Here is a 56,469-nt window from a genome sequence, read left to right as displayed (position 1 = left end):
TGGAGATCACTCGTCCTATCTTACCAAACAATTCGGATGTATCCCTTGGCTAGGTTTTGGTAAGATTAGTCGTCGAGAAGCCCCTCCACCTTCGTCTGAAGGTGATTGAATGCCTCCTCTGCAGTTTCTACATCTGCTGCGCCAGTGATGACGACGTTACCATTCGCGAAGACTAACAGCACGGCTGGGAAATCCGGCGGTCGGTAGATGAGACCAGGGAACTGCTCGGGTTCGTACTCGACTGCTTCTAGTCCCAGTCCGATCGACAGCGCATTGAGGTTCACTGATCGCTGCAACTCTCCCGTACAGACGACGTTCTGGACGGTAAACCCGGTCTCGGTGGATGAATTGATGATGTCCAGCCCGGCGAGGGTCTGCAGGAACGCACGGTTTGTCTCGTGTAATTCCTCGAAGCTGGAACAGCCGCTGATGATGTACTTGCCACTCCGGTAGAGGGTGATGAGTGGTCCGTCCTCGACGAGGCGTACGTAGAGACCGTGGTAGTTCTCGGGATCGTATTCGGTGTACGGAACCGGGAGATCAGCTTCGACTTCCGCAATATCCAGTTCGACACCGACGTCGCCCGAGCCAACGGCGTTCGCGATCTCGACCATTTAGTCCCCTCCGGACGGCGGTGACACAACGAACGCCGCCGTCACGAGGTCTGGTTCCTGCGGCGTGACGTGTTTCTCTTCCTCAAGCCGGGACAGTTCCTCTTCACGCTCTCGTCGCAGACTTTCGAGCTTCTGCTTCGCGTTTCCAATCGGCGCGGACATATCTGCACCCTGCTCAGCACGGTGTTGGTACTGCTCTAACCGCTCTTCCCATTCTTCGATTTGCTCTTCGAAGTATCGCTCAGCGTGCTCGCGTTTGATTTCGATCTCCCGTTCTCGTTCGGTTCGGGCCTCCTCGGCGAACGACTCAACGTGCGTCCATGCTTCCATCTCTGCGGCCTCGTAGAGGTCCTCCGCCATACTCGAGAGCCGATCAACCTCATGAGACGATGAGATATCGCTGGGAGCCGTCGTCTTCGAGAGCTCAGGAACATCAGTCGTCACACTACCATCTGGGCGAACAAAGAGACGAACCAGCTTCTCGGTCACCACATCCCCAGCACCGGAGACGTAGCCAAGGCGGTAATTGAACAAGATTCCGGGGGTTTGAGACGCCGTCGCAGCGACCTGCATCGCAATTTCACCCTGGATGCGGTCGCCGTCCAGGCAGAATTCGATGAGCGACTCGACGAGAGGATGGTCAAGCGAGATGAACTCGACATCATCCGCCTCCATCGCGATATCCTTGGTGAACGTGGCCCGTGAGTACTGTCGTGCCACCTGATTTCCACTCAAGACCTCAGGGACATCCAACTGGAACACGTCACCTTCCATCCGGGCCGGTCCGGGTCGAACACCCTTGATAGAGCCGCCGAATTTGTCGAAGAACACCCGCACGAGCGTCTCAATATCGTCCTCAGACACCTCGCCGTGTTGACTGCGTTCGATCACGTCGAGAATCTCATCGTCTTCGCCGGAGAGGTCGAAGCGGTCGCGAATCAGAAACTCGTTTTCGACGGTCTGAATCGCTTCGCGTTTCTCCTCGATGGTCGCCTCGATATCGGCGACGACACGTTCAGTCGGCTCCCCTTCAGCGATGGCCGCCATGATCGTCTCGTCCAAGTCGACGTCTTCGAGGACGCGACCGAGGACATCCGAGCGCATCCCGAGGTCCGACTCGATCTGGTTCGTCTTCTCGATGAGCAGGTTGAGGATCTCGCTCTCGCGGGTATCGGCAAAGAAGAGATTCCGAATCTCGACCGTGTGCTCCTGGCCGTAGCGGTGGAGCCGCCCCATCCGCTGGTCGATCCTGATGGGATTCCACGGGAGGTCGTAGTTCACCATGATGTGGGCGAACTGGAGGTTGAGCCCTTCCTGGGCGGCGTCGGTCGCGAGCATCAGGTTGGCCTCCTCCTCGAATTTGCTCATCTCTTCCCGTCGACGGGACTGCTCGAGGTCGCCGTACACCTGGGCGACATCATGATCAGCGAAGACCTCGTCACGTAGATACTCCAGCGTGTCCGTGTATTCGGTGAAGATCAGGATTTTCTCGTCGGGGTCCTCTGAGAGAATGCGGTCGACGAACTGCCGGAGCAATCGGGCCTTCGAGTCCGTCTCGATGTTCTTAGCCTGCTGCCAGAGCTGTTTCACGCGGTCCAGCTCCTGCTGGACTTGCGACTGATTGAGCGTAATCGTGACCGTCTCAAGCGCCTCCTCGACCCGAGCGCGTTCTGCGTCGGTGAGCGTCTCGGGTTCGGTACTATACCGCGGAATGAGGTCCTGAACCCCGTCAGGGAGGTCTTCTGCGACGGCGTCGTTCTGAATCGCCCGCATCCGGTTTTCGAGGGACTTCCGGATCGCGTAGATACTCGAGACCAGCCGCTTCTGGTAGATGACCATCGTGAACCCCGCCGCCTGGTTCTCCTCCTGCTGGGCGAGGTTGTAGTACTCGCGGATGTACTCGGTGACGTCGTCGTACAGCTTCCGCTCCTCGCGAGTCATCTCGACCGGGAGTGCCTCGATGTTCTTCTCGGGGAACATTCGGGTCCCGTCGGTCTCGTACATATCATCCTTCAGCCGGCGGATCATCAGGTCCTCAAGCGCCTCAGGACTGATCTGCGACTCGTGGCTGAAGCGATACGGGTCGAGCAGGCTCACGAGGAAGTAGAACTGGTCTGATTTCCCCTTGTGCGGGGTCCCGGTGAGCAACAGCAGCGCATCGGAGTTGTCGGCGACGGCCTCACCAACTTGGTATCGCTGTGTCCGCTCGGTGGAGTCATCGCTCGACCGTCTGGCCGTAAGGTGATGGGCCTCGTCGAAGACCGCGACGTCCCACTCCTCGTCGAGATTCTGGAGGGCATCGAGGACGGAGACGCGGTCCGACTCGGGGTCGTCGGTGGTCTGCTTCGCGAAGTCGATGGAGGTGATGATGAGGTCCTCTTGCTTCCAGACGTTCTGGCTGGGGTGGGACTTTCGGTGTGTACGAACCGTCTCGCGGTCGTAGATGACGAAGTTGCGGTCGAACTTCTCGCGCATCTCCTCCTGCCACTGGACGGTCAGCGGCGCCGGCGCGACGATGAGCACCCGGTCGGCGCGGTCGCGAGCGATGAGCTCTTCGATGACGATGCCGGCTTCGATGGTCTTCCCGAGGCCGACCTCGTCGCCGATGAGGTAGCGGTGGTCGTAGGAGTTGAGGATCTCGTAGGCGGCCTGTACCTGGTACGGTTCGATCTCGATGCGGTTGCTGGTCAGCGTGAGGAATCGATCGTACTTGTAGGCGAGATCCAGCCGGATCGCCCGCTCTCGAAGGTCGTAGTGGAGTGGGGCGTCGGACTGGCCTGCTGCGAGGCGATCGACGAGCGAGTCGAGTTTCTCGATGTGAGGGAGGCCGCTGGGGAGTTTACGGAGCTGTCCCTCCGAGGTGTAGACGTGGAGAAGGTGGCCGCCGTTTGGTCGTTCCTCGATTTTCGTGATCTCTCCACGCCCGCCGGCGAACTTGACTTGATCGCCTACCTCGAAATCAGTCATCCTGTACTGCTGACTCGACGATCTCGATCTCCTCGTCGGTCAGTTCGTAGAGGTCGTAGACGATTTCGTTGATATGCTGATCAGTCGTCTCGATTTTTTCGTCAAGTTCGTCAGCATGTTCCCGGATCTCGATATACTGTTCCAACCCAGATTTAATATCGTCGATATCAGGCAGTATAAGATCCTTCAGGCGATCTAATGGAGAATTCGTCTTAGACGCTCCCCTCCGGAACCCGGCAAAGCCTTCAGCCTCCTCAACAGCGACAGGGACAAACTCGCGCAGCAATATCTCCTCGACTTCGGTGAGTCCAACAAAGGCCATCGCCTCGTAGGTCTCGAACTCCGCCTCTACGAGCCGATTCCAACGATCGGTTTCCCGAGGGTCGTCTTCGTCAATCTTGTAGCTGAGGTCTACTGATAGCACTACTCGTCCACCATCCTCATGGAAGGTGACACCCTCAATACGAAGGCCCTCATACTCGTCTGTAGTCTCAGTTAGTGGTGTATCTGCGACGCCCTCGACTGGAATCTGCAAATCCCCAAGGGAGTCGCCTTCCTTTGATTCGGGAAGTTCGTCACTTGGTAATCCAAGATAGTCGAACAGGTTGAGATTGAGTGCGACTCTTTCCTTCTTCAAATCAGACATCTTTTTCGCGAGCTCCCGGAGACTCTCTTCGGCATCTGGCTCGTTCGAATTGAGTGGAATAGGCATATCGTCAAGACTACCTTGTGTAGTGTAGCCAGTTCTAGACCGCCGCTCTGTCTGCCAATATTCGGACAATCTCGAATTCATTATTGCTGTAAGTCGATAAAGGTCTACTTCTGAATTCAGCGGTTTCAGTAGAGTAATATCTCGCCGTTCGTAGAATCCTTGATCTTCTACTGCATAGGGTTGCCAATCATTACCCCAGTTAGAGTAGACAATCTTGGGCGTTTCAAATAGCTGCTCGTTCCGCGGCCACTGAAGGCTATACCAGCTTATATCTCCGTTTTCAACTTCTCTTCTATCCTCCAGCTTGGATCGATATCTGTTAAGATGATCCTGTATTTGCGGATACTCAGATATATTTACGTTTGAAGTTATATATAATAGATACAACTCGTTGGGATAAGATATATGGTACTTAGAGATATCCGAATTTCTATATGCCGGTCTAAGCAACTGGTGGTTTCCATTAATTCCAATACGATCTAAGTCTTCATTATCTAAGAGAAAAACACCTTCCCCAACCTCTACATCTTCATTTTCAAAGTCTTCGTATGATTGCTTTGTTACTTTATCCGGGTTGGGAACAATGCCCTGTTTGGATTCAAGCAAATCAGAGAATTTCTGTCCGGTGCTAGGTAGTTCTAAGGCACCCTTTGCTAATCCCTTTATACCGTACCATTCGCTACCATCTGAAGGAAGATCGAATTCATCATATTCGTAACTCTCCTGATGAAAGAGGTCTTTTTCTCCTAATAATGACTCCGCTACAGCGTCCTTCTCATATCCATCTGAACGAATATATGAAAACGTGATATGGTCAGAACCGGAATTTTCGAATTTATAAATGAGATTTTCCTGACCAGGTGCTTGGTCAAACACTGTAAACCCATCAAATTCTAAAATCTCTCTAACGCTCGTTCTGCTCGCAATTTCACGACGGAGATTTTCGGCGCTGTCAGCTTCGGGCCAATAGGCTGTGGTGATCATGGAAGATGCTCCCGAACTATTGGTGAGTTTAATTCCAAGTAGAATGAAGAAATATAACATATCCATTCGGCCTTGGTAACATTCGTTGACAATAGAACCGTTTTTCAGGAGCTCAAACTCCTCTTTCATTTCTTTTTCTCCCACATATGGTGGATTCCCAATTACCGCGTCGAACCCACCATCCTCTTTGACCTCCCCGTCTTGCTGGTAAAATGCAATCGGGAACTCAAGCTCCCAGTGGAAGAAGTTCTGCTCTTTCGCCATCGCCTGCGCCGAGCAATACCAGTCTTGGTCTTCAATATCGGTCCACGAGTCATCACGCAGTGCCTCGGCCATACGCTCGTAAGCGTCCTCTGGAACGCCAAGGCCAGCCTGTTCAGCTGTGTGGACGTTCGCCATAGCAATGAGGTGCTGGTATAGTGGGTCGTCACGAACGTCCTCGTAGACCGCCTCCATCTCTTTGACATCGTCTAGTGTCTCGTTATCAATAGAGAGTAGATCCTCAAACCGGTCGGTGACGTGTTCTAATGCTTGACGTCGCGTCCGGTCAAATGACTCCTGTAGTGTTAGCTGTCCTTCTTCAATATCGGGCTCACCGTTATCTAGAACAGTCTCAATGTCGCTTCCCACAAGCGAATTGCCTGTCTTCAGATGGTGGTCTAAGAATGCGAGCGGTTGTTCGGCAGCCAGCGTTCGGAGCCAGAGGGAGACTTTCGCAAGTTCGACGGCAAGTGGATTCAGGTCGACTCCGTAGATACAGCGCTGAGCGACCTGTCGACGGGCCCAGTTGATATCGTGATCTTCATCAACAGTCTCGATCCCCTGTTGTGCGGCTTGCCGCTCCTGTGCGTCGATAATCTCACGGGCAAGGTAGTCGATAGCGCTGGTCAGGAAGTGACCGCTCCCCATCGCTGGATCGAGTATCTTGAGATTGAATACTTCCTCAGCGAACTCCTCAGCGAATCCTCCTTCGTCAAACGCACTCTGCCCCACCAGATCGTTCCGAATGTCGTCGACGAGAGGGCCGAGGGTCTCTTCAACGATGTACTCAACGATGTACTCCGGTGTGTAGTAAGATCCTGTAGCTTTTCGCTCACCACTATCCGTCGTGAGATACACTTCGTTCTCTTGTACGGCTACATCATCGCCCTCATCGGCGCTCACGTACTCTCCGTCGTCCAGTGCTAGCGCTTCATCGGCGACGTTGAGTTTGTACTCTAACAGCCCCTCGTAGATGCTCCCGAGGTGGCGGACGTCCAGCGACGAGTAGTCGACGAAGATCTTCCCGCCGCCGTTGCCGTTCTGACTCCGGGTGAGCAGTTCGATGACCTCAGCGAGATAGGCGTCCCCGACCTGGTGGTTCGCGAGGAACCGGGCTTCGACGCTATCGTCCTCGTCCGGATCAGTTCTGAACAGTCCGCCGTTGTACGCCGGGATGTAGAGGTCCTCCTCCGGGATACCGCGGGACCTGCTCCCCTGGTCGATGAGTTTGAACAGCTCGTCCAGCCGGTCCCAGAGGTTGTCTTGCCAGTCCCGATACTTCGGATTCGAACTGTCTAATTCCTCGGCGATGTCCTGCTTGAGAGAGTTGAGACTGTAGGATTCCTCGTAGATCTCGTTGTTCGTGTCGAGCAGGTCACGGCCCTCACTCTCAGCGTAGAGCACGAAGATGAGCCGATACAGGTAGATGAGGGAACTGTCGTGAATGAGGTCGAGATCGTCCTCGGAGAGGTCGTTGTCCGGGTACTGCATGAATCCCTCCGAGAGCACCTTGATCGCCTCGTAGATGTTGTCTTGGAGGTCCTCTCCCAATTCCTGGGCGAAGACGTTGGACTCGTCGTAGACTTCGTCCAGGAAGCACTCGCCGCTGGAGTCCTCGAGGAACGCACCGTGCCTGAAAAAGAGGTAGAAGTATTTGAAGTCCTCAAGGTCGCCCTTTTCGAGGACGGTCGGTAGGTCGATCTCGTAGTAGGAGTCGAGGCGGTGGCTCGTCGGGCCGTAGTAGAGCCGCCACTTCTTCCCGTCGGTGAGGACGGCCCACCGCGCCGGCGTCTCCTGCAGGTAGACGTGAATCTGGTAGCTCGGGTTCTCGAAGTCCCGCTCGTGTTCCCCACTCCCACGGGTGTCGAGTGGCCGACCCCAGCGCTTGGCGTCCGCGACGGCGACGGCGTCCTTGTAGAAATCGCCTCCTTCCTCGCGGCGCTCGAACGCACCGCGTGCGGCGTCCTCGGACTCGAAGAAGCCGTAGTCGGGCCGACGTTGGGTCCGGCTGGTGCTCTCCTCAACCTCGAAGGGGATATCCAGTTTCCGGAACATCGGCCGGATGAACTTCTCCTCGAGTTGGGACTCGTTGCGCTTGGGAGCCGTCCCCTTCTCGCGCTCCCACAGATCCATGATGTCCGCTTTCGCCTCGCGGAGTTCGTCGTCGCTTAGCTCGTCCCACGCCTCGGTTTCGGGGAGGTGCTCGTCCAGGTAGTAGTTCGAGAACAGGTCGCGATTCGTCCGATAGGTGAGTGCCGTTTGCATGAATTATCGTGGAGTGACAATGAGAAACCGATCCGCGTCCTTGCTGTCGATAAGCGCGTGAGCGATGTCTTTCGTGTCGGCAACGTCGACGTCGACATCGTCGCCAATCTCGGCCTCGAGTGCTTCGAGCTCGGAGCCGGAGATGTTGACTCGCCCGGAGTTACCCGAATTCCGGGCGATTGATTTACGAGTCATCTCGGATACTAAGCCTGTTTCAGCCCCCCAATATAGTCTTTACTTAGACTATTCCATTCGCTATTGCTGATATCATATGAGATCTTGATACTCCGTATGATTACCACCGTACGTCGGAGAAACACCCACAGCAATGCTCGGTCAAGATTATGTATGAGAATTATTCCGTCTCAGGCTATGAGCCGCTAGTTTTAAAAATAATGGAATCATAGGGGATTATGGCTCCGAACTGGTGGCGAGTCTACTTACTCTCGTCACCTAATCAACTCCCGCGAGATTCTTCTCTATTTTCATATATGTCGCTCCAACCCACTACCTTAGATATAAATACAGCATATCCTATTTTTCGACTCTCCTTTATATACCACTGACTGTTTTAAATAACACTCCGAGAATGAGCCTCTATCGCTCGATACTCTGTGATAAGGTGAACCTAATCCGGCGAAATATTTATAAGTAGCAACCAGCAATACTTACCTGTCCGAGAAGACAGCCACCAGTTCGGAGCCACCGCCTGACACATTCGGATTTCTCCGGGTGTAGGCGGCAGAACAGGTGGGCTCAAAAACTACGTCCGCGGTTCGACGCGAGCCGTGGTTGTGAGCTACGCTGGAAACAGCACTACGCGGAGCGACGTCCCGGTTCAAGCCGGTGACCTGTGCCCGTAGAGCCACAGCTATGGATCCACCGCGGGATGCCCGCCGCTTGAGGGACATCAAGCACACAGAACAATGACGGACGACACGACTTCCGCGGACGCAGACGGAGCATCGCCTAACAACCAGAGTCCACCCTCGGACGACGTTGACGGGAAGTTTTACACCTTCTTCGTCGATGGCGACGAGTACCAAACGGACGAATCCTCGCTAACCGCCCGTGAAATAATGGAACGGGCCGGCATTTCAATCGATGTCGGGCTGATCCTGATTCACGACGACGGTACCGAAGAGCAACTGGATCCCGACGACGAGGTCGAATTCGACGGTCCAGGACGACGACTCAAACAGGCACCCCAGTTCAAGCGAGGATAACTCCGATGCAAGACAGGCTCGAAGCCGAGATCGACCTGCTCCAGCAGCAGTACCCATCAATCGAGCACGGGGGTAACTTCGATTGGGTACTCGTGGAGGGTGTCGAACTCGACGAGGAGTGGAACCGCGAGACCACCGAGGTCTTACTCCAGCTGCCGTCCGGCTACCCGGAGACACCACCACGGAACTTCTGGGTTCCTGCCGGTCTCAAGTGTAATGGGCAGCAGCCTGGGAGCTTTGCTACCAACCACAAGCGTCACGATGGCCGGGACTGGGACCGGTTCTCGTGGCGGGTACAAAACAATTGGAAGCCATCAGAGGACGTCAAAGACGGGTCAAACTTGCTGACGTTTATGAGCTCCGTCGAAGCACGTCTTGAGGAGGGCGTCTGATGGCTGTTATTGCCACGCCAGAGTCTACTTGGAGTGAAGCAGAGGAACATCTCTGGGATATTGACGACGATCGGCAGAGCCCTTCCGAAAAGTTCGGGTTCTTCCTCGCCGGTGTGGCAAAAACAACCGCCGGCCCTCGATTCACGGTTCAAGAGTTCATTCCAATCGCTGATGAAGATGTAGAGTTCCACGGTCGCGGAGCCTATGAGGTTGATCTCGATCCGATACTGGATGTGATCAACAAGGCAAAGCGACAGGATCTCGCAATCATCGAAGCCCACACACACCCGCTCACCAAGAAAAACGTCACATTCTCCTCTTTCACGGATGAGCAGGAAATGCCAGACTTCGCAGCGTACGTGCTTGACTCGCTGGACGGCACGCCGTATGGAGCAATCGTTCTGGGGCGAGAGTCGATTGATGCGCGATACTGGAATGAACCAGGAGATGGGACCGCTGTTGAGCGAGTAGTTGTCGCAGGTGAACACCTCGATGTCCAATTCCCAACCTCGGGGTCCCAGTCATCAAAAGCACCTGACGGCTTGGATGATCGATATGATCGCCAGATTCGGGCGTTCTCCAAAGAAGGACAAGACCGGCTACAGACCCTTCGGGTAGGAATCGTCGGGCTCGGTGGCCTCGGATCACACGTAGTGCAGCAGCTAGCCTACGCTGGTGTTCGAGACTTTGTTCTTGTGGACCCGGACGAGATTGAGGTATCCAATCTTAACCGGACGGTGACCGCTGCCCCTGATGACGTAAGCAAGTCAAAAGCCAGAATAGCTGCGGACTCTATCGAGAAGATCACCAGCGATGACGTTGGTATGGCAGTGTTTGAGACCGACGTTCGAGACAAAGAAGCTCTTCAGACCCTCCTCACAACAGATCTCGTAGTCGGGTGTTTGGATAATGATGGGCCACGGCTTGTCCTCAACCGACTCGCACGTGCAGCCCACCTTCCTTATCTAGACTTGGCCACAGGAATCAATCCTCCAGACGGCCCAGTTGAGCAACTGGGCGGCCGTATAGCGTTTATCCACCCGGATGGGCCTTGCCTTCACTGTTTGGACGAGATCGATCGAGAAGAAGCTCGGGACTTCCTTGCACCAGCTGAAGTCAGTGCTGAGGACCGTGATCTCGGGTATATTGATGACGTAACTGATCCATCCGTCGTCTCGCTAAATGGCGAAGTTGCGTCAATGGGGGTCAGTGAGATCCTGATCTACGCCACGCAGTTTGGTGCTATATCACCCCTCCACTACCACTACCTTCGGGAGCCAGGACAGCAAACTCAACGGACTGCAAGTCGCCGTGTAAACGTTGATTCAGATTGCTTCACGTGTTCACGTGCTGGCGATGGAGATGCTGCAGAGATCACCGATTGGGAGATTTAACACCCTTCTTCGGCTCGAACATTCTCATACACGTCAGGAATCGCAGATTGATATGTGTCTCAAGCATCCGCTACCTTACCAAACAATTTCGGAATTCAACCTCAGTTTGTTTGGTAAGAAAGGAGTGAAATTCATTACTTATGTTAAGCTAGTAAAGGAGTCTCTATGAGAACAAGGGTATGAGTGGCCAGAATCTGAAGGACTCCATCCGAGAGTGGTCCCACAATCTAATTGTTCGATATACTGCCCTGATAGTGGCTACGGCTATGGTGGTCGCGACGCTGACCGCTCTCCTCAACCCTGCTGTTCAGACCGATAATATCAGGGCGCTACTGACGACCCTAGCGACGGCAGAAGCCTCCGTTCTTGCGATCGTGTTCTCCGTGACCGTCGTCGCTCTACAACTCGTTGTGACACGATATTCGGCCCGCCTCACCTCACTGTTCGTCAAAGAGCCGCTGTTCCGTACGACGTTCGCGCTCTTCGTTGGCGCCATCGCGTTCAACCTCGTCGTCGTCTATCTGCTCCCGATACAGAATAGCCGCCTACTGAACGCAGTCGTCGGAATCGCGTTTGCGCTTGCTGCTGTCTCTACGTTTGCGCTCTACCAATTCATCCAGCTGATGATCCAGCGCAGCTCGCCCGACGATCTCATCTCGGTGTTGGTCGAACGGGAACTCGCACCGGACGAATACCTTCCCACGACCGCAACGGAATTCACTGAACTCGAGGTCCATCCGATTCGCCCACTGTACCGAACGATTGCTCGAGCCATCGAGCTGGGCGAATACCAAACCGCAGAACAGGGGATCGACGGACTTCGGACGGTTCTCACCCGGACGTTCGAGTACCTCGAAAGCGAGCATACCAAAGAAGACGCCGCCCAGTACGCATCGGCTGTTTCGACTGAAATCCTCACGGAGTATGTCCCACCGATCTTGGAGCAGGCGTACACCCACGAGCAATACGACCTGGTTTCGGATGCTGTCGACGATGTCGAAGCGGTCGCTCTCGACGGGCTCAACCACGGCTTTACTGACGTCACTGAGGACGCTGCTGAGGGGCTCGGAGACGCGTTCGATGCAGCGCCCTTGACGTGGGAGGGGAATCGACTTCGGAGCCCGGTGAAAGAGTCGCTGCTCGAACTAACGAAAGCCACAGCCAGCGATGCTGAGTATACGACGTTCTTGGCGGTATCGCACCATCTGGATCATCAGATGGCTGTTCTTCTCCGACGACGACCGGATGCGAACGTCACAGACCGGCTTGTCGGGGACTACTACAGCCGAGAGGTGGGCGAGATATTCGAAGTCCTCGTTGACCGGTACGGCGACGACGTGCAAGACCAAGATATCAATTGGATCTCTCCTACTGATGGTCGAAAGTGGACGCTCCCTGATGGGGCGGAGCCACTGCGACACGTCTGGCGCGAATATGTCAGCTTCACTCAGACCGTTCTCCGATATCGCGTCTCGGAGGGGGAGTACCCGTTTGTCGAGGGGTCAATCGATGATGGCTGGAAGCGAATCACCGAATCTGCTGCCGATGCTGGGATAGATGGCTTGGCAACGCTGTGCTGTATTACGACAATCCAACTTGCCTATCGTGTTGATCAGCTCGAGAACGGCCGTCTTGGAATGTGGACGAACAACCTTGGGCTCCTAAGGCGGGATTACGATCCGACAATCGTTGACCGGGCATTTGCGCTCCTCAAAGCGGGTGAGCAGCCGGAGGGACGCAACATCTCCGTTCGAACTTTTGATCCAACCTCAGATGATACAGACGAAGGATTCATCGAACGGGTTTTCGGAACTGAAGAGGAAGACACACCATTCGAGGAGTGGCTCGTTGAGTTCGAGGAAGACGTCCACGAACGAACGGAGTACCTCAGGGAGCGAGAATGACCGACTACCAGTTCGAGGAGGGTGACCGTGTGCGAATCGATATTCCTGATGAGACGGACCCGGACTACAACCGGCTCCACGGGCGACACGGCGAGATCATCGCTATCTTAGAGGACGACGCCGGCGCCGTCACGGGTGATGATCGTGACGCCGTGCTGTACCGTGTTCAGCTGGACGACGGGACAAAAACGGATGTTCGGTGGCGGGATCTCCGGCCCCCCTGAGGTATCGTCGCACGTTATTGTCCAAGCGGTGGCTGTATTTGGACAACACACTCTTACCAAACTCTTCGTCTACAATACACTCCTACTGTTTGGTAAGATTTTGTCGGACCACTCCAAATCACCCGCTATATCGACGACTCGTAGTCGAGTGCCGCAATTGAATATCTACGCTTATGTGAGCGGTGTCTGAAACGAGAATGTATGGCAGACCTGATTGTCAAATCGACCGTAAAGGATGCACTCGACGACACCAACGTTTCCGCAGACTTCTACGAAGCGCTGGACGACGAAGTCGCCGAACTGCTCGACGACGCCGCACGACGGGCTGAGGCGAACGACCGGAAGACTGTCCAGCCACGCGATCTGTAGGCAGGTATCACTACTCCGCAATAGAGTTAGGGGCCTGGGTCAGTGACTCGGAGAGACCCATCAACTTCATAGAACCAGCCGGAATCGAGTAACCGTTCGACAGCATACTCCGCATCGGCCGGCTCGGATGGGAACGTATCGTGAGTCAACAGTCGATCATGTGCCTGTTCCTGCGAGAGCCCGCCTTCTCCGTCCTCTATCTCGGGTGCGAGGATCTCGTAAGCGTCTTCGATCCAGTCTGGGAGTGAGCGCGGTTCATTTGTCCACATTTCCCATCAAGCTCGATTATCCCGTTTCTGGTGGTTCGTGCTGAATCCAATTAAGTAGTCCTCCTTTGTGCATCCGTGTTGGCGTGACGGTTCGTTACTCCGGCGCCGTCGCAAGCCGCGACCGTAGGTGTTCGTACGGTGGATCCATATCGAGTCGCTCGAAAAATGCATCGGCGAACTCCAGGCTCGTCGTTACGCCCCATGCTGCACACCCGTGACTCAAACACTGATTCGGGAAGAACGGTCCGGGCATCAGGGGCTTCTGCTCGTGCTATTGGTTTGGAGTCCCGGCTGGCTCGTCGAGGATGACGTCGACGCCATCCTGTGTGACAGAGAGCTGGATTTCCTCAACAGTGAATCGAACCTCGACATTGCCCGTGGATGATGCGAGAAGCTGCTCGAGTGCCTCGACGTCGACGGCATCGTGGAGCTGATACGACTCACTCGGAAGCCCGTGGGCTTCCAGTGTCTCGACGATTTCAACGAGGAGATTGGGAGATGTATCTGAGTTTCTTGGGCCAGAGGGAGCCATTATGATATCGAAAGATACGTAGGGCGAATAACAATTAAAAGTGGTGGCTCGGCGGCTGGTGATGTCGCCTTTGACAAACGAAGCCACGCGATCTCTGCCACTACGCCGCTGGCCTGAGGGGACCCCGGCCAGCTCTCGCGTACAATCCATCGCTGACTCGTGGAGACTGCAGCGAGTGCACAACTGAAGTGATCCCTTGGGGTAGGCGATTTTGATACCAAACAACGATAACGGTTGGCGCATTCTGGAATGACCGGTCCTGAGCGACACCCAAGGCGACAGCGACCAGCGGAGGAGAGCGTTGCGTACACGACGGGTTCCTACAAACCTGGTTTTGAGAATCTGGGTGACAGATGTGTGACAACTGTTTTCAGACTTGCGTCTGTTCTACGCATATGGGGATCCCTCGCCTATGAGCGAGCGAGAACGGGCGCTACAGCAGACGGAGGCTTATTCACAGCTGTATGAAATCATGCGGAGTGACCGCCCGTTATTTGACCGGTTCGAAGCCGTCCTCCAGCTCGGCGTCGAGTACTTCGGCGTCGATCACGGGTACATCACACAGATCGAGCAGGAGAGGAACGAATGGACGGCCATCGTCAGCACCGACTCTGTGGACGGACCGATTCCGCCCGGCCTCGAGCTCGATCTCACGACCTCGTACTGTCGACGTACCATCCAGAACGAAGGGATCGTCTCGTTTGCAGACGCGCTCGACGCGGGATGGGAAGACGATCCCGCATTCGAGACCCACCAGCTCAGCTGTTATCATGGCGCTCCAATTGTCGTCGACGACGAGCCCTTCGGGACAGTGTGTTTCTCGGCGCGTGATCCGCGGGCTGAGCCGTTCACTGACGTTGAAAAATCATTCACGTACCTGATCGCCCAGGTGGTGGGCTACGAAATCGAGCAGCGAAACTACGAGCAGGATCTCGCCGAACAGGAACGAACGCTGGCGGAGCGACGAGAAATCTATCGTGCCGTCATCGACGCCAGCTTCGATTTACTGTTCCGGATCGATCTCGATGGGCAGTTCACGTACCACTCTCCGTCGGTTGAAGAAATGCTGGGCTATACCGCTGATGGACTTCGTGGTCGTCCCTTCACGGTGGTCCTCCCGGATGCGGAGACCGCCGAAAGGGCTCAAGAAATATACGAACGAGTATTGGCCGGAGAGACAGTAGAGGAGACGTATCTGCCCCTCGAAACGAAATCCGGTGAGATCGTGTATGCTGATATCCGAGGCACGCCGATTTACGATGCCGACGTGCCACCAGCGGACCGAACGCCAGCCGATATCGTTGCCGTCCAGGGGATGGCGCGCGATGCGACCGAGCGGAAGCGTCGCGACCGCCTGATCAGCGTGATCCACCGAGTCCTTCGACACAACCTCCGTAACGATATGGGAATCGTCCGGGGCTATACGGAACTCCTTGAGGACTCGCTCACCGGGGACGACGCGGACCTGGCCCAGCGGATTCATATGACTGCGGAACGGTTGATCGATCTCAGCGAGACCGCACAGAAACTCGAGGAAAATCTCGACGCACCGCCGGAGCGGAACCCGATCGATGTCGTCCCCCTCGTCACCCGCGTCGCCACCCAGATCGATGAGGCGCATTCCGGGGCCTCCATTACGATCCAAGCGCCGAAGACTGCCGTTGCACAGACCGCCCCCCGGCTAGAGACGGCGATCTGGGAACTCATCGATAATGCAGCCACCCACGCCGGCGACACACCGACAGTCGAGGTTGAGGTGGCTGACACCGACGACGAGGTCGTGATTCGGGTGCGAGATGATGGACCTGGGCTACCAAATATTGAGCAGTCAGTACTTCTCAGCGGCGATGAAACGCCACTGGTCCACGGCAAACGGCTGGGACTCTGGCTCGTCTACTGGATCGTGACGAGTCTTGACGGCGAACTCGATGTCCTCGATGACCGACCGGGCGCAGCCATCGAGATTCGACTGCCCGCAGCTCCGTAACGACAGATGTGGCCCTTATCCCGACGGTTTCCACGCTGTTCGAGGAATTAAATACCTGAGATTTCAAACCGAGCGCCGCCGTCGCGGCCGGTTGTGACCTCGATCTCCCACCCGTGGGCCTCGACGATGCGTTTGACGATCGCGAGCCCGAACCCGGTACCATCCTGGTTGGTCGTGTATCCGCTCTCGAAGACATCGTCTCGTTCGTCCCTCGGAATACCCGGGCCGGTATCCTCGATGTAAAAGCCACCGTCGAGGGTCCCGACACGAACTGTAACCCCGTCGCCCCCGTGTTCGATCGCGTTCCGGTACAGATTCTCGAACACCTGGACGAGCCGACTGTGATCTGCGCCGAACTCTCCACTCGACTCGATCTCGAGCGAGGCGGCTTCAGTTGCGACGTTGTTCCAGGCGTGGGTAGCGACTGTGCGAAGCGCAACCGGCTGCGTCTCGCCGACGGCATCGCCCTCGAGAGCGAGTGTCAACATATCCCCGATGAGTCGTTCCATCCGATCCAGCGCCCGCTCGATGGCGTCGATGTGCTCTAGTTCGCCGGTCATCTGTATGAGTTCCAGCCGTCCTTGGGCGACGTTCAAGGGATTCCGAAGGTCGTGCGAGAGAATACTGGCGAACTCTTCAAGCCGGTCGCGTTCGCGTCGAATGGTCGACTCGGCCTCGATGCGCTGGAGGGCCGTCGTGACGTGTGTTGCGAGCATCTCGGCGACCTCTTCATCACGGGCGGAGAACGCCGCTGGCTCGTAGGCAAACGCTTGTAGCACCCCGTACTCTCCGAGAGGGATGCTCAACAGCGCCCGTGGCTCCGCTGGGTCCGTGTCCGGCTGTGGCCCGCCGTCCTCAAGTGGGGACTGCGCTGCCGAACGCGTATCCGTCAGATCGTCGAGTCGGAGGACTTCCCCGGACTGGTAGCTCTGCCCCGCGTATCCGATGGTTGTAGACACGGGCATACGCTCCTCGATGGAGTCGGGGTCCGAACTGGCGGCCGGCACGAGCTGGTCGCCGTCCGCGATCGCGACACGGGCAACATCAGCGGGGAAGACGTCCACGGCCCCGTCTGCAGTACGTTGATACACCTGCTCGCGGGAATCCGCGCTCGTAATCTCGGTCGCCACCGCGTGTAACTGCGTGACTTTCGACGTGTGGTCCCGAAGCTGCCGTTCGGCCGCTTTCCGGTCGGAGATGTCCTGAATGACGCCCGTGAAGAGGTGGTTGTCATCCACGACGTATTCACCGAAGCTGATTTCGACGGGGAATTCCTCGCCATCGGCTCGGAGCCCGGCCAATTCGAGCCCGTCCCAGTCGACAGTTCGACTTCCGTCGGCAAGGTACTGAGACAGCCCCTCGAGGTGTGACTCACGGAAGCGGGTGGGCATTAGCATGGTCAGCGGCTCGCCGACGAGGTCGGTCGTGGGATAGCCGAAGAGCTCCTCGGTCGCGTCGTTTGCGTACCGAATCGTACTCGTTTCGTCGATCGAGATGACTGCGAACGACGAGTTTTCCGTGAGTGCCCGGAAGCGATGTTCCGAAAGTTCGAGCTGGTGTTCCCGCGCTTGCAGTCCCGTTGCATAGTAGCCGAGAAGGACGCCAGCTGCCATGAAGATGCCAGCGCCATTGAGATTCAACACGATCGGTTCCCCGGATGGAGCCTGTTCCAGCGAAATGATGAGCAGGAACCAGATATTGACGGCGACGCCGACGATGGCCCCACCCAGCGACCACATCGAAAGCTGCTTGATACGGGGCGGTGGAGCCGTTCTGGCGAGCCATACTCCGCCGACGATGAGTCCAATGCCGATGACAAACGGGAGGACGACTTCGATAAAGTCGATCAGGGGATCGTCGGTGTCTGTCGCGGCCCGGGCAAGTGTGAACAGGAGAAGCTGCTTTGTTGAATCCGATGACGGCGCGGGGATCACTGTTTGAGAGCTTGTTCGAGGTTGTAGACTGCGGCGGTCAACACGAGTTCGCGGAACTCGCGGTACCAAGCGCGAGGGTGGACAGCGGGGCCGAACCGACGCTTGATGGCCGAAAAGGCGGTCTCGGCCATCCACCGCTGGCCGTATAGCTCGCTGTCCAACCGTGCGTTGTGCGCGTGATCGTACGCAGCGAACAGCCGGTGACGTAGCAACGGCCGGACGCCCTCTGAACGGAGGGCGTCCCGGAGAGATTGGTCGTCATAGCCTTTGTCGCCGGCGAGACTCTCGATTTTCTCGGTGTTGCGAAGGGCGACTCGACGGCCAGTTTGGGTGTCGTGAGGCCAGTGTGCCGAGCAGTGAACATCAAGGATGGCACACGAATCTGTATCGACGAGTGCCGTCGTTTTGAGCGTGCGTATGTGGCGATCCGAGCGGTGTTGGTAGTGTCTCGATGCCGTTTCGCGGTCGAAGAACGTGGCATCGATGGCACCGTGCGAGCCCGGATCGCAGATGGTCGCAGACTCCCGAAGGAACCCGCGCCACACGGACATGGGCACCCTCTCAAACGACCGGTACAGCGTTGAGGGTGCGGGAAATGCCGTTCGAGCGAGCTGTAACAGACCACGAACACGATCCATTTCACTCGCCCAATCGACGATCTCGCGGTACGTCGCATCCATGTGAACCCGCAAAAAGTGGAGCGTCACATGCTTCCACCCGGGAAATCCGTTGCCAGTCGGATCACTCACCGCCGTTGGACTGGCGGCACAGCGCTTTTGAGCCAGCGACGCGGCTTGCTTAACGAAGCGGAAGAGTAGGTTAGTCACATTCGGCTCTTCCGCTTCGCTTCCACCTTCAGAGCGACGCTATCCCGTCGCCTTCTGCGGATTCAACAGAGCAGGAGAAGCGTAACTCCAAGGATGGCGACCGACCATCGACTCACTGCCTGAGACCAATCCCTCATCTGAAAAATATAGAAGGTGCTAGCTTCATAATTTGCCTGATTGAGAAGTGTGTGCCGCTACCATTTCGTCGTCGTCCGCCGTCTGGGGATCTATGCTGGATGCCGAAGCATTTGTATGCGTTGCATACGATGTAAACACTATGGGAACGATTTCGGCACGCGTCCCAGACGAATTAGAGGCCGAACTCGACGCGTATCTCGAAGACGAAAACCTCGACCGGAGTACGGCCGTTCGAAAGCTCCTCTCCGAGGGCCTCGAGGAGTGGCGACGCGAACGGGCCCTCGACCAGCTTTCGGCGGGGTCTATCACGTTCAGCAAGGCGGCTGAGCTGGCAGGACTGTCGGTCTGGGACTTCGCCCAGTTGGCTAAGGAGCGCGATATCACCTGGGTCGATGACGACCATCTCGACGCGGACCTCGAGGCGCTGTGAATGTGGGTCTTCGACGCCACGCCCCTCATCTACCTCGCGAAGGTCGACCGGCTCACGGTCGTCCAGGACCTCGAGGTGTCGTGTGTAATCCCCGAGCGCGTGTATGAAGAGGTCGTCACCACCGGCCTCGAAGAAGGGTTTCCGGACGCCCGTCGTATCGAACGAAGCGTCGACGCTGATAGGTTCGACATCGTGTCGGTTGAGACGACCTCGCTTCTGTCTCGGCTCCAAACAAACGAGAGTCTCAGCGACGCCGATGCTGCCGTCCTCGCCTGTGCCGGCGCCCACGACGGGGTGGCCGTGATGGACGAGACGTATGGGCGTGATGTCGCAGCGGCTGAGGGCATCACAACGAGGGGGACGGCGTATCTCATCCTAAAACTCGCGAAGGCGGGCACGATTAGTGGCGAGGAGGCACGGACCGTGATCGATGCGATGATCGACGAGGGCTGGTATTGTGCGCCCGATGTCTACAGCAAAATCGTCCAGACGCTCGAGTCCGTGTCGGATTGACCGACACGGGGCGACGGCGACGCGATGTCATAACAGAGCGGGCCGAACAGCCGCTACTCGGACTGCGTCCGCTCGATCCGTGTGAGACAATCGTCGATGAACTGCATCAACTGACGGGCGGCCCCCGGATCGAGCGAAACGAGTGTTCCGTGCTGGTCGTCGTACGGAAAGTGCATCACGACACCGTCCTCGAACGTTTGAATCGAACAGGTGAGGCCCCCAAGGCGGTACTGACGCTCCTGAGTTGGTTTGGCGAAGCTTTCCCAGCGGAGCTCCTCAACGATCTTCACGATCTCGTCATCGGAGTACTGCTCACGCACGTCATCTCGAAGGTGGACGATCTCATAGTTGTCTGCCGAGTAGTGGCCAACCGCACGCAAGGACTCACCGGCCCGCTGCTCGAGATACTCGGCCAGTTCGTGGGCGGCGGCGCGGGACATTATGTTCGAATTTGTAAGCCACGTTCAAATATCGTGTGGCAGTGGCGTAGCGCTCATTCGTCGGCTCGTCCATCGAGTTCGTTTACTCATCCGGAATTACTCGACGACGAGCGTCTGATAACACACCGGACAGGCAGTGCCATCGTCCGTTTCTTCGAGTTCCGTGTGTTCACCAGTCCAGTTACAGACTGGACACTGGAGTCGTTCTGCGTCGGTCATATGGTATTACAAATCCGCTCATCGGCGCAAAAAGAGTGGTGGACGGACTCAGTGGTTCGTCAGATATGGAGTTGCGGGTTCGCACTTCCCCGATTTACCTGTTTCATATTGAATGGTTTTCTGAGCGTACAGGGCGCGTATCGGCCACAGGTGTACACGAGTAGAATATATATCTGAGATATGTAGGGATTTTTGTTTACAGTCTACGGGCATATGGGTATGCCGACACTGGAAGATTGGATACTCTGGCTGCACATCGCCGCCGGGATGGTCGCTGTGTTGGCTGGCGTCGGTGCGCTCGTGACGAGCAAGGGCGGATGGCGACATCGGCAGGCTGGGAAACTCTTCCTGATATCAATGGGTGTCGTTGTTGCGACCGTGTTCGGTCTTCTAGCCATCAAGCCCACAACTTTCCGGATCATCCTCACGCTCGTTGCGATCTTCAGCGGCTATTTCGCGTTCTCGGGGTATCGGGTGCTCTCCCGGAAGCGACCGGCTGAGGACGCAGATGCGATCGATTGGGCTGCAACGGGAGCTGTTTTCCTCGCCTGTCTCGGTCTGGGAATGTGGGGGGTCACTGGGGCTCTCGGCGGGCAATCATTCGGAATCGTGATGATAGTCTTCGGTGGAATCGGCGTGGTGTTCGCTGCGTTCGACGCACGGATATTCCGTCAGGATGGGACCGAAGAGTGGATGGTGAGCCATCTCCAGCGGATGATCGCCGCGTTCATCGCGACGATTAGCGCTGTTTCGGCTGTCAATCTGACAACTGTCATCGGCATCTGGGCATGGCTCTGGCCGACTCTCGTCGGCGTTCCACTCATCGCCTACTGGTCGAATACCTACAGCACGGAGTGATCACACACTCAGTGCTGCCTGCTGAGGGTCTGGACTGTCCAATATGTGGATGAGCGGAGAAACCTCTCTCCGGTGTCCCGTCTCAGTCCCACTCATCGCTGATGCGTATCGGAATTTCATTCGCCGTGAACCGGGCGTTCGCAGTCCCACAGTTCGGACAGTCCTCGAGATACGCACACACCTGAATCGAGGCGGCTAACACTCGGTGAGCGCCGCAGATCGAACACTCGAACGTCGTGACGTACTGTACTGGCTCTGCAGACGTCCCTGTGCCCGCACTTCCAGTGTCCGAACCGGCTGCCGTCACGCGAACTTCCAACGTGTTCTCTGCCTCTTGTAGTCCATCGTCGAGTAGCGCTGCAAGATGATACAGCGATTCACAGACGGGTGAGCCGTGCTCGCCAGTGTGGTGTTCGTCGACGAACCAGTCACGAACGGTCGCGGCGGCTGTCCGATTGATCTTGAACGGTTGGGTTGTGTCCATCGTCGTTCGACCTCCATCCCCCATGGGAACGACAAACCTACTGAGTCAAGTATGGGGGTACAGGAGGATCAGTAGCACTCACTCAGATTTCGTTCGGCGGTTTCCACCCTTATCGACGATCCAGCCGTAGAAGTTTTCCCCCGTCTGGCCAGCACTCCGCCTGAAAGCCGTATGCTGATCGTGATCGTCATCAGGATCCGTTTCGATCTCGACGATCCGCGTCCCGCCACGCTTTTTTGCATACACGTCCGGACGGTGGCCGTTGATTGTCGGTGGCGTTCCGAACCCATGACTCGAGATGTGATCGGCTTTGACATCCCATCCTTCTCGGTCGAGTTCGCGGGCTTCTGCCAGTACGCCTTTGTCGTGAGCTTTTTGCTCTTCTCGGCTTCGGTGAGCCATACTAATCGTTTTCAAAGATTGTCTTTTAACCACTCTACTGTGTCGTCGCTGAATGTTGTTGCCCAGCGGCCACTCCCCGAGTCGGGCATCTTCGTGACCAATAATTCGTCATCGCTATCAATATGATCCTGTAGATTATCCCGAACATCTGAGGCACTGCTGGTACTCGTTGATACGAACCAGCTCGATTCTAATATGTGGGACCACCCTGAGTAGTCCTTGATAGCTTGATATAATTCCTCATAGTCCTTGACGTCCTTGAGGTCATAGCTGATCAAAAATACCGACGACATGGCTACTGATTGTCCATCTCAGAGCCGAGCGCATCACCGTGATAGCCACATTCTGGACACTCAAGAACGACACGGCGTTTCTCTTGTCGCTCCTTCGTGATTGATCCGCCAACGAGTGCGCCGAGGGTACCACCGATGACGGTACCGGCCGGCCCGGCAATTGATCCGACAGTTGCACCGCCGGCCGCACCGGTGGTTGTGCCGGCGAATGTGGCGCCGGTTGCGTTCTCTACCTCTTCGGGAGCGAGAATCGTTGCAACGGTTGCGTACGGCGAGTCGCACGCTGGGCAAGGGAGGTCGTTGATGTCGATACTGAGGTCATCTGTGGGTGGCGTACTCGTCATTGTGTTTTCCTACGCCGGTTTAGGCCCGCTGGCGCAGGGGCCGTCACGCACTGACCGAGATTCCATGCGGCTTTCACCACCTGGTGTCGGTATGGTGCGAGCGTAGATTCCCGGGGTCCGCCTCGCCGCCTTACGGCAGTAGATACAGGCGGATGCAACAGCCACGGTGGGTGATTTCAACCCATTAGAGACACTTGTCTGGCGACATAAAAACGCTCGCTCAGCGGGGTGAAAGTGGAACTACAGACAGGACTACGGCTACTGGAGATTCTAGAAGATGGGACCAAACAAGTGTCCCACCGTGGCTGTTGCATACCGTCCTCGAAATCATACGGGATTAAATCCATCGACACATGGCTGTCTGTATTCGTATGAAGAGAGGTTGTGGCTGCGCGCGCAGCGACCGGAGGGAGCGAGCACGGAGCGGTGGGTGGGGCGGCGGGGCGTCCACGGGCGGAGGTCGCCACGAAAAAACGGGGGGTGCCCCGCTCAGCGCAGGGTGTCCCGTTCCTCTTCGAGGCCGACACCCGGGTCGTCGGTGCCGTGTTCGGCTTCGTAGGCGTCGACGAGCTCCCGACTGTACCGCGCGATCCGGTTTCGGGACGTCGGCACGATCGTGCTCGCCGCCGCGGCGACCTGCGCTTGGGTGAGGTGCTTGCGCGAGAGCAGCCGATCCGCCGCGTACAGCGCCGACGCCGCGACGGTGCACCGTGGCGTTCCCGGTCCGACCGGCACCTGATCGCCGAGTTTCATCAGGTGTTGGGCCAGCCGCCACGTCCGCACTGCTCGCGCCCCGGGGATGACGTCGTCATCGAGGGCGTCGACGACCGCCATCACGGCGTTGGGCCTGATGAGTGGCGCGTCGAACCCGCATTCGCACCGTATCTTCCGCGCCGCAGCGCACACTCGCTCGTGGGGCGCTTTGGTGTGGGTCGCGACCGCGACGTCGATCTCGTCTCGGTCGACCGATGAGGCTCGCGCAGCCAGGAGGACGGCGCCGCCGGCGAGTGCCTCCCAGGCCATCCGCCCACCCGGTAGCCGCGCTTCCGAGGCGCTCCGGAGGAACTGTGCCGCCATCTTGACGACGTGGTCCGGCAAGCTCAGGTTGCCGCCGATCATCTCGACGTCCCGCAGCCCCTCGTTGAGCCGCTTCGTCCGCTTGCGCTTCTCGCCGAACTGCATCCGCTTGTGCCACTTCCGGAGGCGCTGGACCTTCTCCCACTGCTCGTTGCTCAGGGGATTACCCCGACCGTCGGTGTTCCGCCCAATCTTCGTGTGCAGGCCCTTGTCCGTCCGCAGCGGGTCCACCGTCTCGATGCTCTGGTCGGCGTCCCCGACTAGGCCCAGGTCGTTCAGCGTCGGGCTCAGGTCCACCCACTCGTCGGCGACGATCAGCCCACAGTCCGTGCAGAATGACTGCTCGTCTTCGGTGATCACCTGGCCCTCACACTCCGGACAGGTGGATCGCCCCGACGGCTCGTGTTCGACCGTCGGCTCGTGACTGCGTTCCTCGGTGGTCGTACTCTGTACGTCCGAAACCGTCTTTTCGCTCGCGTTGTTACTCGTCATTGCAGTATCCCGAAGGCGCTCACCACAGCGCCCGACTCCCCGTGTTCCAGCACGGGGGTTCCTCGACGTCACGACCGACAGAGCCGTCTGCGCGCTCTCGCTCGCGCCTTCGCGAGCGCCCTCCTGGGCGCGAGCGAGAGCGCGCCCGCACGGAGGGGCACAACCAGCGCCGCGCGCCGACCCGCCCGGAGCGAGCGGCCAGCGGAGAAAGCGTGGGGGGTGAGCAGCGACGCCGCGCAGCCCCCCGCGCTTTCCCGCTGGCGTCGAGGGCACATTCACTTTAGCCCGGCAGTCCGCCCGCTACTGCAGGCAGACCGCCCGGAATGGTCGGTCGCGAGCGACGCGGAGGGCGGCAGCGGCGAGCGGCGCGGGCCGTTCGAGAAACACCGGACAGCCGATGTCGTCGTTCGCTATCCCGAGCGCCAGCCTGGCGGACTCAGAAAGGGCGAGGCCGTCTCGACCGTTCTCCGATCCCGCAAGCACCGAGTCCAACGAGACGCGCAGCGTGGGTCGCGGGTAGTCGAGCGGTCGAGGGCTTTCTTTGCTGTCTCCGATGCCACGCGAGCAGGGAGCAGTATCTCACGAGCAAACTCGACGGACGTGACCCTGATGGCTAAGGGAGTTAGCTGTCGAGATCCCGCTAGTGTCGGTGAGCCGGCCAGTTACAGATGTCTCCGTCGCTGATGTGGCAGAAACCCATTACTCGTCCTGGAGTGCGGCGTAGATATCCGCATGCCGCCGGCCGTCGAGGGCCCCCATCTCGAGGGCAATCTTTCGACGTTCGGCGTCGCTCTCGGCCGCCTGATACCGCTCATACAGCTGGCGGACCTCGGCATCAACCGCTGTCGGGTCGCCATCGTAGACGTCGACGTCGTCGGGGGCAGCGAGATCGAGTGGCTCGTCTTCGAGATCCGCTTTGAGGAGGCGGAACCGCTGAGCGGTCTCGGCGCCGACCAGCTGCGTGACCGTCTCGAAGTCGAGTTGGTCGTCGTAGTACTTCGTCGCGACGAGCTCCCGGAACGGCTCACTGTCCGCGGTCTTGTCGAGATACTTGCGGAGGGCCTCGATGAGCAGGGCAGATCGGTTCGTGTCGTAGACCTCCGCAATAGCGTCGAGGCGCTCGACGAGCGACGCCGGCGAGTGAAAATGAACTCGCTGCAACTCGTCGCTTGGGTCCATACGATGCGTACGTTTCGGACAGACGCTGGTAACGGTTTCGGGGCTGTACAGTACACGCTCTGAGCGTCAGGAATCGGGAATGTCGAACTCAATCGTCACTCTGTGCGGGCAGCTCTGCCAGGAACCGGGTGGCTGTTGTCCCGATTCGGACGCCGTCGACGTTGTCGACGTCAAGGTCCGCCGTAGCAGTTCGAAACGGATACTCCTCAACGAGAACCCGATAGATAACGGTCCGAATAGTCTCCGAGCCATATCTGTCGACGACAGTCGCCATCGCTTCGGCTAGGTGGGCGTTTTGGTGGTCCACACGTGGGTGCTCTGCTCGCTCGAGAACAAGGTCGACGACGTCATCGATCGGTGGATGCTCGGGGTTCCCGGTGCGCTCACGAACGTCATAGAGTGGCTCAGAGCCAGTCATCATACTTACTCCGTCGCGTCCTCGTTCGTGTCTTCCGCCGCTGGCTCCAGCCGTCGCTGTCGACGAATCTCTGCGAGCGTGTCCTCCAGCGTCCCGAGAGCCCTAATGGCTTCGAGTTCATCGGTAATCTCTTCTAGAAGGCGGGCTCGCTCGATTGCGTCTGCATCGCCGGCGGTCGTCTCGATTGCCTCGACGCGAAGCCGGCGCTCCTCTTGCCACCCACAGTCCCAGCACGTCCGGACGACGTCGAGACGCTCGTCTTCAGCAGCATCGAGAACCGCGTCGGACAGTGACGTCGACGGCAGTCGGTCCGGCCCGACCTCGAGTGTGACCGGGCCACCGCACTCAGGACAGTCCATACCCTACAGGATGCGCGCCGCGGTCATCAACATCAGGGACCCGTGAGACGGACTCACAGAGAGGGCTCTCGAGGAAGCAAACCGGATACGTCAGGCTGGTCGTTGGGACGACAATCGCCCCGGTGACTCAGTAGACGATACGGTTCGTTTAAACTGATACATTCCGAAAGTCAGGACTCCACAGATGGCCCCTCGGCCTGAGAGAGCCGGCGGCCTTCGCACACTGCATATCGCCTCTTTCTTTGGACGAAAACCGCGATATGCAAGGCGAAATAACGCGCTCAAATCGCAGAATAACCTCGTCGGGCCGATTTGAGACAGTAGAAAATACCTCGACGAGCTCCCGGCTCACTACTATTTCACTAAAATTGCTCGACCACGGGGTAAGCGGGGTAAATTCGGGAAGTACTGATGAGAGATACGAATAGCCCTGTGTCAAGAACGCCTCGCTGGATGTCCACGTGCCCCTTGGAGATGACGAAAGAAAACCCTGATTCCCGCGAATTCGGGACGTTAAACCCACTCAAAATTGCCCGACGGGGTTTCAGTACAAGCGAGACAGCACTACAATCCCATCCTCTCGATATCCTGAGAGGACACTCGTCCACAGCCCGAACTTGGTAGTAGACACGCACGGAGGTTAACCAACAATTCGAATCGAAAACAGTGCCTGTTGGTTAATGATCTACCCCCTCCACTGTTTCCGAAGCTTTTGCTGTCTTTGTCCGTCCGACACAAGGCTTTTCGAGCGTCTCCGAGGAATCACGACTATGCGCCGCCGTGCCCTCCTCGCGACCGCCGCCACATCCCTCCCCGCAGTAATCGCTGGCTGTACCAGCCCCGGTGGGTTGGGGGGAAGCAACGCCGCTGCAGAAGCCCCTACAGCACGTCTCGAACTGACGACGATTGCCGACGCGAAACTCCCGACGAAAGTTCTCTATACAGTCCGCCCCGCTGAAGGCAACGACGAAACGGCGCAACTGTTCGATCGGATTCTCGACGGTGGCGCGACAACGAAGGCGACACGGTCGCCACTGCCCGAACAGCAACACATCGCCTACCAAGACGGCGTCTACGAGCTGGCGTACGAGGTGATCGAGGAAACGCCGGCTACCAGATACTCCGTGAAAGTGGATATCGTCACCGGATCGGTGACCGAGGCAGAGGCTATCCAGTTCGCTGACCTCCCCGAAGTTGATCAAGAGGAATTTGCTGCCCACGGACTCGCTGATGGTGACCCGATCGGAATCGGGACGACGTTCCTCTATACAGATGCCGAGCGCGAACAATCCGTCCTTGTCCCCGAGTCGGAGTACTCGTACATCATCTGGGACGACGGAACAGAAGCCGAATGGGTCATCGACGACGCTTACGACACGACGCTGAACACCTATCGCTACACGGCTGACCAGGTGGCAACAGCCGCCGAGTACGGCCAACAGATGCGCGAGCGGTTTACATTCGAACTTGCGGAACTTCCAGAAACCCAGCGAGAGATCGTCGAGACGGCGATCTCAGATGGACCGTACGTTGTCAGGCCCGATGAGACGCCGTCTGATGCGCTCGTGGCGCTCGCAGACCGGTTTCGCGGACACGAACAGGCCCACGGGCACGACGAAGACGGTGAAGGTGACCTGAGCGGCACGTATCTGGTTCGGTATCAGGGCGACGTGTATTGGACAACACTCGTCGTCCAGCATAATGCGTTCCAGACGACATCAGCAAGTTGATTTGGTCTATTCTGCTGGCACTTCTTGACTGGGATCGGAACGATATCCGACGAGAACTCAACGGAACACGTGTAGTCGGTATCACGGACTGGACCTGACGAACCCCCTCCCCCCTTTTTCGAGTTGTAAACTCGTCACGGCGGGGTGGGGGTGAACAGCAAGAGGGACTGCAAACCAGCCGGTTGTGGCGGAAATACGCAATAGAGAGGCTGAGTATCTTATTCTCTAACTTGTAACTAGAAATACGAAAGTTTATGTTGAACGTTACCTTACCACAACCGTACTAGGGACAAAGTAAACATATCGTCTAGCTCAGCTAGACGATTGATATCTCGGGATGTAGATTCCTTCCTCATCTCGTCCGTGGTTCTGATTCTGTGTATAATCCCGTCTCGACACCTCTACGCCAATTTCAGATATCTCAACTCTCGCTATGCTACGTCTTGGGTGATCTGTTCTCCCGCGACTTACAACTCGAAAAAGGGGGGAGGGGGTGAAACATTCGAGATCACCAAAGCAGCTTCACCAGCAATCATGTCTGAAACCCAGTATTCCTCTCATTCGTGAGCGGGTCCTACGAGCGTCGTTCTTTCGCAACCATTCTGGCGCTTACTACTCGAAAACGGGGAGTGTGAGCAAGACCGTATCACTCTGAGCTTCATTCACGAAATCTGGATTATGTGGATTTTGTTCCGAGACCCCACCTCGACTCACTTCTCCTTACAATGTGAGTGTGGGAGCATCGAACCAGGTGTGTTACCGCCCCCCAACATCTTACAACTCGAAAACGGGGGGCCCGGGTCATCGAGGAAGATCGACGACAGCGAGCTTCGTCGAACCGTTACAACTCGACAACGGAGGGTGATAGATTCCGAAAACGGTATTTGGCCCATACAGAGGATACGGGGCTGTAGTCGTTAGATTGCCTGTTTTCGCCCGGTTACAACTCCACAAGGGTCCATATTTTTATACCCAGAGTTCGAGGGGGTTCATAATGGGACGAGAGGGACGTAGAGCAGGATCGAATAATCCGGAAGGTGAGGAGGATCGTCAATCTTCTGCTGCTGATCCTGAAAATCCCGAGTCGATGGATGAGGAGGTGGAGTCTCCTGGCACGTCACAAACGACCTTCCGAAACGGATCAGATTCCGCCGATTCGTCTCAAGATGCAACTAATGGCGACGGTGGCGGCATCTCAATTCGTGATCGGCTCCAAACCGAGTCGTCCGGTGGCGTTTTCGCGAACAAAGACCTCGTCCGGTCAGATACCATCATCGATGAGGACCGTATCGTCGGTCGTGACGACCAGCTAGGCCGTGTCGTCGACAACCTAAAACCGGTCCTCCAGAATGAAGGGATCCCGGATATGCTTCTGAGTGGTCCTTCTGGAACTGGGAAGTCGCTCATCATTCATGCGGTCTGCAAACAGATCGTCGAACTGTGTGAATCCCAAGGCAAGACCTTCGGGGTCATTTCAATCAACTGCGAGGGGCCGAAGACAGCAGATCGGGCTGTCTATCGGTTAGTCAAAGCTGCTGCCGACGACCTCGGCGTTGATCCTGGTGTTCCCCAAACCGGCGTCTCAACGGATCAGAAGCTCGAGAGACTGTATGAACTCATGCGGGAGTACTACGACGGTGTCATTTTCATCCTCGATGAGATCGATATGCTCGAGGGGCCGTATCAGGAAGCAGAGTACAATTCTCTCATCTACCAGCTTTCACGGGCTCGCAAACTCGCCGATTTTGATGGTCCCATCTCGCTCACGACGATTACGAACTACGCCGACTTCATGAAGGACCTCAACAGCCGCGCACAGAGTTCTTACAATCCTGACGATATCTTCTTCGACGATTACGATGCGACGCAGCTCCGTAGTATTCTCAAACATCGGCGAGACGCCTTCAAGCCAGAATCACTTGCAGATGACGTCGTTCCGCTTGTTGCTGCGTTCGGCTCCCAAACGCACGGGGATGCACGGAAAGCGATTGATCTCCTCAGGTGGGCGGGCGAATTAGCCGAGCGGCGTGGAGCTGACACAGTTACCGAGACTGATGTCCGTGAAGCTCAGGAGAAATACACTGAAAACCGCAAGCTCCGGCATATCAGCGGCATTTCGACTCAAAAGAAACTCTCCATCTACGCTGTGGCGGCCACTGCCAACTACGCAAGAGAACATCCTGAGTGGATCCCTGCTGGACCTGCGTTCAAGACGTATCAATTCATTGCCGACACGATGGATGCGGACCAGTACAGCCGCGAGACGTTCGTAAATCACGTCACAGAGCAGAGTACGTACGGTGTACTGGACTTCGAGCGTCGGGGCAAGGGGCGAGGCAGAGGAGTGCATATGTATTTCTCCCTCTCCGAAGATCCGGAAACGATCATGGAGACGATCCGTGAGGATTCCCGGTTCGAAGATCTAGCTCACGAAGAGGCGACTATCAGCGCGGTTGTCCGCGAACGGCTGAAGCAGTTCCGGAGTAAGAACTGATCTCGCCCGTATTCTCCCCGCACTTACTTCTCGAAAACGGGGGGTGTTCGTATCCCGCGCGATGCGTTACAACTCGAAAATGGAGGATGTCAGTCGTCGGGATGTCTCGTTACTACTCGAAAACGGGGGGGTGGGTGAGCTAAGAGATTTGACTTGCCGGTCGATGTACTGTGCTTTCCCCTTTCCCTCTCCCATTTACAACTCGAAAACGGGGGGTGTGTCCTACGATTTCTTTGTCGTCGGGACCATCGATGATGGGGAGACGGTGGAGAAACGACGGAAACGCGGGGGGTGTGGCCCCTTCAAAATCAGCGTCACCCCCTCCACCCACATCCAGTTACGACGGAAACGTGGGGTGGGTGTCCTCCCTCATCGAGTTTTACTCGTCCGGGGTGACCGGACCCATTCACACTGAGGGGTGTTGGACAAACCGATCCCATTCACACTCTGGGGGGTGTCGTCTGCGACGTCTCTACTAGTACTGAAAAGAACATCAGACTACAGTTCAATCTCGTCTACTCGTCGGGATTCACTGGCCCCTTGTACTTCGACGTCACCGAATCGCCTTCCCGCCACTGCCAGTAGTAGTAGCGGTTGTCGTTGATCTCCTTGATCGTGATCGTCGCCTTCGCTGGCACGTCGTCTGGGAGGTCATCGGGGCGCTCCTCGACGTCGGCGTCGTCCGCTTCCTCCTCGAGACGAGCTTCCCGCTCTTTGTGTTCGGCCAACGCCTCGGCGTAGCTGGCAACGTCCCGAAGATGCTCCGGTGTGGCTTCATTGAGCGTGTTGACGATCTCCGTCGGGAGGTTCGCCGGTGGGTTCGGGGGTTCGTAGGACATCGGCTACTCTCGTGTTAACCAACACTGCCCACGAATCCATAGTTTTGTTGGTTAAGACGATGGAGACGACTCCCGTGCCTGCTGACTGTAACACTACTCGAAACTTCTTTATATACAAGTTTCGTACTATGTTACGCCGTGCTCCGGCGTATCGAACTCGAGGTCCTCGCCACGGTCGACCGCGGCGACACAATCTCCGAACTCGCGACGAAGCTCGACCACAGCGAGAGCTATCTCTCTCGTGCCGTCGGCGACCTCGTCCAGAAGGGGCTCGTCTACACGGAACGCGACGGCCGCCGAAAACGAGTCGTCCCGTCGGATGCTCGCGCCGTCGAACTCTACCAGGACCTCGTCCGCCAGCACTCCCACATCGACTTCCCCGAACTGCTGACCGGCAAGGCACTCGAGGTGTTGTACTACCTCGACCAGCCGCGAACCGTCTCCGAGATCGCCGACCGGAGCGACAACTACCGCAACACGGTCAACCGCGTCCTCAAGCGGTTTCGAGACCGGGGTCTCGTCGGGACCGTCGACGGCCACTACGAGTTCAACGCCGATTTCGACCGCCTCCATGAGTTTGCCCGTGAACTCGTTCATCATCTCCATCGCCAACGCCTCGAAGCCGTCGCCCCGAAGGGCACGATTCTCTGGGAGGACTACGACGAATTTCTCGCCCAGGCTGAGACGGAGATCGACGCCGAGGGATTCCACGAAACTGGCCTCGCTCGATTCGCGGCCTTCGACCTCCAGTTCCTGCTTACCGGCCACCGCTACTACGTCTACTCCGAGAACCTCGACGCAGTCTCGCCGGCGGAGCTCTGCTGTCACATGCTGCTGATCGACGACGGCAGCCGTCACCGCTCGTACTGTCTCCTCCTGCTCAGCCACGTCGACGTCGACGAGGCGGACCTCCGAGAGCAGGCGGCGAAGTATGGCCTCGAAGACGAAATCGACGCCTTGCTGCGCTACCTCGAGACGCACGGCGAGGTCGATGACGAGCGACTCCCGGAGTGGGACGAGTTTCAGGAGCTAGCGGCTGACTACGAGGTGCATCTTCCACAATGAGACCAACATTCGGACGCGAGTACATCGAGAACGAATTCCAGCGGATCGCGGATGGCCTCTCAGCCCCGCTCGCGGTCTACCTGATCGGTGGTGGCGCGATGTCGCTGCGCGACCTCAAGGGAGCGACGAAAGATATCGACCTGGTCGTCCCGGATGGCGACGCGTACGGTCAGCTGTGGGCCGTTCTGATGGACCTCGGGTATGCGGAGGTCCAGTCGCTGGATCCAGATTACCGGGCGCTGGGGGCGACGAGCTGCGTCGAGAACGACGATGGGTGTCGCCTCGACATCTTCAACCAGCAAGTCGCGAACAAGCTCGTGCTCACCGACGGGATGCAAGAGCGCAGCGAGCAGTTCCTCGACACGGATCGACTGACGGTCCGGCTAGTCAGCAACGAGGATATCTTCCTGTTCAAGGCGATCGCCGGCCGCGACGACGACATCGAGGACATGAATATGCTCGTGCAGGCCGGCCTCGATTACGACGTCGTCCGGGCTGAACTCGAAGCCCAGATCGAACGCCTGGGGGATGATCAGTTTGCCACGTTCGCGAACGAGGCCCTGGTCGAACTCGAGGAGCGGTACGGAGTGACAACGCCGATCGAGGGCCGGGTCCAGGAGCTCACGAATAGGTACTACCGGGGGCTCGAAGTCCTCCAGGCACTCGACGAACCGATTGCCGTCGACGAACTGGCCGCCGAACTGGAGCTGGATACCGACGAGGTTCACGACCGGCTCGCGTATCTCTCAACGTTCGACCGGGTCCAACGAGATGGCGATACAGTCCGTCCTGTGGAGTAGCTCAATCGTCGCCCTACGGGGAAGGAAGGCGGCCGTCTGGGCGGGGCACGCGACCCCGTTTGATCTCGTGATCGACGCGACGAAGGTGTTTGCAGCCGCCCTCGGGTGAGCGCTGCTGCCAGTCGGGACAGGTACACGATTCGTCGACGACGTCGACTTCGTACCTGTTGCCGGACGCGGACTGCACCTCGTAGCGGCCACCCTTCGAGAGGAGTGAGACGTCCATCGCTTCGGCGACGGCACGCTTCGTGCGGGGCTCAAGATCGTCCTCCGACTGTGCGTTCTCGTCGACGACCAGTCGGTCGCGAACGTCGCCCGTTCGGCCACCGTCGGGAGCGACGGCTTCCGCAGGCCCCCTGAGCCGCTCGTGGAGCACTTCCTCCACCGGATGGCCTTCCGGCCACAGGTAGTGGACCTCACGGCGCTCGCGATGGTCGTAGGAGCCGCACGCGGCTGCGCACCCAGTCCAGACGCGCCAGGCACCGAGCGCGGCCATCACGTCGACGATGGCGCGGGGAACCGTCTGGTGGTCGTCCGGGAAGAACACCCGGAATCGGGTACACGCCTCTTGCGGCGGGACGATCTCCCACCAGTCTTCGCTGGAGCCCCAGCTATTGTACATCCCCTCGTCGTTCCCGTAGCCGACGGTCACGCCGTCGATCGGCGTCCAGCCCGTCGGGAGGTGGTCTGCCTGCCCCTCGAGCACCCGGAGGACGGCGTATCGGAGGTACTCGTGGGCTTGGTTGTCTGTCGTTCGAGCGACCTGGTCATGCTGCTCGGCAACGTGCTCAGCTTCCTCGAGGACTGTCGTGAGATAGCGGTCAGTCATCATTCGGCGGAGGTCAGAACGCGCCTCCGCCCCTCGGCGGGCGCAGAAAAACTTCCAGAAACTGGAAGCCAATGTTGACATAGAGAATTGATCTGGCTCAATTAGGCGTCTGGCTTGGTACCTTTTGAGAACGAAATTTAATGTGCCACTAATTACTACATAACACACAAGATGATTCGGGGACTTATCGCGTTTGTGGCATCGCTGTTTACTGAGGCTGTGAAGTTCGCAAAATGGCCATTTAACCCGACCAACGGCACGGGACAGTACGTCACACCTTCAAACCGCCATTTCCTGACGGGGAAGGCGAATTTCTTGGTGACGGTTGCGTACCGACTGGGTCAAGCAGGGGTGAATTTTGGAAAGGCGCTGGTATTTGATGTGTTGGCTCCACTAGTTGATGCGATAATTGGGATGGCGAGCGACCTCTACCATTCAAATCCAAATTATACTCGAATGGCACTTCGCGGGGGTTTCTCTGCAGTTCAAACGACTTTCGCGATAGGAGCTGCTGGTTTGATGCTACTCGTAGGACTGTTCCGCAGGTGAAGCGCGAGGGTTACTCTTCGAGGACGTCGATGAGTTCCTCTGCCGTCCGACTGATCCGTCCGAGCCGCTCGCGAACGACCTCGGGATCGTCCGACTCCCACGCAGCGAGGTAGAACGCCGACCCACTAGTGTCGAGCCCGCAGTACCGCCCGACGACGTACGCGACGGCTTCGGCCTCGACTTCGCGTTTCGCCCGCTCGGTGTCGTCGTCGACGTCGAAGTGGAGCAGAGCGTGGGCGTACTCGTGAATTAGCGTCCGCGCGAGGTCCGCCTCGTTCTCCCGATCACGCACCTCGACGAGCGGCTGAACGTCGACGAGGCTCAGCTGCTCGCAGATGCCCTTCGCCTCGCCGTGGGTCCACTCCTCGGCTGGAACGATCCGCACCGTCACGCCGAGGTCGTCAGCGGCGGCAGTCAACTGCTCGACGAGGTCGCCGGCGTCCCCGGTTGCTTCTGTGTCCAGGTCGGGAAGCGGCTCGCCCTCGGTCTGGGAGATGTCGAACACCGGCGCGGGCTTGAACCCGACCAGGCCCTCGGACCACTCCTCGGGCGACGTCTCATCGTAGTCACAGTCGCTGTCCTCGTGGTAGCTCGAGGAGTTCTCGCACTCCGGGCACTGTTTCGCGATGATTGGCGCCCAGATCCAGATGGCCGACTCACCCTCCGTGACGTGACGGTCGAACTCCTCCTGCCACGTCCGGTAGCCCGCGACGCGGGTTGCCTCGGGACACTGCCGCTTGATGAGGAGCGTGTTCCGATACGAGTAGTCGTGGAAGCGACTCTGGACGTCAAGCCACTCCTGGAACTGGGCGCTGGCCTGCGCGTCGTCGACGCCAGCGACGAGCTCGTCGATCCACTGTCCGATCGTACTGTTCATCTCGTCGGATCGCGTGTCGGTCTCCTCGAAGGAGACCGACGAATCACTGGTCGTAGCCATTGTGTTCACCGAATCACGTTCACGGCAACTGCGTCTGCTCAGACCGCGCCGCACCCCTCAGGGGCGTTCAAAAAACCGCTCTGTCGGTCAGCGGAGCTCGTGGCGTTCGTCCGCAAAGCCAACCGAGACGAGGTACTCGAGGAACTCGTTGAACCGCTCGACGTCACTGGGCGTGTCGGTCGCAAGATGACGCGCCCACTCGATGGCCCACTGGAAGGCGGGATCCGTGCCGCCCTTGCCGTGAATGTACCACCACCGGGCCGCTTTCAGCACGACGAGCGGATTCGTCGGCGGCTGCTCACCGGCGAGCCCACGGGTGATGGATTCGATTTCGTCGGGGACGTCGTCGGGATCGACCTCCGCCGATTGCGTGTTGTCGATATCGACCGGGATCTCGTCGATCGAGACGTTGTCGGGACTCTGTTGTTGACTCACTGGAAGTCACCTCTGAGGGTTCTCGAAGGAGCCCTCGCCCTCTCTGGGGGCACGAAAAACAGGTCGCGAAGTCACGTCGGCGGGAGGTAGACGCTCTGTTCGCCGGCAGATACCTTTGTGCTGAACGTGGGACTTCGCTTGTTAGTCAACTACTGGTTGGACTGGCAGCCGTTCGAGTCGGCGATGGCACGGGATACAGAGAGTCAGCAGGTTACTCGGTACATCTGCATCGTCGACCGACTGGTCTGGGTCGTTGTAGAACCGGCGTCGAGGAATCCGGTGGTGAACCGGGAGATCACGACCGAATTTCTCGCGGTGAGCTTCACGGCCCATACCGCAGCGCAGGCAGGACTCGTTGTCACGGGTGATGATCTCCTCACGGATCTGTGGCCAGTTCGAGCCAAACGGAACTATCTCAGTATCTGACTGACGGTAGTTTTCTAGATAGTCCGGGTCGGCCGCTTGAAGGGCCGTTCGCCACGTTCCGAATTCACGCTGATACGGATCGATGGTAAACTTCCCGTGTTCGTTCATTTCCGTTGTTGTCGGTGGGTGGCCCAGCTCATTCGCAACAGCCCGCAGTTCGGTTAATAACTCCTCCCGTGGAATTCGCCACCGCTCATTTGGCTCGAAGCCGGCAGCTCGGAGAGCTTCATTCCACGAGCCGAATCGCTCCTGATAGACTGCTGCACTCCATTTCCCTTGGTTTCGCATTTCATCCTTCCGAGGGACATGGCCTAGCTCTTCGGCGAGACTGTTGAGTTCGGATATCAGATCCTCCTCGCTCACATCCCATACGGAGTGGACTTCCAACCCCGCCTGTCGAAGAGCACGATTCCAGGTTCCAAACGCTCGCTTGTACGAATTCGAGGTGTAGGGGCCACTCCGGTCCATTTCATCATTTGTGGGCGGTCGACCCAGTTTCTCAGCGAACCCCTGTAAGGCAGTAATGAGTCTCTCTTCGGAGAGGTTCATTTCAACGTTCGGCTCAAAATCGGCCGCCCGTAGTGCTGAATTCCACCCTCCAAATCGCTTGCAGTATGTCTTCACCGAATACTTTCCGTGAGCACTGTATTCACGCTCTGACGGGGTTCCTCCCACGATGTCGGCAACCGATTTGATATCAGTAAGGAGGTCCTCTTCGGGCGTCGATGGTCGTCCGTCTGGATCATTCGTTCCGGTTTGAAGTCCGGCACCCTCGAGTGCGTTATTCCACGACTCGAACCGATTCCCGTACGTCTTCGAAGCATGAGGTCCTGAATCGTCCATCTCACTCTGCGATGGGGGTCGACCGAGTTCCTCAGCGAACTTCTGGAGCCGATTGAGGAGTTCATCGTCTGAGTACAGCTTCTTGCCCATGATTTCTGAGGGGATTGAGTCACTCAGTTTGGTCCCGACTCGGTATTTGAATGTCCGCACTCACTCATTCCGGATATTGATCGGAACGGCGACTCAAGGGGCGATCCTCGCGAGTCGTATGGCAGCCACCCCCACTTTTTGGAAGCGACGGCTCGCCGACTAGGATATACTGAAATTCAGTACTAAGACGTCTTATTCGACGGTTTATGGATAGGCAGTTCGACGACGAAGACTGAACCAGTTGGGTCGTTGTCCTCGACCCACACGTCACCACCGAATTGGTCCGTCAGGAGATGGACGAGATATAGACCAATCCCCGATCCTGGACTGTCCAATCCTTTCTCCCCTTTCCCGAAGATTTGTTCTTTCTGTTGGTCAGGAATGCAAGGTCCATTATCTGCAATCCGGTACCGGACAGTCTCTGAGTTCTCTTCACAGGAGACGGTAATCTCAGGGGTCTCTTTGTCGTTGTGTCGGACCGCATTCTCGAGGATATTCCGGAAAACCGAAGAAAGCATCTCGTTTGCCTGTACCGACACGTCGCAGAGTTCACCTGATACGTGAAACTGCGCGTTCGGGAACGAATCACGTACTGCAGCGAGCTCAGCGTCAAGAAGTGGCTGAAGCCGGATTTCTTCTAATTCAGCTGTTCCTTCTTCAGAGAGTGATTCAACGAACTCACGTGCGACCTCCGTGAACTGAATTACGTGCCGGGACTTCTGTAACACTCGGTCCAGAGCGTCTTCCCCATCTTCATCGATATGGTCTTTGAGGATCTCGGCCCATCCGAGAATCACGGTCATATCGTTCCGGATGTCGTGCCGAACCACGCGATTTAGGGCCTCGAGTTGTTCGGTTTTCTCTTCGAGTCGCTGTCGATATGACTCGCGTTCAGTTACGTCGGTAACCGTCACTAGTTGGCCGGTCGTTACCTCACCTGCTAAGAATGGCGTGCTCGACACGTCATAATACCGTGTTTCACCTTCCTGCGTAATTGTCAGGATATCTTGTTTGGTGAGATGATCTGCGAGTGCGGTATTCACAGCCTCAAGCGGTTCGCCAAAGGAATCCTCAAGGGCTGGAAACAGTTTGCGAGCCGCTTGATTGTAATCCTGAATCCGGGTTTCTTGGTCGAGGAAGATTGCGGGTTTCTCTGACTCCCCGGTTAATCGGATTGCCTCAAACCGTTGTCTGTAGAAGAAGAGCGTTCCAACGGCGAAGAGGGCGACGCCAGGCGGCTCATACATTAATGGGAGCAGCCAGTCGACCTGACCGCCAATAATCATTGCAACAGCTGGGAGGCCTGAGAGTCCAACGAGCACGACGAGCGGACGGCTGTCACTGCCAGTATGATGGAATCGCTCCATCAGTACGAAGAATCCGACAGCGATGGCGGCATATGATAGCCCCAATACGATCCAGTAGAGCAGTTCGTGATGGATCACGAGGTGCGGGAATGGTTCTGTGACCCATTCCGTCGTAAAGTAGAGATTGTGGAGTGGATTCGTGACTTTGAGAGCGGTGAAAAAGAGGAACGTCCCGAGTATGAGGTTTCGGAATGGGGCGTGGCGAGGTGGCCGACCGGTATATGCAGCACAAAAGTAGAGCCAGGCCCCGACAGCGACGAACGCAAAGATGAAGCCAAATATATAGAAAGCGAGTTTCCCGGCACGCGTCGGTGCGAGAAGATAGCCAATGTACCCTCCAGACCACAGAGCAACGGAACCGAGGAAGACGATCAGTCCTTCACGTGTCTCCGGATGCTGTATCTTCCATGCTTGTGGAATAGTCGCCACGCAGGCAATCGCAGATAGTGCGAAAATTATGACGTGACCTAGAAGGAGGGGATTCATTATCCAGATAAAGGGTTGTTCTCGGGGTGTTAAATAACGGTTTGGAACAGCCCTCTTTCAGGGGGATATCGGGCTTCTTCCGGCCACTAGGCATTCCATCTCTCCGTTGATTCCCAGAGTTGGCGTCCAACTCATAAGGCTCCAACAGTACTGGTACAGCGTATTAACCAACAATAGGGGAACTCACGTGGAGTGTGTTGGTTAAGAATAGAGCTTACTCTTCGTTCTCACGCAACTCTTCAGCCTTCCACTTGAGCCGGCGCAGAATCTGCGTTCGGTTCTGGTGGGCGTTCTCGTAGGCAACGCACTCCTGGAGGGTTTCCATATCCGGAATCGTCGCGATCCCTGCCTTGATCAGGCGCGTGTTCGGCGCCTCAAGCCGCTTTTCAGGCGGAAATTCGTCTGACGCCTCTGAGTCGTCTGTAGAAGTACCCATAACGGATGCCTCCACCTATTGAGGGCACGAGCAACAGCAGAGAATTGAAGCAGTAGATCTTGGGAAGGCGCAGCCACTGCGAATGAGACCATCAATATAGAGGCCTTCACGACAGGATTCGCGCGGTCTCGAAGCCCAATCAGGCTTCCGAGGATTCGAGCAAAACGAGGTTCTGAACAGGGTATGGGTTATTCTCGCCGGCGAACTCGTCCTCAGGGACGTAATGCCAGAGGTGGCCGTCTACTTGGTAGAGAAACGACTCGCCGCCTTCTGCTTCAACTCGTACCCGCTTCCCGACATTATCGTCTTCTTCCCAGCCGATCACGGTCAACGGCTCGACGGGCCATTCAAAGAATTTGACCGAGTCACCACGCTCCAACTCTTCAAAAGTCTCTATATCCCCCTGCTGTGGCTCTCGCACGTCGAGAGTCGGATTATGCTCAATAGACATGGTCTCTGGGTACGCCCCTACTCACTTAATACTGTCAGCAGTGGATTCCAGCCGCTAGAACGGAAGCACGCCTGGCGAATCTTCTCTCCGACTGCTCTTAGCCCATCGCCTCTTGGAACCGCTCACGCAGCGCGTCCTCGCGTTCTTCGAACTGCTCGACTTTCTCCTGCAGGTCGTCGCTGACGCGCTCGATGCTGGCCAGCGCTCGTTCGCCGGCCAGCGACGCCTGTGACCCGTCGTCGCCGTCCGCCTCTAACTGCTGCTCGTACGCCTGCTCGACGCGCTCGATCGTGCCTTCCGGGTTGAACAGAATGTCGTTGGCGATCCGAACGTATTGATCGAGGGATGCCCCCTCTTTACCCTGGAAGAAGTGGGTGAGCGCGTACGTCGCGCCGGAATGCAGCGTCCACATATCGATCTCGAAGGGGGACGCCGCATTGGCTTCTGCATCGCCGGCGGCACGCTCGGCCAGGTAGTCCGGGAAGCCCAGCAGGGTGTAGAACTCCGTGACGGTGAACGGGAGCTCCGAGAAGTCGAGGTCGATATCCTGAGCGTCTCGGATGAACTCGAAGAGGTCGTCGGCGACGAGCTCGACCTGTGCGAGGAGTTCCTCCCACCAGGTGCGGAAGTTCCGCACGTCGCCGACGTGCTTGATGACTTCCTTGTCGGTGAGCGAACGCATCGTGTTCGAGCAGTAGCCATCCTGGGCGAACCCCTCCACGTAGACGGCGTGCTCGCCGAAGAAGTCGTAGCCCGACGTGACGCCCATCGTAATCGGGTCCGACCGACCGGGCAGGCGCACCTCGAGGCCGTCGAACATGATGTCCATATGGACCTCGCCGCCGCACCGGTAGCGCCGAATCTCGCCGAACATCACCTCACCCAGCGGCGTCCCGTCGATGGTCTCCTCGCGGAGGACCTCCTCCAGCGGCCCGTAGACGTCGACCGGGTTGATGATCGAGTAGGAGTCAGTCGGGATGTGAAATAGCGACTCTGCTTCGGTATCACCGTCTGCTTCTGCTTGTAGCCGGGATGGCTCGACGATGGCGTTGAACCGCTCCGTTTCGACCCACTCATCGCTGTACGGGTTGCGATATGCGACTGCTGTATCGACTGCCTGTGGGAGGTTTCGAATCGCCTCACTGAAGCTGATTGGTTCGAGACCTCCGTATTGCTCGGCGTACCACTCGGGTAGTTCCGTCTCGGTTCGCCCATCGAGGCCTGCGAAGACCGTAGCTTCCTCTGGGTCTTTCATAACATGCTCCGAAGGCGCGAAGCGTTCTGCTCTGCGCCTCCACCCATCGAGGCGCAAAAACGACGCTACGACTGTCGACACCCGTGAGCTTGGATTCGCTCTGGAAGCCCGACTTTTCCACAGAGCGGACACTCGACGAGTGGTGTCGGCGGGAGATTCTGCCACGCAGCAAGAGCTCCTCGGAGATGGGCTTTCGTCTCTGCCGACTCGGCGCTTTCGAGGGCACTGGTGAGGTGTCTCCGGAGTCGTTCTCTGTTCGTGAGAGCGCCTGGATTGGGCGTCGGGATAGGCTCGTCTGTCTGTCGCATTTGAATCACGAGGGGGTTACCCCTCATCCCCTCGTAGGGGAAGAGCAACACCCTCCGGCCGACCTCGCTCTGGTGGCCGTGTGGCGTCGACAATCGTATCCAACCGCTGCGGGGCGACGGCTTCCCAGATGAGATGATGCTTCGAACAGACCGTCACGAGATTCGAGACTCGATTCGCCTGTTCGTGGTCAAACTGCCCATCGGGGGTGACGAAGGACTTCCGCGGAACCAAATGGTGGACAGAGATGTCCTTCCCAACCTGCTCTTGATGATCCGCTTGAGTCATCTCACACCACGGCGTTTGGCACTGGAAGTTATCACGTTCCAATGCTTGCCGCCGTTGCTCCGGCCAATTTGGCCCGTAAGGGATCTCTGAACGTTCTTGATAGGACCGTGGTTGTGAGAAGCCAGCTTCGTTGAGTGCTTCTTCCCACCCGCCAAACCGGTGGTCATACGTCCATCTGTGATATTCCCCAACCCGATCCATCTCCCCACTTGATGGCGGGCGACCCAACTGCTCCGCAAGGCGGTCAATCTCGTCCAACAGGTCCTGATCGGTGAGTCGAAATTTCCGGTTTGGAGCGTAGCCAGCCTCACGAAGCGCCTCGTTCCAGCTCCCAAATTTGTTCTGGCAGACGCGCTGGGAGTACTCCCCGTGCTCGCTCATCTCCTTTGCTGTCGGTGGTTTTCCTAATTTGTCTGCGACACGCTGGAGGTCGTCGAGAATTACGTTCGCGTCCGTTACGATTTGGTCGCGACGATGGACTGCGGTTACGTGGCCACCCAACTCGTTGGAGGTCGCAAACGACTCGCCACAGTAGTCACAGATATGGTCGGTCAAAGATCTGTCACCTCCCTCCGCGGTTCCCCCGTAATGGGTTATAAACTCTCGACCCCATCCCCAACTCCTGCTTCCAGTAGGGGTCACAACGGAGCGATTCGTCTCGCCAGGGGTACTCTGAATCAGTCATAGCTCGGTGACGGGGAGTGAACTCCCCCGCAGCCCTCTCGGGGGCAATAAACACTACCAACCGGAATCGTACTTGAATTTCAGACCGAGTTCGTTACCGACCTGAGCAGGTCTGTAGACCGCGTGTGTTACGGTGGGAGGTGTCGGTCGTAGATATTCCGGCGATGCCCGACCGCCTCGACGATCAGGACATTTTCGTCTCGGTTCCACGTGATGATCGCACGGTAGTCGCCGGCACGAAGCTTGTAGTACGGATACCCGCTGAGTTTTTCGAGGCGATGGGAGGTCCAGTCTTTCGCCTCGTCGAGTTTCTTCACCAACCGCTCTTGCGCTTCCGATTCGAGTCCCTCCAGCAAATCGAGTGCTTTCGGTGTCCACTCGACCTCAGTCATCGATGCCCAGCCGGTCCTTCACGTCGTCCTGCGACACCGTCTCGCCCTGCTCTCGCTGCGTGCGGCTCTCGGCCAGATGCTCCAGCGCTTCCTCGGACAGCTGCGTTGGCGGGTTGACAGCGTCCCGAAGCGCGTCGCGGATGAACTCGGATTTGTTCGCATAGCCACGCTCCTCCCAGACGTCGTCGACCTGTGCCAGCAGCGACTGTGGCACCCGGACGTTGATCTTCTCCATTTCACCGTCGCCGCCGGCGTCGCTGTCAGTGCTCATATGCTGTGATACACTTGTATCACGTAAGTAGCTTCGGTTGGATTTGCGGACTGTGGTTGACGAGGTCCAGACTGCGCTCGAGGGAGAGTCGCCGATGCTCCGAGAGGTTCAGGACGACGGCTTGGCCGTCGACGCGGAAGCCGACGTATTCGACTGCGTCTCGGTGAGACTGACCGGGCGATGCGACTGGAACCGATTCCGAACTTGCTACAGGTACATTCCCATTCATTCGTTGCTCGCGGGCGGTTCGGTGACCCCCGCACCCCTTTCAGGGGTTCCACAAACAGGACGGCGCAGCGTTCGGCAACGTATTTGGCAGTTGCAACGTACTGTCCACATTATTGAGGATGGCTGTACTGGACGATCTCTCGGGGTTCGAGTTCGAGGACGTGATGGAGGACGTGTTCCGGAACCTCGGCTACGAGAACGTCCGCCAGGCCGACCGCACGGCTGACGAGGGTCGCGACGTCATCATGGAGGAGGTCGTCGACGGCAGGCGGCGCGCGATCATCGTCGAGTGCAAGCACACGGGGACGGTCGGGCGGCCGGTCGTCCAGAAGCTCCACTCGGCGATCGCGACGTTCGACTTCGACGGCCCGAAACGTGGAATGGTTGTGACGACTGGCCGGTTCACGAACCCTGCTCAGGAGTACGCAAACCGACTCCAGCAGAACGACGACCCACACCCAATCGAGTTACTCGATGGCGAGGATCTCCGAGAGATCGCCGACGAGATCGGCCTCGACCTCTACAATGGGCGCATCGAGATTCTCTGTGACGAGACGCTCCGCCCGTACGACCCTGCCGCCGACGTCGACGCGGCCGTCGCGGAGGCGTTCCGCGACATCGAGAACATCGAGGCTACCGACCTGCCAGACCCGCATTCGGTGGTGACGTTCCGCCCGGTGGTCGCGGTCACTGCGGACACGAACGCCGTCTTCGAAACGTCGGTGGGCGTCATTCACCGGATCAACGACCGGACCCGATTCGTTGCCCACGCCGAACGCGGGCAGCCGCAGGTCGTCGACGAGGACGTCGGGACGCTGGTCACCGAGAATCTCCACGCGACTGTCGACCTCGACACCGGGCAGTTCGGAGAGGTGTTCGACGACATCGAGGAGCGCCGGTTCGGGCAGACCCAAACGGAGTACAAGGAGTGGGCAGTCGAGCGCCTCCAGCAACTCCACACGACGACGGTGACCTACACCGGCGACAACAACGTCACGTACAACAAGACCTGTGAGCCGAACCGCTCGGACATCTCTGTCCAGTCGATCGAACCAGTGTACCTCCCGGAAGTTCGGCACACTACCGACGTCCAGGAGTACACCTACCCCTACGAGTACTACGTGGCAGGCCCGTCGAGAGTGACCGCCGAGGACGGCATCCATCAGTGCGTCCACTGTGACACGAGTGGCGTCACCGAGACGTACACCTACTGTCCGAACTGCGGGGCCATCGCCTGCTCCAGCCACACCAAAACGGAGCGGCTGGAAGGCGAACCGGTCTGTACGGGCTGCGCGGTGACGGAACGGTTCGCATTGAAGACGAAGTACTTCTACGACGAGGAGAATCTCGAGGCGTTCCGCGAGGAGTACGCCGATATGCCGCTTCACAAGAAGGCGATGGAGAACAAGTTACTGGCCGGGGGAAGCGTTGTCGCGACGGTGCTGCTCGTCGTCGGACTCCTCGTCATCGGCGGCATCATCTGAGCGGGCTACGCGTTCACGCAGGCTCAGCGACCAGCTCTTCGAGCGCCTGCTCAAGCGGGCCGTGGAACTGCCAGCTGGCCCGCTCGAAGGCTTCCTCGGTCGGACCATCCCAGCGCGGGAATGCGGAGTGACCACTCACCTTGACCGTCCACTCGGATGGCTCCTCGAACGGGTTCCGGGTCGGAAGTTCAACGACGTAGAGGTACTCTTCGTCGCCGTGAATGCCGTCGGCTGGGTTCTCGACGCCGTGACCGAGCAGGAACATCGGCTGATCAAGATGCTCCATATTGTCCGGCTCGAGGAGATCCGAGGGTTGGTCGGCGTGGATGCTCCGGTTACGCCCTTCGTCCACGTAGAGGGTCATCGTCGAGAGCGTGTCGAGGAACAGGAACGGGACAGCAGCGTACGCAGACCCGCGCTCTGTTCGCGTCTCATCGAGCAACTGCTTCAGCTGCTCAAGCTCACGGAGGACGCTGGCGGTATCGTCGTCCGAGTGTCGGTAGTTTTGTGCAATCCAGTTGCCCTCGGACGGTTCATAACTCCTCAGCTATCGAGAGTGCACGGGCCGCAAGATCGGCGGCGTCGCTTGCAAGCATGCGCGTGATCGGTTCCTTGCCAACGTCACCTCGGTCGAAGACGACCGCCGGCGTGGTTTCGACCTGCTCGAAGGCTCGCTCGGCCGCCCAGCCCATGGTCGAGCCTTCCTCGTCAGGTTCCGGTTCGTTTGAGCGGTCGATCTCGACAACTGGGGCATCAATCTTCTCCAGGGCTGCCTCGATGGAATCGTCGAACCGGAGGTTCGCGGCGAACCGGATGTCGGGGTCGTGCTCCCGCGCCGACAGCAGGAAGCGGGCGACGTGGCTCGAGGCGCCGAAGCGTGTTCCCCGCGTCACGCGGATTCCGGTCATCGTCCGGGCGATCCGTCCCTCGACGGCGACGGTCTCATCCGGCCGTTCTGCGTAGGGCGTGGCCCCGACCACGTTCATCCCAACCTCCGGAACGATCGACGACACGCCAGTAGAGACCAGCTGCTCCACGACGGACTCGACAGCTTCCTGAGTGGGCTGTCTGGCTGACCGATCCCGGATATTCGCGAGGTGGTGGACCGGTCCTGGTCCCTCGCCGACGTCGAGCGGGTATCTGATGGCGCGGGTCATGAATGCCACGCCGGATTCGATCGCCTCCGGGATGTCATCGCCGTGAGCCAGTCGTGCCGCGATCGCACTCGAAAGTGTACATCCCGAACCGTGTGTCGCGTCCGAGTCTACTCTCGAGTGCTCAAGTGTGGTTACGTCGTCCCGAGTCACGATGACATCTCGAACGACATGCTCATCGCCGACATGGCCACCTTTCACAAGTGCTGTGTCGGCTCCCATCTCCACGAGTCTCTGCCCCGCAGCCTGCATCGAGTCCGGATCCTTGACCGGGATGTCTGTGAGTATTTCGGCTTCGTCAGTGTTTGGCGTCACGACCGCTGACTCGGCGATCAACCCCTCGTAGGCGGCTGCAGCGTCATGATCGAGCAATTGGTCGCCCGAGGCGGCGACCATAACCGGATCGACGACGAAGGGCACGTCCATGTCAGCAGCGTACGACGCAACCCTCTCTACGACGGGTTCAACACCCAACATGCCTGTCTTGACGGCCTGTAAATCGAAATCGGTACGGATAGCCTCAACCTGGGCCTCGATTTCCTCGACCGGGACGGGATGGATCGACTCCACGCCAACGGTGTTCTGTGCCGTGAGGCTCGTGATCGCACTCGTCGCAAAGGTGTCGAGTGCCTCCATCGTCTTGAGGTCCGCTTGGATGCCGGCGCCACCGCCCGAGTCACTCCCGGCGATCGTCATGACCTGGGGGAGCTCAACCGGGGCTGGCCCTCGTACTGTGGGCATATCAGTGATATAACCGACGAGTACAAATCGGTAATGGTCGAGCCGCGTCACTCGGCTTCCTGGACCGTCTCGAGGAGCGAGACCGCGAGGCGAGCGGCGTCTTCCGCGGTCTCCCCGAGGACGTAGGTAATGGGTTCGATCCCGAATGCGCCGCTGTGGTAGATGACTCGCGGAACGGCATCCCGAGACGCGAACCGATCCAGGAGTCGCTGGTTCCGGTCATCGTACTCGGCGTCGAACTCCATCGGGTCGAGCCCCCGGGCCCGAGCGGTCGAGAGGAGCGCATCGTCGGTTGCGATGTTGACCGCACCACGTAGCCCGTCGTCCTGGGCCATCGCAGCTAGCACGACCGTCGCGACGTGTCGCGATGCCCCGAATTCCGGGTTTGCTGGGATTTCGACGCGACCGTCGACCGCATAGATCCGCCCGGGAATCGCTGCAACCTCGGAAACGTCGTTCGCACCGGGGAGCGCAGATCCGACGTTCGTCCCGACGTTGGGGACGTATGTCGCCATCCCGGGTGCTGTCGCAAGGATGCGTGCCGCCGTCCGGACGTCCGTCAACGTCTCCCGTTCTGCGGCGAGGCGCTCGTCGGTGCCACGGACACAGAGGTCACAGCCGAGACCGGCGAGCGAGGGCATCGCCTCCTCGTGCAGTTCACACACCGGGCCACGGTCTTCAAAAGCCCGAACGAGCGCGAGCAGTTCATCGAGCGCCTCGTACCCATCCATGTGTCCGGAGGCGAACCCCTCGGCGATACGCGTAACCGTCTCGGCGGTCAGCGGATGGTCTTCGATGCGTTCTTCGACTGCTACGTCGCCGCTGATGTACTTCGAGACGGCGGCCTGGGAGACGCCGATATGTTCTGCCACCTCTTGCTGGGTCATCTCCCGATTAGCTAGTTCCCCGGCGAGACAGACACGGATGGTGGGGAGGACCCGCTCAATGACGATCTCGCTCGGGAGGTGGAGTGACATACGGATAGGATCAGTTGCCCCACAATAAATCGTGCCCACCGGTGAACGAAGTCCGTATCTCATCGAAACCGTACGCATCGAGTGACACAGGCCTAACCGGGCCAGGCCGACTCCTCGGCGTCCGCATCGGGGTACTTTTTTACCCAACCCAATATTCTCTGGTAGTATGACTAGCGAATACTCACTTGAGGTCGGGACAGTCCGCGAGTATTTCGGCGCGATGGGGCCCTCCTGGGTCGCGGGGGCAATCGCCGCCGGTCCAGCGACGATGGCGAGTCTAATCACCGCGGGGGCGATCTTCGACTATCAACTCCTCTGGGTTGTCGTGCTCTCTGCCGTCGCTGGCACCCTAGCACAGTACCTCGCGATGCGGCTGGGGCTGCTTACTGAGCGGGGAATTGTCGGCGTCGTCGAGGACCATCTTGGAGAGACCTGGGCGTGGATCCTGGTCGCGGACGTCGTCATCGCGGCCGGTGTCGCCCAGCTCGTCATCATGAAGACGGTCGCTTCCGTTTCGGCGACGATCACTGGGATCGACCCACGCCTCTGGGGCATTGCCTGGGGCGGCATCCTCGTTTTGGGTCTGGCCGGTCAGGGATACCGATTCGTCGAGCTCTTCGCGAAGCTGCTAGTCACCGCGGTCGTCCTGGCCTTCGTTGCCTCACTATTCGTCGTCTCGATCGACATCGGCCAGGCTACCCAGGGGTTGATACCGACGCTGCCCGGCGGCAGCGCACTGGTCGCTGCAGGCATCCTCGGGGGCGCGGTCCACATCACGCTTATCACCATGCACTCCTACACGATGCGAGCCCGGGGCTGGACGGAACGTGACTATGACCTCGCGACGGTGGACGTTCTGGCGTCGATGCTCGTCGCGTTTGGCATCTACAGCATCGCCATCTTCCTTGTCACAGCGAGTACTCTGACCGATCCGGATCTGACGACCGTCGGTGCAGCCCAAGCCCTCGGACCCCTGGTCGGCCCGGCCGCTAAGTGGCTGTTCCTGCTCGGTCTCGGCGCCGCTGCCGTCTCGACGCTCGGTGGCAACACCATCGTTCCGCCGTTCCTCGTTGCCGACAAACTTGGCTGGGGCACGACCGTCGAGGATACGCGGTACCGGGTGCTCCTCGCACTCTTTGCTGTGTTATCGGTGCCGGGTGCGTTCATCGGCGGTGAGGTCATCGGCCAGCTCGTCCTCGTTCTGGCTCTTGGCACGGTTGGCACGCCCTTCGCCATCGCCGTCGTCCTCTATCTGTTGAACGCTGAGAGTGTTGGCGCCTCGAACTCAACGCTCGCGAACCTCGGCGGGCTTGCCTTACTCGCCGTTTCGGGTGGTCTCGCGGCCAACTTCGTCAGGGTACAGATCGCGACCGGCCTCGATCTGCTTTCCGGACTCGTACTTATATTCGCGCTCGTTCTCGCTGCCGCGACGCTCGTCCTCTTTGGACAGTACGTCCGCGAGGAGGTGCCTCTAGCGTGACTGGGCTTCCGTTCCCGTTGACCGGCTCGACGCTGATCGTCGGGCCATCCCAGGTCGGAAAGACTCGTCTCACGGCCCGCGCCCTCGAGGCCTGGGTTGGACGGCATGGTACTGATGGAGTCGTGGTTCTGGAGTTCGCGCCCGAACTAGAACGCGACGGCCAGATCCTTGGCGGTCGCTTGGACCGGTTCACTACTATTCCTGACGGTGTCTGGCACGGCGTCCTCGACGCGCATGCCCCCCGGGCGGAAGGGGCCAACGAGGCAGAATCGGCGACACTTGCGAAGGACAACGCCACCCGTGGTCTCGAGGTTCTGGAGGCTGCCCCGGATCCAACCGCTGTCTTCGTCAACGACGCGACCATCCCGCTCCAGCACACGTTCGTCGAGGTAGATACGCTCACAGGCTACTGCGACCGTGTGCGCTGCGCTGTTCTCAACGCGTTCGATTCCGACGAGCTTGGAACGGACGACCCGGTGTCACGTCAGGAACGGGCAGCACTGTCGGAACTCCGTTCTTGGGCGAATCGGACGATCGAACTGGACTGACCGTCGGAACCGAAGCGGATCTATTGCATCGGTTCGATAGTGAAATCGCCGTCAACTACAGGTTCGAAGCCATTGACAACGTTCGAGATATAACTAACTAATATAGGCAAGTTATATCCTCTCTCAGACGGTACGGCTCGCTAGTGCCATTCAGCGATACCCTTCTTGAGGCGGGACAGGATGTATGGGCGGCCCAGAAGGAGCACCCCTTCGTCCGCGAACTCGCGACCGGAACTCTCGACGAGGCGGCGTTCGAGCACTGGATCAAACAGGATTACCGCTACCTCCTGGACTACGCTCGGTTGTTCGCGATTGCGGGCACGAAGGCTACCAACGAGAAGACGATGACGCACTTACTCGGCGTGGCCCACCAAGTGCTCGACCACGAAATGGACCTTCACCGTGGCTTCGCGGCCGATTACGGAATCTCCGACGGCGAGCTCGAAGCAGTCGAGAAGGCGCCCACATGCGTGGCCTACACAAATTTTTTGATCCGGACGGCTTACGAGGGCTCGATTGCGGAGATCGCGGCCGCACTGTACCCGTGCATGCAGGGCTACCTCGACGTCGGAGAGCATATGGCGTCGCTCGCCACCGACGAACACCGGTACACACCCTTCATCGAGATGTACACCAGTGACGAGTTCCGTGACGCGACAAGCTGGTGTCGCGACTTCGTTGACCGATGTGGCGAACAGTCTCCCGGTGAACACGACGCTATGAGGGCGGCGTTTCTAACTAGCGCGAAGCTCGAGTATCGGTTCTGGGAGATGGCCTACACGCAAGAAGGGTGGGGTCTATGACGGACGTCCCCGATAGGTATAACGACTACCGGGCCACCGTCAGCGACCCCCGGTTCACTGACTGGCTGCGGGAGCGTGCCGAACCCGACTGGACGAACGCCGTCGATCATCGGTTCACCCGTGAGATCGGTAGTGGCGCGCTCTCCGAGACGGTCTTCGCCGACTACCTCATCCAGGACTACGCGTTCGTGGACGTTCTCGTGAGTACGTTCGGCTTCGCAGTGGCCCAAGCACCCGATGTCTCAGCGAAGCGCGCGCACGTCGAATTTCTCGACACCCTGACTGACGAGGAAAACGACTACTTCGAGCGTTCCTTCAGCGCGCTTGGCGTCGATGATGCTCGGTGGAAACAGACAGAACTGTCCACGACCACAGCCGCGTTCGTCGACTTGCTCGGTCGTACTGCCCGCGAGGGCGGCTACGCCGAAACACTCGCAGCCATCGTTCCAGCGGAGTGGATCTACGCCGAGTGGGCGACACGCGAAGCTTCAGCACACGAATCGACTGCCGGGCTTCCGTTCTACTTCGCCGACTGGATAGCGTTGCATGCCAACCCCTCCTTCAAGGAATTCGTGACCTGGCTCCGCGGCCAGTTGGACGCCCATGGCCCGACGGTCTCTTCCGCACGGGAACGGGAGATCGAGCGAATCTTCTGCCGGACCGTCGACCTCGAAGTTGCCTTCTTTGACGACGCCTACGCGGCCGTTGAGACCGACGGGGAGGGTAGGCAGTAATGGTTTCAACAGCTGTCGCACTCACCGCTGTCGTGCTCACAGTACTGACCGTTACCGCTTTCGGCCTATTAGCGGCTCGCGGCCGGGTCCGATCCGTCGAGGATTATATTTCCGCCCGCGACTCAGCCGGTCCCGGAACCCTCACCGCTACGATCATCGCGTCGATGATGGGCGTCTGGATACTGTTCAGCCCTGCCGAGGCCGGGGCCGCCTTCGGCGGGCTCCCGGCCATCCTCGGATACGCAATCGGGAGTGCGGTTCCGCTCCTCCTGTTCATTCCGGTTGGCACACGCATCCGTGCCATTGTTCCGGCCGGCCACTCACTCACCGAATTCGCGTACGCTCGCTTCGGGACCGGAATGTACCTGTTCGTGCTCGTCGTGTCCGTGTTCTACATGTTCATCTTCCTCGCGGCCGAGATGACGGGGATTGCCGGCGCCCTCTCACTCGTCATCGGGATCCCCCAGTGGCAGACGGCCCTGCTCGTAGGCGGATTCGTCTTGATCTACACGGCGTATGGGGGACTCGTGGCGAGCATCGTCACCGATACCGTCCAGACGCTCGTCCTGCTCCCGCTGCTCGCCCTCGGTTTCGGTGGCGCCGTGCTTGCGTTGGGTGGAACCGCCGAAATACACGCTGCAGCGATCGCTGCGGACGCGCCATTGCTGGATCCGACGTTCGGGCCCGGGCTCACGTTCGGCGTGTACGTTGCCTTCGCCATCCTCGGTGCGAATATGTTGAACCAGGGAATGTGGCAGCGCGTCTACGCTGCCAACGGCGAATCGTCGCTTCGGTGGGGATTCGGCGTCGCGGCCGTCGCAGTCACCCCGATGATTCTACTAGCTGGGTTGTTCGGTATCGCTGCGGCCGCTCTCGGGCTGACCGAATCCGGCGGTGCCAGCATCGCGTTCTTCCTCGTCCTCGAGTCAGCCTTCCCGAGTTGGGTAACGCTCACGGTCGTCGTCCTTGCGGTCCTGCTCGTGATGAGTTCCGCGGACACGATGTTCAATGCCATCGCGAGCGTCGTTACTGCCGATCTCGCGCGGTTGCTCGATCAGCCAACCCAGCGGGCGTTGTGGGTGGGCGGTCGCGTCTTGACCGGGATCGTCGGGATCGGGGCGATCGTCATCGGTTCGCAAGGGTATAGCGTGCTTGAACTGTTCCTGACGGCAGACCTGCTCGCGGCTGGGATTTTTGTCCCGTTTCTCGCCGGCCTGTATTCCGAGCGGCTTTCAGGAGCCGGGGCTATTGTCTCGAGTCTGGGTGGGCTTGTGGTCGGTGTCGCCTACTTCCCGCTCCTGCGTGGACCGGTCGCGTCGATTCCGAGGCTTGGCCCGCTGCTGCCCGCACCCGAGTTTCTACCCGCTTTTGTCGGGGCGACTGTCGTGTCAACCGGCGGGACGATTCTCGCTATTGCCCTCTGGGACGCCGACGTCGACCTCTCCAGCGTGGATCGTGATATCCGGAGCTTGGATGAACCGGTCGCCGATGGGGGTCCGAACGGGGGGGAAAACCAATGACCCCGTCGGTCATGGCTGTGTTCGGTCTTGCGATCGGTCCGACCGGCTTTTCGGTACTCGTGTGGGGCGCTATACTCGTCGTCGTACTCGTGTTCATCTTCATCGTCAGAGCGTTGATTCTGGACACCCATCGAACCTGACTCGGACGCCCACGGTGTGTACGAGTCGAACTATTTTCTGGGATACTCAGCGCGAATATAGATAGTGGGTGAAATAGCAGGTACGCATCCTCCATGCAGCAGAGTCGCTGACACCTATCACCGACTGAGGGTTACAACTAAACCACTACGCCAAATGTGACACCTCTGATGGTTCCTCGACGTCGTCGAACTCGCCGCGCTCGACAGGTTCCCAGTCCTCACCCGGCTCTGGACTCCACCAGTCGACCTTGTAGGCGCCCGGTGAGCAGAGGATCTTCACGCGGGCCGACCCATCAGGCAGGTCGCGACGCAGTTTCTCGTCGACGTGGAGGTTCCAGGTCGTGGTTGTATCGAAGCAGGCGAGCACGGCCTCCTCGTAACCGCGTGTTTCTCGGGATTCTTGGAGTTCGACCTGGGTGTTGCAGTTCTTGCAGAACACCCCCTCGAAGGGGATGTGAGTGAAGACCTCCTGCCCGCAGACGGGACACCAGAGGAACTCGAACAGTGCCTCACTGTGTCGATCTAGTACTTCGAGGGTCATTGGTTGACTCACCCGGTTGTACCGGGCCACCACCTCGTGCCCGGCCGAAAAACAGCGCCCAGCGCTCATCCACTCACCGCTCGGCGCCGTAGACGATGCGAGAGGGGGCTTCGTACCCACAGTCGGGGCAGTCGTACCACCGCTGGACTTTCGCCCCGTCTGCCGCCTTCTCGCCGACGCGAACGTCGTCGTTCGGACACTCCGGGCAGTTGAGGTCCGGTGCGGGCCGCTCCCGGAGTTCGTCACGGAATGACGTCGCGTCCTTCGTCTTGTATCCTCGCGACCAGACCGGGTAGCCGTCGACGATGATTGCTCCGCGCCACTTGTACCGGTAGGAGTCCGGCGCTCGGTGCAGGACGGCTCGCGCACCGGTCTCGATGTTCCGATACGCGAGCATCGGCGAGCGGCTCTCGCGTCGCCAGTTGGTGATGCGAGGCATTGGTTAGAAGTGGACGTCAGCGGGCACGATCCAGAGCTCTTCATTCTCCTCGAGGAGTCGGTCCAACTGTCCACGGTGGCGAATGCCGGTTCCGTGTTCGGTGTACAGGAAGATCGTCGGGCCGTCGTACGCACCGACCTGGTGGAAGGCGTGCCGGGCGAGGTCCTCGTCGCGCATGATCTCCTCGTCGGAGAGCTCGTCGATGGCCTCCTTCACCCGGTCGAGATTACGCTCGAATTCCTCCTTCGTCGCCTCCCAGCCACACTCGAGCAGGTCTTGGCCGTCATCGGAGTCGACGGGGGCTGCCGTCGGCAACCCCCCCCATCGTGCCTTCCCCGCAACGGACGTGTCCTCCTCGTCGAAGGTCACATAGTAATCGAAGACGGCGCCGGCGTGTGGGTCCGCGCCGACCAGGCGGTCGAACACCGACTTTCCGGTGGACAGCGCGTCGTCGTGCGTCGATGCCTCTACGAGTGCGTATATCACCATATGCATCTTGGACACCTCGAAACGCCGACGCACGGGTGTCGTTGGTCGCTCCAGCTGCGCCGGCACCCATCACCGGCGCGGAATAAACAACTCTGGCCTCACTCGATCACAGGATATTGTTCGCCCACTCGACGGTGATCGCTACGGCATCGGGTGTGAAAGCTACGATGGTCATTTTACCGTTGATTGAACTGGAAACACTCTTGATATGTATTCACGCACAAAACACGGTGTGCCGTTTCAGAGGGCTACGCTAATTCCGAGCGACGGAATCGGAAATTCGCGATCTTACTGGTCGAGGAGACACTTTGAAAGCGTCACGATTCGGTTAGCAGCTGTCGAAGGACGTAGTGTAGGATGCCGCCGTGTTCGATGTATCGCACCCCGGCAGGTGTGCCCACCTGGGCCGTCACCGGGAACTCAACCGACGACCCGTCCGACCGCTCCGCAGTCACCGTCAACTCGGCCATCGGCTCCAACTCGTCGTCCAACCCGTAGATCGTGTAGACCTCTGACCCGTCCAATCCAAGCGCCTCCCAGGAGTCACCGTCCTGGAACTGCAACGGCAACACACCCATTCCGACGAGATTGTCCCGATAGATGCGCTCGTAGCTTTCCGCGATGGTCGCACGAACACCGAGAAGGTCGGTCCCCTTCGCCGCCCAGTCACGGCTCGACCCAGTCCCGAACTCCTCGCCCGCCATCACGACGAGTGGAGTTCCCTCCTCGCGGTACCGCTGGCTGGCCTCGAACACGGTCGTCTGCTCACCAGTCGGATGGTGGATGGTGTACCCGCCCTCGACGTCGTCGAGCATCTGATTCTCGATGCGGACGTTGGCGAACGTGCCCCGCATCATCACCTCGTGGTTACCCCGGCGGGCACCGTACGTGTTGAACTCGTGGGGCTCGACACCGTGGTCCATCAGCCACTGGCCGGCCGGCTGATCCGTCCCGAACGGCCCGGCAGGACTGATGTGGTCAGTCGTAACCGTGTCACCCAGCGTTAGCAGACACCGTGCATCCTCGACGTTAGAGACGCCGGGTTTCTCCAGCGGGAAATCTTTGAAGAACGGCGGCTCCCGGATGTATGTCGAGTCCTCGTCCCACTCGTAGACCTCGCCGGTCGGGGCCTCCAGCGCGTCCCATCGCTCGTCGCCTTCGAACACTTCGGCGTACTTCTCCTCGAACATCGACGGGTCGACGAAGTCGTGGACGGCTTCGTGGATCTCGTCGCTGTCTGGCCAGAGGTCCGCCAGATAGACTGGGTTTCCGTCGTCATCGTACCCCAGCGGGTCGTGCTCCAGATCGATGTCCATCCGCCCAGCGAGCCCGTACGCCACCACCAGCGGCGGGCTGGCGAGGTAGTTCGCGCGCACTTTTGGATGGATGCGCGCCTCGAAGTTCCGATTCCCGGAGAGTACGCTCGTCGTCCAGAGGTCGTGTTCGTCGATAGCGGTCTCGATCGGCTCCGGGAGCGGCCCTGCGTTCCCGATGCAGGTCGTACAGCCGTAGCCCACGACGTTGTAACCCAGGTCTTCGAGGTATGGCAACAGCCCCGATGCTTCGAGGTACTGGGTGACGACGCGGCTGCCGGGCGCGAGGCTTGTTTTAACGTAGTCCGGGACGTCGAGGCCACGCTCGACGGCGTTTTTCGCCAGGAGCCCGGCTGCCAGCATCACGGAGGGATTCGACGTGTTGGTACAGCTGGTGA

57 protein-coding genes and 2 pseudogenes (1 of these 59 running past the window's edge) are annotated in these 56,469 nt (G+C 58.6%); 22 read left to right on the top strand and 37 right to left on the bottom strand.

Annotated elements, in window-relative coordinates:
- Positions 1 to 65 precede the first annotated feature (65 nt).
- The 4 genes from EP28_RS09445 to EP28_RS09430 are packed head-to-tail and all read right to left on the bottom strand — an operon-like array spanning position 66 to position 7,998.
- A complete protein-coding gene (locus EP28_RS09445; protein ID WP_049983782.1) occupies positions 66 to 614 on the bottom strand; it encodes a TATA-box-binding protein in 549 nt (182 codons plus the stop codon).
- Positions 615 to 3,581 (bottom strand): DEAD/DEAH box helicase, encoded by a 2,967-nt coding sequence (locus tag EP28_RS09440; RefSeq protein ID WP_049983781.1) that lies wholly within the window; start codon positions 3,579 to 3,581, stop codon positions 615 to 617.
- The gene (locus EP28_RS09435; protein ID WP_049983780.1) at positions 3,574 to 7,803 is read right to left on the bottom strand and encodes an Eco57I restriction-modification methylase domain-containing protein; all 4,230 of its coding nucleotides are present in this window, start codon (positions 7,801 to 7,803) and stop codon (positions 3,574 to 3,576) included. Before EP28_RS09435 ends, EP28_RS09440 begins: the two co-directional genes overlap by 8 nt.
- A 3-nt stretch (positions 7,804 to 7,806) precedes the next feature.
- Positions 7,807 to 7,998, bottom strand: a complete 192-nt coding sequence (locus EP28_RS09430; RefSeq protein WP_049983779.1) for a hypothetical protein — start codon at positions 7,996 to 7,998, stop codon at positions 7,807 to 7,809.
- 731 nt (positions 7,999 to 8,729) lie between these two features.
- On the opposite strand from EP28_RS09430, the gene EP28_RS09425 reads away from it, so the two are divergent.
- The 6 genes from EP28_RS09425 (at position 8,730) to EP28_RS09400 (ending at position 13,312) form a co-directional block, all read left to right on the top strand.
- Positions 8,730 to 9,029, top strand: coding sequence for a multiubiquitin domain-containing protein (locus EP28_RS09425; protein ID WP_049983778.1), 300 nt, complete (start codon positions 8,730 to 8,732; stop codon positions 9,027 to 9,029).
- 5 nt (positions 9,030 to 9,034) lie between these two features.
- Entirely contained in the window at positions 9,035 to 9,421 is a 387-nt protein-coding gene (locus EP28_RS09420; RefSeq protein ID WP_049983777.1) for an E2/UBC family protein, read from the top strand.
- Positions 9,421 to 10,815 (top strand): HesA/MoeB/ThiF family protein, encoded by a 1,395-nt coding sequence (locus EP28_RS13840; RefSeq protein WP_080506128.1) that lies wholly within the window; start codon positions 9,421 to 9,423, stop codon positions 10,813 to 10,815. The genes EP28_RS09420 and EP28_RS13840 overlap by 1 nt, the downstream gene beginning before the upstream one ends.
- A gap of 179 nt (positions 10,816 to 10,994) precedes the next feature.
- Entirely contained in the window at positions 10,995 to 12,719 is a 1,725-nt protein-coding gene (locus EP28_RS09410; RefSeq protein ID WP_230455318.1) for a DUF2254 family protein, read from the top strand.
- Positions 12,716 to 12,943 (top strand): DUF8139 family protein, encoded by a 228-nt coding sequence (locus EP28_RS09405; RefSeq protein ID WP_049983775.1) that lies wholly within the window; start codon positions 12,716 to 12,718, stop codon positions 12,941 to 12,943. The genes EP28_RS09410 and EP28_RS09405 overlap by 4 nt, the downstream gene beginning before the upstream one ends.
- 201 nt (positions 12,944 to 13,144) lie before the next feature.
- Complete coding sequence (locus EP28_RS09400) at positions 13,145 to 13,312, top strand: DNA-binding protein (protein ID WP_049983774.1); 168 nt, start codon at positions 13,145 to 13,147, stop codon at positions 13,310 to 13,312.
- Positions 13,313 to 13,852: 540 nt separating this feature from the next.
- Here EP28_RS09400 and EP28_RS09395 read toward each other — a convergent pair.
- Positions 13,853 to 14,113, bottom strand: coding sequence for a HalOD1 output domain-containing protein (locus EP28_RS09395; RefSeq protein WP_049983773.1), 261 nt, complete (start codon positions 14,111 to 14,113; stop codon positions 13,853 to 13,855).
- A 412-nt stretch (positions 14,114 to 14,525) separates the two neighbouring features.
- On the opposite strand from EP28_RS09395, the gene EP28_RS09390 reads away from it, so the two are divergent.
- A complete protein-coding gene (locus EP28_RS09390) occupies positions 14,526 to 16,100 on the top strand; it encodes a PAS domain S-box protein (protein ID WP_155118460.1) in 1,575 nt (524 codons plus the stop codon).
- A 47-nt stretch (positions 16,101 to 16,147) separates the two neighbouring features.
- Here EP28_RS09390 and EP28_RS13830 read toward each other — a convergent pair whose 3' ends face one another.
- Positions 16,148 to 17,839, bottom strand: a complete 1,692-nt coding sequence (locus EP28_RS13830; protein WP_230455316.1) for a sensor histidine kinase — start codon at positions 17,837 to 17,839, stop codon at positions 16,148 to 16,150.
- 191 nt (positions 17,840 to 18,030) lie between these two features.
- Positions 18,031 to 18,861, bottom strand: a complete 831-nt coding sequence (locus EP28_RS09380) for an IS5 family transposase (protein WP_049983771.1) — start codon at positions 18,859 to 18,861, stop codon at positions 18,031 to 18,033.
- 277 nt (positions 18,862 to 19,138) lie between these two features.
- Between EP28_RS09380 and EP28_RS09375 the strand changes: the two genes are divergently transcribed.
- A complete protein-coding gene (locus tag EP28_RS09375; protein ID WP_049983770.1) occupies positions 19,139 to 19,429 on the top strand; it encodes a UPF0175 family protein in 291 nt (96 codons plus the stop codon).
- On the top strand, positions 19,430 to 19,942 hold the full coding sequence (locus EP28_RS09370) for a PIN domain-containing protein (protein WP_049983769.1): 513 nt from the start codon (positions 19,430 to 19,432) through the stop codon (positions 19,940 to 19,942).
- A 53-nt stretch (positions 19,943 to 19,995) separates the two neighbouring features.
- Here EP28_RS09370 and EP28_RS09365 read toward each other — a convergent pair whose 3' ends face one another.
- Positions 19,996 to 20,382 carry a DUF7522 family protein gene (locus EP28_RS09365; protein WP_049983768.1) on the bottom strand — a complete coding sequence of 129 codons (387 nt, stop codon included), beginning with the start codon at positions 20,380 to 20,382 and terminating at the stop codon, positions 19,996 to 19,998.
- A 96-nt stretch (positions 20,383 to 20,478) separates the two neighbouring features.
- Positions 20,479 to 20,601, bottom strand: coding sequence for a hypothetical protein (locus EP28_RS14670; protein ID WP_255358272.1), 123 nt, complete (start codon positions 20,599 to 20,601; stop codon positions 20,479 to 20,481).
- 219 nt (positions 20,602 to 20,820) lie between these two features.
- Between EP28_RS14670 and EP28_RS09360 the strand changes: the two genes are divergently transcribed.
- Entirely contained in the window at positions 20,821 to 21,459 is a 639-nt protein-coding gene (locus tag EP28_RS09360) for a DUF2306 domain-containing protein (protein WP_049983767.1), read from the top strand.
- An 82-nt stretch (positions 21,460 to 21,541) separates the two neighbouring features.
- Here EP28_RS09360 and EP28_RS09355 read toward each other — a convergent pair whose 3' ends face one another.
- From EP28_RS09355 to EP28_RS09325, 8 genes and pseudogenes are all read right to left on the bottom strand, one after another.
- Positions 21,542 to 21,943 (bottom strand): hypothetical protein, encoded by a 402-nt coding sequence (locus EP28_RS09355; protein WP_049983766.1) that lies wholly within the window; start codon positions 21,941 to 21,943, stop codon positions 21,542 to 21,544.
- 78 nt (positions 21,944 to 22,021) lie between these two features.
- On the bottom strand, positions 22,022 to 22,345 hold the full coding sequence (locus EP28_RS14165) for a hypothetical protein (protein WP_155118459.1): 324 nt from the start codon (positions 22,343 to 22,345) through the stop codon (positions 22,022 to 22,024).
- Between the two features lie 11 nt (positions 22,346 to 22,356).
- Entirely contained in the window at positions 22,357 to 22,638 is a 282-nt protein-coding gene (locus EP28_RS14770; RefSeq protein WP_080506124.1) for a hypothetical protein, read from the bottom strand.
- A 2-nt stretch (positions 22,639 to 22,640) separates the two neighbouring features.
- On the bottom strand, positions 22,641 to 22,982 hold the full coding sequence (locus EP28_RS14160) for a glycine zipper domain-containing protein (protein ID WP_155118458.1): 342 nt from the start codon (positions 22,980 to 22,982) through the stop codon (positions 22,641 to 22,643).
- Positions 22,983 to 23,471: 489 nt separating this feature from the next.
- Complete coding sequence (locus EP28_RS09345; protein ID WP_049983764.1) at positions 23,472 to 24,551, bottom strand: transcription initiation factor IIB; 1,080 nt, start codon at positions 24,549 to 24,551, stop codon at positions 23,472 to 23,474.
- Positions 24,552 to 25,385: 834 nt separating this feature from the next.
- Positions 25,386 to 25,730 (bottom strand): annotated as a pseudogene (locus tag EP28_RS13815) (ribbon-helix-helix protein, CopG family); the annotation flags it as partial.
- An 88-nt stretch (positions 25,731 to 25,818) separates the two neighbouring features.
- A complete protein-coding gene (locus EP28_RS09330) occupies positions 25,819 to 26,148 on the bottom strand; it encodes a DUF8158 family protein (RefSeq protein WP_049983806.1) in 330 nt (109 codons plus the stop codon).
- Positions 26,149 to 26,153: 5 nt separating this feature from the next.
- Positions 26,154 to 26,507 carry a DUF8105 family protein gene (locus EP28_RS09325; protein WP_049983762.1) on the bottom strand — a complete coding sequence of 118 codons (354 nt, stop codon included), beginning with the start codon at positions 26,505 to 26,507 and terminating at the stop codon, positions 26,154 to 26,156.
- A gap of 770 nt (positions 26,508 to 27,277) precedes the next feature.
- On the opposite strand from EP28_RS09325, the gene EP28_RS09320 reads away from it, so the two are divergent.
- Positions 27,278 to 28,237 (top strand): hypothetical protein, encoded by a 960-nt coding sequence (locus tag EP28_RS09320; RefSeq protein ID WP_155118457.1) that lies wholly within the window; start codon positions 27,278 to 27,280, stop codon positions 28,235 to 28,237.
- A 1,087-nt stretch (positions 28,238 to 29,324) separates the two neighbouring features.
- A complete protein-coding gene (locus tag EP28_RS09315) occupies positions 29,325 to 30,731 on the top strand; it encodes a Cdc6/Cdc18 family protein (RefSeq protein WP_049983760.1) in 1,407 nt (468 codons plus the stop codon).
- Between the two features lie 515 nt (positions 30,732 to 31,246).
- On the opposite strand, the gene EP28_RS09310 is transcribed toward EP28_RS09315, so the two are convergent.
- The gene (locus EP28_RS09310; protein ID WP_049983759.1) at positions 31,247 to 31,570 is read right to left on the bottom strand and encodes a DUF6788 family protein; all 324 of its coding nucleotides are present in this window, start codon (positions 31,568 to 31,570) and stop codon (positions 31,247 to 31,249) included.
- 138 nt (positions 31,571 to 31,708) lie between these two features.
- Between EP28_RS09310 and EP28_RS09305 the strand changes: the two genes are divergently transcribed.
- Both EP28_RS09305 and EP28_RS09300 read left to right on the top strand, forming a co-directional pair.
- Positions 31,709 to 32,635 carry a MarR family transcriptional regulator gene (locus EP28_RS09305; RefSeq protein WP_049983758.1) on the top strand — a complete coding sequence of 309 codons (927 nt, stop codon included), beginning with the start codon at positions 31,709 to 31,711 and terminating at the stop codon, positions 32,633 to 32,635.
- Positions 32,632 to 33,435 carry a DUF6036 family nucleotidyltransferase gene (locus tag EP28_RS09300; RefSeq protein WP_049983757.1) on the top strand — a complete coding sequence of 268 codons (804 nt, stop codon included), beginning with the start codon at positions 32,632 to 32,634 and terminating at the stop codon, positions 33,433 to 33,435. Before EP28_RS09305 ends, EP28_RS09300 begins: the two co-directional genes overlap by 4 nt.
- Before the next feature lie 13 nt (positions 33,436 to 33,448).
- Here EP28_RS09300 and EP28_RS09295 read toward each other — a convergent pair whose 3' ends face one another.
- On the bottom strand, positions 33,449 to 34,264 hold the full coding sequence (locus tag EP28_RS09295) for a hypothetical protein (RefSeq protein WP_049983805.1): 816 nt from the start codon (positions 34,262 to 34,264) through the stop codon (positions 33,449 to 33,451).
- A 195-nt stretch (positions 34,265 to 34,459) separates the two neighbouring features.
- On the opposite strand from EP28_RS09295, the gene EP28_RS14155 reads away from it, so the two are divergent.
- Positions 34,460 to 34,813 (top strand): hypothetical protein, encoded by a 354-nt coding sequence (locus EP28_RS14155; protein ID WP_155118456.1) that lies wholly within the window; start codon positions 34,460 to 34,462, stop codon positions 34,811 to 34,813.
- A 10-nt stretch (positions 34,814 to 34,823) separates the two neighbouring features.
- Here the strand turns inward: EP28_RS14155 and EP28_RS09290 are convergent, their stop codons facing one another.
- The 11 genes and pseudogenes from EP28_RS09290 to EP28_RS14765 form a co-directional block, all read right to left on the bottom strand.
- Positions 34,824 to 35,750, bottom strand: a complete 927-nt coding sequence (locus tag EP28_RS09290; protein ID WP_049983756.1) for an ArdC-like ssDNA-binding domain-containing protein — start codon at positions 35,748 to 35,750, stop codon at positions 34,824 to 34,826.
- A gap of 87 nt (positions 35,751 to 35,837) precedes the next feature.
- Complete coding sequence (locus EP28_RS09285) at positions 35,838 to 36,185, bottom strand: DUF8013 domain-containing protein (RefSeq protein WP_049983755.1); 348 nt, start codon at positions 36,183 to 36,185, stop codon at positions 35,838 to 35,840.
- 141 nt (positions 36,186 to 36,326) lie between these two features.
- The gene (locus EP28_RS14150; protein ID WP_155118455.1) at positions 36,327 to 37,544 is read right to left on the bottom strand and encodes a homing endonuclease associated repeat-containing protein; all 1,218 of its coding nucleotides are present in this window, start codon (positions 37,542 to 37,544) and stop codon (positions 36,327 to 36,329) included.
- Between the two features lie 182 nt (positions 37,545 to 37,726).
- Complete coding sequence (locus EP28_RS09275) at positions 37,727 to 39,397, bottom strand: sensor histidine kinase (protein ID WP_049983753.1); 1,671 nt, start codon at positions 39,395 to 39,397, stop codon at positions 37,727 to 37,729.
- A 214-nt stretch (positions 39,398 to 39,611) separates the two neighbouring features.
- Positions 39,612 to 39,833: a DUF8129 domain-containing protein gene (locus EP28_RS09270; RefSeq protein ID WP_049983752.1), complete on the bottom strand. Its 222-nt coding sequence runs from the start codon at positions 39,831 to 39,833 to the stop codon at positions 39,612 to 39,614.
- Between the two features lie 139 nt (positions 39,834 to 39,972).
- Positions 39,973 to 40,284, bottom strand: a complete 312-nt coding sequence (locus tag EP28_RS09265) for a hypothetical protein (protein WP_049983751.1) — start codon at positions 40,282 to 40,284, stop codon at positions 39,973 to 39,975.
- A gap of 97 nt (positions 40,285 to 40,381) precedes the next feature.
- A complete protein-coding gene (locus EP28_RS09260) occupies positions 40,382 to 41,539 on the bottom strand; it encodes a hypothetical protein (protein ID WP_049983750.1) in 1,158 nt (385 codons plus the stop codon).
- Between the two features lie 324 nt (positions 41,540 to 41,863).
- Positions 41,864 to 42,688: a homing endonuclease associated repeat-containing protein gene (locus EP28_RS14145; RefSeq protein ID WP_155118454.1), complete on the bottom strand. Its 825-nt coding sequence runs from the start codon at positions 42,686 to 42,688 to the stop codon at positions 41,864 to 41,866.
- A 257-nt stretch (positions 42,689 to 42,945) separates the two neighbouring features.
- Positions 42,946 to 43,209, bottom strand: coding sequence for a type II toxin-antitoxin system RelE family toxin (locus EP28_RS09255; protein ID WP_049983749.1), 264 nt, complete (start codon positions 43,207 to 43,209; stop codon positions 42,946 to 42,948).
- Complete coding sequence (locus EP28_RS09250; protein ID WP_049983748.1) at positions 43,202 to 43,480, bottom strand: ribbon-helix-helix domain-containing protein; 279 nt, start codon at positions 43,478 to 43,480, stop codon at positions 43,202 to 43,204. Before EP28_RS09250 ends, EP28_RS09255 begins: the two co-directional genes overlap by 8 nt.
- Positions 43,481 to 43,526: 46 nt before the next feature.
- Positions 43,527 to 43,709: pseudogene (locus tag EP28_RS14765) on the bottom strand (hypothetical protein); the annotation flags it as partial.
- Between the two features lie 118 nt (positions 43,710 to 43,827).
- Here EP28_RS14765 and EP28_RS09245 point away from each other — a divergent pair.
- Positions 43,828 to 45,192 (top strand): restriction endonuclease, encoded by a 1,365-nt coding sequence (locus EP28_RS09245; RefSeq protein ID WP_049983747.1) that lies wholly within the window; start codon positions 43,828 to 43,830, stop codon positions 45,190 to 45,192.
- Positions 45,193 to 45,205: 13 nt separating this feature from the next.
- Here EP28_RS09245 and EP28_RS09240 read toward each other — a convergent pair whose 3' ends face one another.
- From EP28_RS09240 to EP28_RS09230, 3 genes are read right to left on the bottom strand one after another with little or no spacing between them, the layout of a single operon-like run.
- Complete coding sequence (locus EP28_RS09240) at positions 45,206 to 45,739, bottom strand: hypothetical protein (RefSeq protein ID WP_049983746.1); 534 nt, start codon at positions 45,737 to 45,739, stop codon at positions 45,206 to 45,208.
- Positions 45,726 to 47,087, bottom strand: a complete 1,362-nt coding sequence (gene thiD / locus EP28_RS09235) for a bifunctional hydroxymethylpyrimidine kinase/phosphomethylpyrimidine kinase (RefSeq protein WP_049983745.1) — start codon at positions 47,085 to 47,087, stop codon at positions 45,726 to 45,728. The genes EP28_RS09240 and thiD overlap by 14 nt, the downstream gene beginning before the upstream one ends.
- Before the next feature lie 47 nt (positions 47,088 to 47,134).
- A complete protein-coding gene (locus EP28_RS09230) occupies positions 47,135 to 48,064 on the bottom strand; it encodes a thiamine-phosphate synthase family protein (protein WP_049983744.1) in 930 nt (309 codons plus the stop codon).
- A 166-nt stretch (positions 48,065 to 48,230) separates the two neighbouring features.
- Between EP28_RS09230 and EP28_RS09225 the strand changes: the two genes are divergently transcribed.
- The 6 genes from EP28_RS09225 (at position 48,231) to EP28_RS14140 (ending at position 53,289) form a co-directional block, all read left to right on the top strand.
- Positions 48,231 to 49,544: an NRAMP family divalent metal transporter gene (locus EP28_RS09225; protein WP_049983743.1), complete on the top strand. Its 1,314-nt coding sequence runs from the start codon at positions 48,231 to 48,233 to the stop codon at positions 49,542 to 49,544.
- The gene (locus EP28_RS09220) at positions 49,541 to 50,092 is read left to right on the top strand and encodes a hypothetical protein (protein ID WP_049983742.1); all 552 of its coding nucleotides are present in this window, start codon (positions 49,541 to 49,543) and stop codon (positions 50,090 to 50,092) included. Before EP28_RS09225 ends, EP28_RS09220 begins: the two co-directional genes overlap by 4 nt.
- A 143-nt stretch (positions 50,093 to 50,235) precedes the next feature.
- Positions 50,236 to 50,895 carry a thiaminase II gene (gene tenA, locus EP28_RS09215; RefSeq protein WP_049983741.1) on the top strand — a complete coding sequence of 220 codons (660 nt, stop codon included), beginning with the start codon at positions 50,236 to 50,238 and terminating at the stop codon, positions 50,893 to 50,895.
- Complete coding sequence (locus tag EP28_RS09210; protein WP_049983740.1) at positions 50,892 to 51,629, top strand: TenA family protein; 738 nt, start codon at positions 50,892 to 50,894, stop codon at positions 51,627 to 51,629. Before tenA ends, EP28_RS09210 begins: the two co-directional genes overlap by 4 nt.
- Entirely contained in the window at positions 51,629 to 53,149 is a 1,521-nt protein-coding gene (locus tag EP28_RS09205) for a sodium:solute symporter family transporter (RefSeq protein ID WP_049983739.1), read from the top strand. The genes EP28_RS09210 and EP28_RS09205 overlap by 1 nt, the downstream gene beginning before the upstream one ends.
- Positions 53,146 to 53,289, top strand: coding sequence for a hypothetical protein (locus tag EP28_RS14140; RefSeq protein ID WP_017342092.1), 144 nt, complete (start codon positions 53,146 to 53,148; stop codon positions 53,287 to 53,289). Before EP28_RS09205 ends, EP28_RS14140 begins: the two co-directional genes overlap by 4 nt.
- A 145-nt stretch (positions 53,290 to 53,434) precedes the next feature.
- Here the strand turns inward: EP28_RS14140 and EP28_RS09200 are convergent, their stop codons facing one another.
- The 4 genes from EP28_RS09200 to acnA all read right to left on the bottom strand — a co-directional run.
- Positions 53,435 to 53,830: a DUF7567 family protein gene (locus EP28_RS09200; RefSeq protein ID WP_049983804.1), complete on the bottom strand. Its 396-nt coding sequence runs from the start codon at positions 53,828 to 53,830 to the stop codon at positions 53,435 to 53,437.
- 73 nt (positions 53,831 to 53,903) lie between these two features.
- Positions 53,904 to 54,269: a DUF7568 family protein gene (locus EP28_RS09195; RefSeq protein WP_049983738.1), complete on the bottom strand. Its 366-nt coding sequence runs from the start codon at positions 54,267 to 54,269 to the stop codon at positions 53,904 to 53,906.
- Positions 54,270 to 54,272: 3 nt separating this feature from the next.
- Entirely contained in the window at positions 54,273 to 54,764 is a 492-nt protein-coding gene (locus EP28_RS09190) for a DUF7995 family protein (protein ID WP_049983737.1), read from the bottom strand.
- 311 nt (positions 54,765 to 55,075) lie between these two features.
- On the bottom strand, positions 55,076 to 56,469 hold the 3' portion of the coding sequence (gene acnA, locus EP28_RS09185; protein WP_049983736.1) for an aconitate hydratase AcnA. 1,396 nt of this gene lie beyond the right edge of the window; 1,394 of the gene's 2,790 nt are visible here — the last part of the coding sequence; its start codon lies beyond the right edge, outside the window; its stop codon occupies positions 55,076 to 55,078.

Source organism: Halorubrum sp. BV1 (assembly GCF_000746205.1).
In the GTDB taxonomy this organism is placed as follows: Archaea; Halobacteriota; Halobacteria; order Halobacteriales; family Haloferacaceae; genus Halorubrum.
This window is presented reverse-complemented; position numbering and strand designations above follow the sequence as displayed.

Excerpts from the sequence above, each read along its gene's own strand:
- EP28_RS09405 (WP_049983775.1), top strand. The coding sequence starts at position 12,716 with ATGACCGACTACCAGTTCGAGGAGGGTGACCGTGTGCGAATCGATATT.
- EP28_RS09435 (WP_049983780.1), bottom strand. The coding sequence starts at position 7,803 with ATGCAAACGGCACTCACCTATCGGACGAATCGCGACCTGTTCTCGAAC.
- EP28_RS09265 (WP_049983751.1), bottom strand. The coding sequence starts at position 40,284 with ATGTCTATTGAGCATAATCCGACTCTCGACGTGCGAGAGCCACAGCAG.
- EP28_RS09330 (WP_049983806.1), bottom strand. The coding sequence starts at position 26,148 with ATGACTGGCTCTGAGCCACTCTATGACGTTCGTGAGCGCACCGGGAAC.
- EP28_RS14140 (WP_017342092.1), top strand. The coding sequence starts at position 53,146 with ATGACCCCGTCGGTCATGGCTGTGTTCGGTCTTGCGATCGGTCCGACC.
- EP28_RS09345 (WP_049983764.1), bottom strand. The coding sequence starts at position 24,551 with ATGACGAGTAACAACGCGAGCGAAAAGACGGTTTCGGACGTACAGAGT.
- EP28_RS09445 (WP_049983782.1), bottom strand. The coding sequence starts at position 614 with ATGGTCGAGATCGCGAACGCCGTTGGCTCGGGCGACGTCGGTGTCGAA.
- EP28_RS09325 (WP_049983762.1), bottom strand. The coding sequence starts at position 26,507 with ATGGACTGTCCTGAGTGCGGTGGCCCGGTCACACTCGAGGTCGGGCCG.
- EP28_RS09290 (WP_049983756.1), bottom strand. The coding sequence starts at position 35,750 with ATGGCTACGACCAGTGATTCGTCGGTCTCCTTCGAGGAGACCGACACG.
- EP28_RS09200 (WP_049983804.1), bottom strand. The coding sequence starts at position 53,830 with ATGACCCTCGAAGTACTAGATCGACACAGTGAGGCACTGTTCGAGTTC.
- EP28_RS09430 (WP_049983779.1), bottom strand. The coding sequence starts at position 7,998 with ATGACTCGTAAATCAATCGCCCGGAATTCGGGTAACTCCGGGCGAGTC.
- EP28_RS13830 (WP_230455316.1), bottom strand. The coding sequence starts at position 17,839 with ATGTGGTCGCTGGGTGGGGCCATCGTCGGCGTCGCCGTCAATATCTGG.
- EP28_RS13840 (WP_080506128.1), top strand. The coding sequence starts at position 9,421 with ATGGCTGTTATTGCCACGCCAGAGTCTACTTGGAGTGAAGCAGAGGAA.
- EP28_RS14160 (WP_155118458.1), bottom strand. The coding sequence starts at position 22,982 with ATGACGAGTACGCCACCCACAGATGACCTCAGTATCGACATCAACGAC.
- EP28_RS09270 (WP_049983752.1), bottom strand. The coding sequence starts at position 39,833 with ATGGGTACTTCTACAGACGACTCAGAGGCGTCAGACGAATTTCCGCCT.
- thiD (WP_049983745.1), bottom strand. The coding sequence starts at position 47,087 with ATGCCCACAGTACGAGGGCCAGCCCCGGTTGAGCTCCCCCAGGTCATG.
- EP28_RS09360 (WP_049983767.1), top strand. The coding sequence starts at position 20,821 with ATGCCGACACTGGAAGATTGGATACTCTGGCTGCACATCGCCGCCGGG.
- EP28_RS09375 (WP_049983770.1), top strand. The coding sequence starts at position 19,139 with ATGGGAACGATTTCGGCACGCGTCCCAGACGAATTAGAGGCCGAACTC.
- EP28_RS09315 (WP_049983760.1), top strand. The coding sequence starts at position 29,325 with ATGGATGAGGAGGTGGAGTCTCCTGGCACGTCACAAACGACCTTCCGA.
- EP28_RS14150 (WP_155118455.1), bottom strand. The coding sequence starts at position 37,544 with ATGGGCAAGAAGCTGTACTCAGACGATGAACTCCTCAATCGGCTCCAG.
- EP28_RS09425 (WP_049983778.1), top strand. The coding sequence starts at position 8,730 with ATGACGGACGACACGACTTCCGCGGACGCAGACGGAGCATCGCCTAAC.
- EP28_RS14770 (WP_080506124.1), bottom strand. The coding sequence starts at position 22,638 with ATGTCGTCGGTATTTTTGATCAGCTATGACCTCAAGGACGTCAAGGAC.
- EP28_RS09370 (WP_049983769.1), top strand. The coding sequence starts at position 19,430 with ATGTGGGTCTTCGACGCCACGCCCCTCATCTACCTCGCGAAGGTCGAC.
- EP28_RS09225 (WP_049983743.1), top strand. The coding sequence starts at position 48,231 with ATGACTAGCGAATACTCACTTGAGGTCGGGACAGTCCGCGAGTATTTC.
- EP28_RS09300 (WP_049983757.1), top strand. The coding sequence starts at position 32,632 with ATGAGACCAACATTCGGACGCGAGTACATCGAGAACGAATTCCAGCGG.
- EP28_RS14165 (WP_155118459.1), bottom strand. The coding sequence starts at position 22,345 with ATGGCTCACCGAAGCCGAGAAGAGCAAAAAGCTCACGACAAAGGCGTA.
- EP28_RS14670 (WP_255358272.1), bottom strand. The coding sequence starts at position 20,601 with ATGACCGACGCAGAACGACTCCAGTGTCCAGTCTGTAACTGGACTGGT.
- EP28_RS09195 (WP_049983738.1), bottom strand. The coding sequence starts at position 54,269 with ATGCCTCGCATCACCAACTGGCGACGCGAGAGCCGCTCGCCGATGCTC.
- EP28_RS09410 (WP_230455318.1), top strand. The coding sequence starts at position 10,995 with ATGAGTGGCCAGAATCTGAAGGACTCCATCCGAGAGTGGTCCCACAAT.
- EP28_RS09295 (WP_049983805.1), bottom strand. The coding sequence starts at position 34,264 with ATGACTGACCGCTATCTCACGACAGTCCTCGAGGAAGCTGAGCACGTT.
- EP28_RS09440 (WP_049983781.1), bottom strand. The coding sequence starts at position 3,581 with ATGACTGATTTCGAGGTAGGCGATCAAGTCAAGTTCGCCGGCGGGCGT.
- EP28_RS09255 (WP_049983749.1), bottom strand. The coding sequence starts at position 43,209 with ATGACTGAGGTCGAGTGGACACCGAAAGCACTCGATTTGCTGGAGGGA.
- EP28_RS09250 (WP_049983748.1), bottom strand. The coding sequence starts at position 43,480 with ATGAGCACTGACAGCGACGCCGGCGGCGACGGTGAAATGGAGAAGATC.
- EP28_RS09365 (WP_049983768.1), bottom strand. The coding sequence starts at position 20,382 with ATGTCCCGCGCCGCCGCCCACGAACTGGCCGAGTATCTCGAGCAGCGG.
- EP28_RS09400 (WP_049983774.1), top strand. The coding sequence starts at position 13,145 with ATGGCAGACCTGATTGTCAAATCGACCGTAAAGGATGCACTCGACGAC.
- EP28_RS09205 (WP_049983739.1), top strand. The coding sequence starts at position 51,629 with ATGGTTTCAACAGCTGTCGCACTCACCGCTGTCGTGCTCACAGTACTG.
- EP28_RS09260 (WP_049983750.1), bottom strand. The coding sequence starts at position 41,539 with ATGAAAGACCCAGAGGAAGCTACGGTCTTCGCAGGCCTCGATGGGCGA.
- EP28_RS09420 (WP_049983777.1), top strand. The coding sequence starts at position 9,035 with ATGCAAGACAGGCTCGAAGCCGAGATCGACCTGCTCCAGCAGCAGTAC.
- EP28_RS09320 (WP_155118457.1), top strand. The coding sequence starts at position 27,278 with ATGCGCCGCCGTGCCCTCCTCGCGACCGCCGCCACATCCCTCCCCGCA.
- EP28_RS09390 (WP_155118460.1), top strand. The coding sequence starts at position 14,526 with ATGAGCGAGCGAGAACGGGCGCTACAGCAGACGGAGGCTTATTCACAG.
- EP28_RS09355 (WP_049983766.1), bottom strand. The coding sequence starts at position 21,943 with ATGGACACAACCCAACCGTTCAAGATCAATCGGACAGCCGCCGCGACC.
- EP28_RS09210 (WP_049983740.1), top strand. The coding sequence starts at position 50,892 with ATGACGGACGTCCCCGATAGGTATAACGACTACCGGGCCACCGTCAGC.
- EP28_RS09190 (WP_049983737.1), bottom strand. The coding sequence starts at position 54,764 with ATGCATATGGTGATATACGCACTCGTAGAGGCATCGACGCACGACGAC.
- EP28_RS09245 (WP_049983747.1), top strand. The coding sequence starts at position 43,828 with ATGGCTGTACTGGACGATCTCTCGGGGTTCGAGTTCGAGGACGTGATG.
- EP28_RS09230 (WP_049983744.1), bottom strand. The coding sequence starts at position 48,064 with ATGTCACTCCACCTCCCGAGCGAGATCGTCATTGAGCGGGTCCTCCCC.
- EP28_RS09395 (WP_049983773.1), bottom strand. The coding sequence starts at position 14,113 with ATGGCTCCCTCTGGCCCAAGAAACTCAGATACATCTCCCAATCTCCTC.
- EP28_RS09310 (WP_049983759.1), bottom strand. The coding sequence starts at position 31,570 with ATGTCCTACGAACCCCCGAACCCACCGGCGAACCTCCCGACGGAGATC.
- EP28_RS09275 (WP_049983753.1), bottom strand. The coding sequence starts at position 39,397 with ATGAATCCCCTCCTTCTAGGTCACGTCATAATTTTCGCACTATCTGCG.